At 38.9% G+C, this 56,831-nt stretch carries 61 protein-coding genes (2 of these 61 cut by a window edge); 50 read left to right on the top strand and 11 right to left on the bottom strand.

What is annotated here, in order from left to right; genetic code table 11:
* On the bottom strand, positions 1-1,104 hold the 5' portion of the coding sequence (hflX, locus tag PT285_RS09220) for a GTPase HflX (RefSeq protein WP_277149918.1). 180 nt of this gene lie to the left of the window's left edge; 1,104 of the gene's 1,284 nt are visible here — the first part of the coding sequence; it begins with the start codon at positions 1,102-1,104; its stop codon lies beyond the left edge, outside the window.
* Between the two features lie 184 nt (positions 1,105-1,288).
* Positions 1,289-2,089 carry a MurR/RpiR family transcriptional regulator gene (locus PT285_RS09215; protein ID WP_277149916.1) on the bottom strand — a complete coding sequence of 267 codons (801 nt, stop codon included), beginning with the start codon at positions 2,087-2,089 and terminating at the stop codon, positions 1,289-1,291.
* A 173-nt stretch (positions 2,090-2,262) separates the two neighbouring features.
* Between PT285_RS09215 and PT285_RS09210 the strand changes: the two genes are divergently transcribed.
* Genes PT285_RS09210 through PT285_RS09190 form a run of 5 tightly spaced genes read left to right on the top strand, consistent with a single transcriptional unit; the run spans position 2,263 to position 5,907 of the window.
* Positions 2,263-3,348: a tyrosine-protein phosphatase gene (locus PT285_RS09210; protein WP_277149914.1), complete on the top strand. Its 1,086-nt coding sequence runs from the start codon at positions 2,263-2,265 to the stop codon at positions 3,346-3,348.
* Positions 3,341-3,790, top strand: coding sequence for a PTS sugar transporter subunit IIA (locus tag PT285_RS09205; protein ID WP_277149912.1), 450 nt, complete (start codon positions 3,341-3,343; stop codon positions 3,788-3,790). The genes PT285_RS09210 and PT285_RS09205 overlap by 8 nt, the downstream gene beginning before the upstream one ends.
* Positions 3,771-4,247 (top strand): PTS sugar transporter subunit IIB, encoded by a 477-nt coding sequence (locus PT285_RS09200; protein WP_277149910.1) that lies wholly within the window; start codon positions 3,771-3,773, stop codon positions 4,245-4,247. Before PT285_RS09205 ends, PT285_RS09200 begins: the two co-directional genes overlap by 20 nt.
* The gene (locus tag PT285_RS09195) at positions 4,244-5,062 is read left to right on the top strand and encodes a PTS sugar transporter subunit IIC (RefSeq protein WP_277149908.1); all 819 of its coding nucleotides are present in this window, start codon (positions 4,244-4,246) and stop codon (positions 5,060-5,062) included. Before PT285_RS09200 ends, PT285_RS09195 begins: the two co-directional genes overlap by 4 nt.
* Entirely contained in the window at positions 5,059-5,907 is an 849-nt protein-coding gene (locus tag PT285_RS09190) for a PTS system mannose/fructose/sorbose family transporter subunit IID (RefSeq protein ID WP_277149906.1), read from the top strand. The genes PT285_RS09195 and PT285_RS09190 overlap by 4 nt, the downstream gene beginning before the upstream one ends.
* Positions 5,908-6,167: 260 nt before the next feature.
* Here PT285_RS09190 and PT285_RS09185 read toward each other — a convergent pair whose 3' ends face one another.
* Complete coding sequence (locus PT285_RS09185) at positions 6,168-6,812, bottom strand: ribulose-phosphate 3-epimerase (protein ID WP_277149904.1); 645 nt, start codon at positions 6,810-6,812, stop codon at positions 6,168-6,170.
* A 178-nt stretch (positions 6,813-6,990) separates the two neighbouring features.
* On the opposite strand from PT285_RS09185, the gene PT285_RS09180 reads away from it, so the two are divergent.
* From PT285_RS09180 to PT285_RS09145, 8 genes are read left to right on the top strand one after another with little or no spacing between them, the layout of a single operon-like run.
* The gene (locus tag PT285_RS09180; RefSeq protein WP_277149902.1) at positions 6,991-7,449 is read left to right on the top strand and encodes a PTS sugar transporter subunit IIA; all 459 of its coding nucleotides are present in this window, start codon (positions 6,991-6,993) and stop codon (positions 7,447-7,449) included.
* A gap of 13 nt (positions 7,450-7,462) precedes the next feature.
* Positions 7,463-8,815: a PTS galactitol transporter subunit IIC gene (locus PT285_RS09175; RefSeq protein ID WP_277149900.1), complete on the top strand. Its 1,353-nt coding sequence runs from the start codon at positions 7,463-7,465 to the stop codon at positions 8,813-8,815.
* A 2-nt stretch (positions 8,816-8,817) separates the two neighbouring features.
* A complete protein-coding gene (locus PT285_RS09170; RefSeq protein WP_277149898.1) occupies positions 8,818-8,973 on the top strand; it encodes a hypothetical protein in 156 nt (51 codons plus the stop codon).
* The gene (locus PT285_RS09165; protein ID WP_277149896.1) at positions 8,970-9,494 is read left to right on the top strand and encodes a YjbQ family protein; all 525 of its coding nucleotides are present in this window, start codon (positions 8,970-8,972) and stop codon (positions 9,492-9,494) included. The genes PT285_RS09170 and PT285_RS09165 overlap by 4 nt, the downstream gene beginning before the upstream one ends.
* Positions 9,487-10,083: an SIS domain-containing protein gene (locus tag PT285_RS09160; RefSeq protein ID WP_277149894.1), complete on the top strand. Its 597-nt coding sequence runs from the start codon at positions 9,487-9,489 to the stop codon at positions 10,081-10,083. The genes PT285_RS09165 and PT285_RS09160 overlap by 8 nt, the downstream gene beginning before the upstream one ends.
* Positions 10,076-10,618, top strand: coding sequence for a 6-phospho-3-hexuloisomerase (gene hxlB, locus PT285_RS09155; RefSeq protein WP_277149891.1), 543 nt, complete (start codon positions 10,076-10,078; stop codon positions 10,616-10,618). Before PT285_RS09160 ends, hxlB begins: the two co-directional genes overlap by 8 nt.
* Positions 10,619-10,636: 18 nt before the next feature.
* Positions 10,637-11,020: an HTH domain-containing protein gene (locus tag PT285_RS09150; RefSeq protein WP_277149889.1), complete on the top strand. Its 384-nt coding sequence runs from the start codon at positions 10,637-10,639 to the stop codon at positions 11,018-11,020.
* Positions 11,021-11,027: 7 nt separating this feature from the next.
* Positions 11,028-12,503 carry a transcription antiterminator gene (locus PT285_RS09145; RefSeq protein WP_277149887.1) on the top strand — a complete coding sequence of 492 codons (1,476 nt, stop codon included), beginning with the start codon at positions 11,028-11,030 and terminating at the stop codon, positions 12,501-12,503.
* Between the two features lie 138 nt (positions 12,504-12,641).
* On the opposite strand, the gene PT285_RS09140 is transcribed toward PT285_RS09145, so the two are convergent.
* On the bottom strand, positions 12,642-13,646 hold the full coding sequence (locus tag PT285_RS09140; protein ID WP_277149885.1) for a LacI family DNA-binding transcriptional regulator: 1,005 nt from the start codon (positions 13,644-13,646) through the stop codon (positions 12,642-12,644).
* Between the two features lie 162 nt (positions 13,647-13,808).
* On the opposite strand from PT285_RS09140, the gene PT285_RS09135 reads away from it, so the two are divergent.
* Genes PT285_RS09135 through PT285_RS09120 form a run of 4 tightly spaced genes read left to right on the top strand, consistent with a single transcriptional unit; the run spans position 13,809 to position 17,096 of the window.
* Positions 13,809-14,525 carry a transaldolase gene (locus tag PT285_RS09135; protein ID WP_277149883.1) on the top strand — a complete coding sequence of 239 codons (717 nt, stop codon included), beginning with the start codon at positions 13,809-13,811 and terminating at the stop codon, positions 14,523-14,525.
* A gap of 17 nt (positions 14,526-14,542) precedes the next feature.
* Positions 14,543-16,201, top strand: a complete 1,659-nt coding sequence (locus tag PT285_RS09130; RefSeq protein WP_277149881.1) for a PTS system mannose/fructose/sorbose family transporter subunit IID — start codon at positions 14,543-14,545, stop codon at positions 16,199-16,201.
* A gap of 15 nt (positions 16,202-16,216) precedes the next feature.
* A complete protein-coding gene (locus tag PT285_RS09125) occupies positions 16,217-16,639 on the top strand; it encodes a PTS sugar transporter subunit IIA (RefSeq protein WP_277149880.1) in 423 nt (140 codons plus the stop codon).
* Entirely contained in the window at positions 16,608-17,096 is a 489-nt protein-coding gene (locus tag PT285_RS09120) for a PTS sugar transporter subunit IIB (protein WP_277149878.1), read from the top strand. The genes PT285_RS09125 and PT285_RS09120 overlap by 32 nt, the downstream gene beginning before the upstream one ends.
* A 431-nt stretch (positions 17,097-17,527) precedes the next feature.
* Here the strand turns inward: PT285_RS09120 and PT285_RS09115 are convergent, their stop codons facing one another.
* The 3 genes from PT285_RS09115 to PT285_RS09105 are packed head-to-tail and all read right to left on the bottom strand — an operon-like array spanning position 17,528 to position 21,429.
* On the bottom strand, positions 17,528-18,694 hold the full coding sequence (locus tag PT285_RS09115; protein WP_277149875.1) for a mannitol dehydrogenase: 1,167 nt from the start codon (positions 18,692-18,694) through the stop codon (positions 17,528-17,530).
* Positions 18,695-18,707: 13 nt separating this feature from the next.
* Positions 18,708-20,615, bottom strand: coding sequence for a PTS mannitol transporter subunit IICBA (locus tag PT285_RS09110; protein ID WP_277149873.1), 1,908 nt, complete (start codon positions 20,613-20,615; stop codon positions 18,708-18,710).
* Between the two features lie 10 nt (positions 20,616-20,625).
* Entirely contained in the window at positions 20,626-21,429 is an 804-nt protein-coding gene (locus PT285_RS09105; RefSeq protein WP_277150676.1) for a sorbitol-6-phosphate dehydrogenase subunit, read from the bottom strand.
* Positions 21,430-21,620: 191 nt separating this feature from the next.
* On the opposite strand from PT285_RS09105, the gene PT285_RS09100 reads away from it, so the two are divergent.
* The 14 genes from PT285_RS09100 (at position 21,621) to PT285_RS09035 (ending at position 37,055) form a co-directional block, all read left to right on the top strand.
* Entirely contained in the window at positions 21,621-22,427 is an 807-nt protein-coding gene (locus tag PT285_RS09100; RefSeq protein ID WP_277149872.1) for a Cof-type HAD-IIB family hydrolase, read from the top strand.
* 121 nt (positions 22,428-22,548) lie between these two features.
* Positions 22,549-23,301: a DeoR/GlpR family DNA-binding transcription regulator gene (locus tag PT285_RS09095; protein ID WP_277149870.1), complete on the top strand. Its 753-nt coding sequence runs from the start codon at positions 22,549-22,551 to the stop codon at positions 23,299-23,301.
* Positions 23,302-23,384: 83 nt separating this feature from the next.
* Entirely contained in the window at positions 23,385-24,650 is a 1,266-nt protein-coding gene (rpoN, locus tag PT285_RS09090) for an RNA polymerase factor sigma-54 (RefSeq protein ID WP_277149868.1), read from the top strand.
* 216 nt (positions 24,651-24,866) lie between these two features.
* Positions 24,867-25,172 carry a PTS sugar transporter subunit IIB gene (locus PT285_RS09085; RefSeq protein ID WP_277149866.1) on the top strand — a complete coding sequence of 102 codons (306 nt, stop codon included), beginning with the start codon at positions 24,867-24,869 and terminating at the stop codon, positions 25,170-25,172.
* Between the two features lie 18 nt (positions 25,173-25,190).
* Entirely contained in the window at positions 25,191-26,423 is a 1,233-nt protein-coding gene (locus PT285_RS09080; RefSeq protein ID WP_277149864.1) for a PTS sugar transporter subunit IIC, read from the top strand.
* Between the two features lie 18 nt (positions 26,424-26,441).
* Entirely contained in the window at positions 26,442-26,777 is a 336-nt protein-coding gene (locus PT285_RS09075; protein ID WP_277149862.1) for a PTS lactose/cellobiose transporter subunit IIA, read from the top strand.
* A gap of 24 nt (positions 26,778-26,801) precedes the next feature.
* Positions 26,802-28,259 (top strand): glycoside hydrolase family 1 protein, encoded by a 1,458-nt coding sequence (locus tag PT285_RS09070; RefSeq protein WP_277150675.1) that lies wholly within the window; start codon positions 26,802-26,804, stop codon positions 28,257-28,259.
* A gap of 20 nt (positions 28,260-28,279) precedes the next feature.
* On the top strand, positions 28,280-30,151 hold the full coding sequence (locus PT285_RS09065) for a PTS sugar transporter subunit IIA (RefSeq protein WP_277149861.1): 1,872 nt from the start codon (positions 28,280-28,282) through the stop codon (positions 30,149-30,151).
* Positions 30,152-30,349: 198 nt separating this feature from the next.
* Complete coding sequence (locus tag PT285_RS09060; protein ID WP_277149859.1) at positions 30,350-31,015, top strand: type 1 glutamine amidotransferase; 666 nt, start codon at positions 30,350-30,352, stop codon at positions 31,013-31,015.
* 253 nt (positions 31,016-31,268) lie between these two features.
* Positions 31,269-31,886, top strand: coding sequence for an ECF transporter S component (locus PT285_RS09055; RefSeq protein ID WP_277149857.1), 618 nt, complete (start codon positions 31,269-31,271; stop codon positions 31,884-31,886).
* A 190-nt stretch (positions 31,887-32,076) separates the two neighbouring features.
* On the top strand, positions 32,077-32,889 hold the full coding sequence (locus tag PT285_RS09050; RefSeq protein ID WP_277149855.1) for a zinc ribbon domain-containing protein: 813 nt from the start codon (positions 32,077-32,079) through the stop codon (positions 32,887-32,889).
* Position 32,890: 1 nt separating this feature from the next.
* Positions 32,891-34,321 carry a zinc ribbon domain-containing protein gene (locus tag PT285_RS09045; RefSeq protein ID WP_277149853.1) on the top strand — a complete coding sequence of 477 codons (1,431 nt, stop codon included), beginning with the start codon at positions 32,891-32,893 and terminating at the stop codon, positions 34,319-34,321.
* A 160-nt stretch (positions 34,322-34,481) separates the two neighbouring features.
* A complete protein-coding gene (locus PT285_RS09040; protein WP_277149851.1) occupies positions 34,482-35,231 on the top strand; it encodes an ABC transporter ATP-binding protein in 750 nt (249 codons plus the stop codon).
* Between the two features lie 9 nt (positions 35,232-35,240).
* Entirely contained in the window at positions 35,241-37,055 is a 1,815-nt protein-coding gene (locus tag PT285_RS09035; RefSeq protein ID WP_277149849.1) for an FtsX-like permease family protein, read from the top strand.
* A gap of 20 nt (positions 37,056-37,075) precedes the next feature.
* Here the strand turns inward: PT285_RS09035 and PT285_RS09030 are convergent, their stop codons facing one another.
* On the bottom strand, positions 37,076-37,873 hold the full coding sequence (locus PT285_RS09030; RefSeq protein WP_277149847.1) for a biotin--[acetyl-CoA-carboxylase] ligase: 798 nt from the start codon (positions 37,871-37,873) through the stop codon (positions 37,076-37,078).
* A gap of 282 nt (positions 37,874-38,155) precedes the next feature.
* On the opposite strand from PT285_RS09030, the gene PT285_RS09025 reads away from it, so the two are divergent.
* The 13 genes from PT285_RS09025 (at position 38,156) to PT285_RS08965 (ending at position 48,734) form a co-directional block, all read left to right on the top strand.
* Positions 38,156-38,620, top strand: a complete 465-nt coding sequence (locus PT285_RS09025; protein ID WP_277149845.1) for a MarR family winged helix-turn-helix transcriptional regulator — start codon at positions 38,156-38,158, stop codon at positions 38,618-38,620.
* Between the two features lie 3 nt (positions 38,621-38,623).
* Positions 38,624-39,592, top strand: coding sequence for a beta-ketoacyl-ACP synthase III (locus tag PT285_RS09020; RefSeq protein ID WP_277149843.1), 969 nt, complete (start codon positions 38,624-38,626; stop codon positions 39,590-39,592).
* A gap of 21 nt (positions 39,593-39,613) precedes the next feature.
* Positions 39,614-39,862, top strand: a complete 249-nt coding sequence (locus tag PT285_RS09015; RefSeq protein ID WP_277149840.1) for an acyl carrier protein — start codon at positions 39,614-39,616, stop codon at positions 39,860-39,862.
* A gap of 4 nt (positions 39,863-39,866) precedes the next feature.
* Positions 39,867-40,820, top strand: coding sequence for an enoyl-[acyl-carrier-protein] reductase FabK (gene fabK, locus PT285_RS09010; protein ID WP_277149838.1), 954 nt, complete (start codon positions 39,867-39,869; stop codon positions 40,818-40,820).
* A 2-nt stretch (positions 40,821-40,822) separates the two neighbouring features.
* Positions 40,823-41,752: an ACP S-malonyltransferase gene (locus PT285_RS09005; RefSeq protein WP_277149836.1), complete on the top strand. Its 930-nt coding sequence runs from the start codon at positions 40,823-40,825 to the stop codon at positions 41,750-41,752.
* Positions 41,752-42,486, top strand: a complete 735-nt coding sequence (gene fabG / locus PT285_RS09000; RefSeq protein WP_277149834.1) for a 3-oxoacyl-[acyl-carrier-protein] reductase — start codon at positions 41,752-41,754, stop codon at positions 42,484-42,486. The genes PT285_RS09005 and fabG overlap by 1 nt, the downstream gene beginning before the upstream one ends.
* A 13-nt stretch (positions 42,487-42,499) precedes the next feature.
* Positions 42,500-43,732 (top strand): beta-ketoacyl-ACP synthase II, encoded by a 1,233-nt coding sequence (fabF, locus tag PT285_RS08995; RefSeq protein ID WP_277149832.1) that lies wholly within the window; start codon positions 42,500-42,502, stop codon positions 43,730-43,732.
* Entirely contained in the window at positions 43,733-44,155 is a 423-nt protein-coding gene (locus PT285_RS08990; protein ID WP_277149830.1) for a biotin/lipoyl-containing protein, read from the top strand.
* Positions 44,156-44,164: 9 nt separating this feature from the next.
* Positions 44,165-44,611: a 3-hydroxyacyl-ACP dehydratase FabZ gene (gene fabZ, locus PT285_RS08985; RefSeq protein ID WP_277149828.1), complete on the top strand. Its 447-nt coding sequence runs from the start codon at positions 44,165-44,167 to the stop codon at positions 44,609-44,611.
* Positions 44,612-44,622: 11 nt separating this feature from the next.
* Positions 44,623-46,005 (top strand): acetyl/propionyl/methylcrotonyl-CoA carboxylase subunit alpha, encoded by a 1,383-nt coding sequence (locus PT285_RS08980; protein WP_277149826.1) that lies wholly within the window; start codon positions 44,623-44,625, stop codon positions 46,003-46,005.
* Positions 46,005-46,856, top strand: coding sequence for an acetyl-CoA carboxylase carboxyltransferase subunit beta (locus tag PT285_RS08975; RefSeq protein WP_277149824.1), 852 nt, complete (start codon positions 46,005-46,007; stop codon positions 46,854-46,856). The genes PT285_RS08980 and PT285_RS08975 overlap by 1 nt, the downstream gene beginning before the upstream one ends.
* Positions 46,846-47,616: a carboxyltransferase subunit alpha gene (gene accA / locus PT285_RS08970; RefSeq protein ID WP_277149822.1), complete on the top strand. Its 771-nt coding sequence runs from the start codon at positions 46,846-46,848 to the stop codon at positions 47,614-47,616. Before PT285_RS08975 ends, accA begins: the two co-directional genes overlap by 11 nt.
* An 89-nt stretch (positions 47,617-47,705) precedes the next feature.
* Positions 47,706-48,734 (top strand): alpha-L-fucosidase, encoded by a 1,029-nt coding sequence (locus PT285_RS08965; RefSeq protein ID WP_277149819.1) that lies wholly within the window; start codon positions 47,706-47,708, stop codon positions 48,732-48,734.
* Between the two features lie 60 nt (positions 48,735-48,794).
* Here PT285_RS08965 and PT285_RS08960 read toward each other — a convergent pair whose 3' ends face one another.
* Both PT285_RS08960 and PT285_RS08955 read right to left on the bottom strand, forming a co-directional pair.
* Positions 48,795-49,442, bottom strand: coding sequence for a histidine phosphatase family protein (locus PT285_RS08960; protein ID WP_277149817.1), 648 nt, complete (start codon positions 49,440-49,442; stop codon positions 48,795-48,797).
* Between the two features lie 18 nt (positions 49,443-49,460).
* Entirely contained in the window at positions 49,461-50,123 is a 663-nt protein-coding gene (locus tag PT285_RS08955; protein ID WP_277149815.1) for a matrixin family metalloprotease, read from the bottom strand.
* Between the two features lie 150 nt (positions 50,124-50,273).
* On the opposite strand from PT285_RS08955, the gene helD reads away from it, so the two are divergent.
* Both helD and PT285_RS08945 read left to right on the top strand, forming a co-directional pair.
* Complete coding sequence (gene helD / locus PT285_RS08950; protein WP_277149813.1) at positions 50,274-52,568, top strand: RNA polymerase recycling motor HelD; 2,295 nt, start codon at positions 50,274-50,276, stop codon at positions 52,566-52,568.
* A gap of 53 nt (positions 52,569-52,621) precedes the next feature.
* On the top strand, positions 52,622-53,029 hold the full coding sequence (locus tag PT285_RS08945) for a GNAT family N-acetyltransferase (protein WP_374211491.1): 408 nt from the start codon (positions 52,622-52,624) through the stop codon (positions 53,027-53,029).
* Positions 53,030-53,044: 15 nt separating this feature from the next.
* Here the strand turns inward: PT285_RS08945 and PT285_RS08940 are convergent, their stop codons facing one another.
* Positions 53,045-53,614 (bottom strand): SGNH/GDSL hydrolase family protein, encoded by a 570-nt coding sequence (locus PT285_RS08940; protein WP_277149809.1) that lies wholly within the window; start codon positions 53,612-53,614, stop codon positions 53,045-53,047.
* A 128-nt stretch (positions 53,615-53,742) separates the two neighbouring features.
* Between PT285_RS08940 and PT285_RS08935 the strand changes: the two genes are divergently transcribed.
* From PT285_RS08935 to PT285_RS08920, 4 genes are all read left to right on the top strand, one after another.
* Positions 53,743-54,141: an SLAP domain-containing protein gene (locus tag PT285_RS08935; protein WP_277149807.1), complete on the top strand. Its 399-nt coding sequence runs from the start codon at positions 53,743-53,745 to the stop codon at positions 54,139-54,141.
* A gap of 122 nt (positions 54,142-54,263) precedes the next feature.
* A complete protein-coding gene (gene coaA / locus PT285_RS08930) occupies positions 54,264-55,178 on the top strand; it encodes a type I pantothenate kinase (RefSeq protein WP_277149806.1) in 915 nt (304 codons plus the stop codon).
* A gap of 274 nt (positions 55,179-55,452) precedes the next feature.
* Positions 55,453-56,028, top strand: coding sequence for an elongation factor P (gene efp, locus PT285_RS08925; protein WP_277149803.1), 576 nt, complete (start codon positions 55,453-55,455; stop codon positions 56,026-56,028).
* A 442-nt stretch (positions 56,029-56,470) separates the two neighbouring features.
* A protein-coding gene (locus tag PT285_RS08920; RefSeq protein ID WP_277149802.1) for an XRE family transcriptional regulator crosses the window boundary here: on the top strand, positions 56,471-56,831 show its 5' portion. Its footprint extends 542 nt past the window's final position; only the first 361 of its 903 coding nucleotides appear in the window; the start codon lies at positions 56,471-56,473; the stop codon falls past the right edge of the window.

The following is a 56,831-nucleotide window of genomic DNA, read 5'->3' as shown; positions in this document are numbered from 1 at the left end:
TTTGGTAATTAGTTGCGCTAGCAATTTAATTGACTGCTCGTCTGTTGCCGAATATAGAACATCGCTGCCTTCGATTTGGGGAAACTTGCGGTCAGTTTTGTCTGCTTTGTTATAAGCGGTAATTATCGGAATGTTCTTTACCCCAATTTCACTCAAGACTGTCTGGGTTGTCCGGATCATCTGCAGCATGTTGGGGTCGGACGCATCAACAACGTTGATTAAAAGGTCGGCGTCCTTTGCTTCCTGCAGGGTTGCCTTGAACGATTCAATTAAATTGTGCGGCAGTTTCGAGATGAAGCCAACGGTGTCGGAAAGAATAAAGCTAAAGTTGTGCGGCAAATCGATGCGACGGACACTGGTATCTAGAGTTGCGAACAGCATGTCTTTGACAAAGACCTCTTTTTCATCAGCTTCCGCGGAAAATTCTTTAAGTAAACCATTCATTGTTGTTGATTTTCCCGCGTTGGTATAGCCGACAAGTGCAACTTTTGGAATATGGGTTTGATTGCGCCGTTTGGCCTTGATTTCTTCCTGGCCGGTGATTGCTTTCAGCTCTTTTTTGATGCTGGAAATCTGTTTGCCGATTGTCCGTCGATTTAATTCCAGCTTTGATTCACCAGCCCCACGGTTAGCAAAGCCGCCGCTGCTTGAACCGCCATTGCCCCGTTGCTGGTCAAGATTATTTTCGGAAGGATGCAGGCGCGGTAGTTCGTATTGCAGGCGTGCAAGCTGCACTTGTAATTTAGCCTGCTTTGTCCGTGCCCGTTTGGCAAAAATTTCAAGAATAAGTTCTGTCCGGTCAATTACGCGCAATTTAGTTAATTTTTCTAAATTGCGGATTTGTACAGGTGTCAACTCATCATTTAAGATTACGACCCTTGCTTTCAGCCCGCGAGCCATGTCCTTAATTTCGTTGATTTTGCCGAGACCAAAGTAAGTTCCGGCAACAATTTGCTGGCTGTTTTGCTGAGATTGGCCAACAACTTCCATGTTATTAGCTTGTGTTAAGTTGGCTAATTCGCTCATGTAATAAGCAAAATTAGGATCATTTAAATTTACGCCGGCAATGTAAGCCTTAGTTTTGTGTAATTGGTTATCGATCATTTAATCCCTTTCTGTAATTTAACTTAATATCTATCATCTGCTGTCTGTTGCCATTTTTTTACCATTTTAAACAACTTCTTTCTATTTTTAGTATAGCTACATTGTAATACAGATTGTCCGAGATTGGAAAAGGCAGAATACCATAAAGTACTGAAGCAATCAATTCAAAGCTAGATTATCAAGTTTATTTGTCATCAATTGCCTCGCGTGTAGTCTGCATCGTGTTTTTAAAGCTGGGTTCTTCTTGAAGATACGAGGTTAGAATATCAATCAAGTACATATTAGAAAATTGCGAGTTAACAAATTTTTCGTTGTCAGCAAAGCGCGGGTTATATACATGAAAAGTTAAATCGCTCATTTGTGCGACTGGATTGTCTAAATAACTGGTAATTGAAACAATTTTTGCGTGTCCTTTTTTGGCAAATGTTAATGTTTTCACGATACAGTCGGTGATACCACTGTTTGAAATTGCCAAAAATAGATCATCTTTTGTAGCAATGCTTGCCCTCATCTGCATCCAAAACTGATCGTCAAAGCTATTTGCGTTAATTCCCATTCGTATTAGTCTTAGACCTAAAGTTTGGGCCGAAGTCCCAGAACTGCTAGCACCGATAACAATAATATTTTTCTGCTTTTTTAGAAGTGCAATGAATTGTTTAATCAAATTTTCATCAATCATTTGTTGTGTATTTTTGATCACGGTTTGGTAAAAATTGAATACCTCATCCAGTACATTATTTTTTTCCTTGAGTGCAGTATGAATTGAATGCTTGCCGATATTGACTTTCATATCCGAATAACTGTCACAGCCAATTTTCTTAACAAAGCGGGTAATCGTCGCGTTAGACGCGGAGGTTTTTGCAGCTAATTCGGTTATTTTCATGTTGTTGAGCTTAAAGCTGTTTTGTAGAATGTAGTCTGCAATTCTTTTTTCAACTTTCGAAAAAGTTAAATAATTTTTTTGGATTGAAATTAATGGATTCAAAATTATTTTCTCCTAATAAATATTAAATTATGAGTATTCATTGCTTCAGAAATTAGTTTTACTTAGTTTAAATTATAGCTCATTCTGTAGGAAAAGAAAATTATTTTCATAAATTTAATATTGATAAAACTATTTTCGTAATGTATAATCATGCTGAAAGGGGTTGCAAGAGCATGAAGGAACAACCATATATTTTACCAAGGGTGGAAATGAAACGTGATGGTGATGAATTAAATATCAAATTAAAAGAAGCTAATTCAGGAGAGTATCAACTTTTGATGGGTTCTCTGCCTGTAAGAGAAAAAATTGTAAAGGTAATCGCCACGAGCACAACAGGTGAATTCTGCGTGACAGTTTCGCGCACGGAACTACCTAAATATTTTTTGATTAAATCCAAAAATTTTTCTACGAATCTCTTTGCTGAGAGGGTTTTGCCGCTTGCTAACGCAATTAATGTCCGTGACATGGGTGGCTATGAAGCAAATGATGGTCGTATCTTGAAATGGGGTATCCTGTTTCGTGGTGATCAATTATCTAAAATTGATGAAACGGACCAACAAATTCTGACTAATTACAATTTGCAGACAATTGTTGATTATCGTTCACCGCATGAACGTCGGTTTCATCCTAATAAGTTTTTACCGACGGTCGTTCAAATATTAAATTGTGACCCACAATCGAGCTTTTCTGAAGCAGCTGCTAGTGTGGTTGACTTGAAGGGGGAAAATGAGAAATTAGTTCAATCATTGGAGAATGGTGATGTACCAGAAAGGTATATTAATGATCGGGGCGAAAATGTTATCGAAAGTTATCAAGATATGGTAACTTCGCCGGTCGCTCAAAAAGCTTATGGACGATTTTTAAAAGCGGTTGTTAGAAAAGAAGATTTACCTCTGCTGCATCATTGCCGTGGCGGCAAAGATCGAACAGGTTTTGGCTCAATGCTGGTTCTGTTGCTGCTTAACATAAAGGATGATGATGTAATTAAGGATTACATGTTAACAAAAATTATTCGTAAAGACCGTAACCAATTAAAGTATGACCTGTATCATGAATTAGTGCAAAAGAAGTCATATTTGGATTATTTGATGGCAATGATTGATACAAGAGAAAGCTACGTTAAAGCGGCCATTGCTAAAATTCGTGAATTATTTGGAACGCCAGAGAATTATTTTCAAGAACATTTTGGTTTAACTATGGCTGAAATCAATCAGGCGAGGGATTTTTATTTAGAGAAAGGAGTCGATAATTGTGACTAATAAAACACCGGGGGTGGCCGTAATTTTGGCCAGCCATGGATATTTGGCCAAAGAAGCATTACGCAGTGCGGAAATGATTGTCGGTCAACAAGATAATTGTGCTGTGCTTTCTGTTACCGAAAATTTAAACCTAGAACAAGCTAAAGAAGAAATGGAACAGAAGTATGCTGCCTTAGATACGGGTAAGGGGACAATTATTTTAGTTGATATTTTGGGCGGAACACCCTCAAACGTTAGTGGCACGTTCTGTTTAGAAAAAGATAATGTTTTAGTATTAAGCGGTTTAAATTTGCCGATGCTACTGGACTTATTTACCAATCGGGAGCGAAGTTTGGCCGAATTGGCAGAATCGTTAAAAAAATCGTACAAAATAGGTTTTCAAAATATCTCAGAAAGATTTCAAGAAGAGGAGGAAGACGAAGATGGCAGTGGAATTTTGTAGGATAGATGATCGTTTGATTCATGGTCAGGTGGTCACGACCTGGCTGAATGTTAAGCAAATTGAGCAGGTGATTATTGTTGATGACCAGGTTGCTAAGGATAAGATTCAGTCTAATGTTTTAAAGATGAGTGTTCCAAGCAATATCAAACTGCATATTTTTTCAACAGAAAAGTTTTTGAAGATTGTTCCCAACAATCCGGTTACAAGACGGACCATGCTGCTTTTTGCTTCACCGTTTACGGTTGAAGAAATAGTTGCCAGTGGCTACCAAATTCCTAAGCTAAATATTGGTGGTATTCGTGGTAATGACCAACGCAAGCAATACACTAAGGCGGTTTTTCTGACTGAAGAAGAAAAGCAAACTTTGGAGAAATTGCTTGATCAAGGAGTTGATATTGAGATTCAAATGGTACCGACTGATAGTGCTGTTAAATTAAGTGAGGTGTTAAATAAATGAAGGTCTTCATTTTAACTGCATTGGCTTTTCTTTTAGGAATTGATGATGTAAGTACAAAAATGTTCCGGCGACCGCTATTGATTGCACCGATTGTTGGAATAATTCTCGGTAATTTGCAGGCAGGTTTGGTTATTGGTGCTACGCTTGAGATTATGTGGATGGGCATTGGCGATGTTGGTGCCTACATGGCGCCAGACTTGATTACGGGCACTATGATCAGCACATCGCTGGCAATCATGGGTAATACTAACGGCTCAATCTCAACGATGGTCGCTACGGCGATTACACTAGCTGTGCCGACCTCGATCTTGGCACAACAGCTGCTTGTCTTAATTGAAACAATCAATTGTTCGCTTAATGGCTGGGCTAAAAAATTAGCAGATAAGGCAGACGTAAAAGGAACTTATTGGCTAACCTGGCCGCCAGCACTCTTGTATGGTTTTACGCGTGCATTTCCTACTTTTCTAGCTTTGCAATTTGGTGCAGGAGCTATTCAAACAGCGATCAATGACCTACCTAAATTTATAATCAACGGTTTAAGTACTGCGGGTTCAATTATTCCTTCAGTGGGTATTGCTTTGTTAATGATGACGATGCTGAAAAAAGGCGAACTGTGGATGTTTGTTATCTTAGGTTTTGTTTTATCTTCATATTTGAAATTAGATATTTTACCAATCACTCTAATCGCCTTAGTTTTCGCATTTCTATATGAAAGAGCGACACGTGAACCCCAAGTTGCTAAGACCGCTTCAACGGCTGCAGCGACGGAAAATGTTACTGATAGTGAAGATGATGAGGAGGATTATGACCTATGACAGAAGAAAAACTGACAGTACCGGAACATAAATTAAATAATCGTGATTTGTGGCGGATGTTTATGCGGCTCAATACGATGCGGATCACGCTAAATTATGAAACATTGCAAGGTGTTGGTTTTATGCGGGCGATAGCACCGGCACTGGCTAAAATTTATCCTGATAAAAAAGATTTGTCAGAGGCCATGAAACGGCATTTAGTATTTTATAACTCGCATGTTAACTTTGATGCGGTGATTTTGGGTTTAACTGCCGCAATGGAAGAAACAACACCGCCAGATGAAAAAGACGGAATTAATCCTTTAAAGACAGGGCTGATGGGACCTTTGGCCGGCTTAGGTGACAGCCTGATTAAATTTACCTGGCTGCCGATTGTTGGAAGTATTGGTGCCTCAATTGCCTTTGGCGGCAGTATTTTTGGCCCAATTTTAATGTTCATCTTGTATAACATTATCAACATGGGTGCGCGTTATTATGCAGTTTCTTTCGGCTATAAAAAGGGCATAGATTTTTTGAATAATAATCAGCAAAGCGACGTCATTCAACGTATTTCTACAATTGCTAATGTAGTCGGTTTGATGGTTGTAGGGGCCTTGATTGCAACCGTGGTAAAAGTGCAAACCCCGTTAAAAATTGCTGTTCATTCTAATGTATCGAGTAAAGTTGGCAGCAATGTAATCAGCTTGCAGGCAATGTTTGATAAAATTATGCCCGGCGTGTTAAGTTTGTTGGTAACAATTGCTGTTTATTATATTTTAAAGAAAACGAACGGCAAACACTCTGCAATGCTAATTGTTATCATGATGGTTCTTGTAGTGGGTTTGAGTTACTTTAAGATTTTGTAATAAAACACGCTGTTGAATTTAAAATAATATTGCTGCTTTTTAAGTGTAACTGAAACTTGAAAGCAATAAAACTAGTCAGATTCCATGTGGGCTCTGGCTTTTTTAATATTCAATTACGTTTTATTCTATTCACAATAAGTATTTTTGAATTAGCTTCTTGCTCTCTTTTGTGCCGATAAGAGGTAGATTAATGCTTCTTTAAAAGCAAAATTTTTGTTAAAAATAGCGCATCCCTTAGTTGTGAGGGATGCGCTATTTGGCTATAGGCTTTTTAACTTTTTAACCTGTTCAATAATATTACCCTTAAAAATGAAAGAACCTGAAACGGCAATGTCAACTCCAGCATCAATTAGTTCCTTTAAATTATTGTTATCAACACTGCCATCAACTTCAATTTGGTAATGATAATTGTATTTTTGGCGTAAATCGTTTAATTGTTTAACACGTTCAATTGAAGAGTTAATAAAGGTCGAGCCACCAAATCCTGGATCAACCGACATGATCATAACCTGATCAACGAGATTAAGAACTGGCTTGATTGTTTCAATTGCAGTTCCAGGATTGATAATTACTTCAGCCTTTTTGTTTAAGTTTTTGATCATTGTTAATATGCGATGAATATGATTAGTTGCCTCTATATGAATTCCTATCGTTTGGGTAGTCGGTAAAGCATAATCTTTGAGTATGCGTTCAGGACTTTCAACCATCATGTGAATATCTAAGGGAATTTTCGAGTGTTGGCTGATTTCTTTGACTATGCTTTTGCCAAATTCAATTTCGTTAACGAAGTTGCTATCCATAACATCAATATGTAAGAAATCAACCTTTGCTTCAGCAAGCTGTTGTAATACTTTTTCTAAATTTATTTTGGGTCCGCTATGCAGCGAGGCTGCTATTTTGATCATTTTGAATCACTCCTTTAACTTAACTTTTAAATAGATTACTTAATATTGCAAAATGAAATTTGCACTGTGATCATGCAAATTTTGCTTTTAGAAATTGCCCCTTAAGGTGCAAAAATCATTTTTCTTAAAGCGCTAATAAAGCTTAGTATTTATATGAAAAATGAAAGGCGGATGAGGAATGTTTTTTGACAAAAAAATAATTAGGTTAGGAGTAGATGCTGGCAGTAGCACAGATGTAATTAAGCTGCTTGCTGAGGCATTAGCGGGGGAGAAAATAGTAAAATCCACCTATTTACAACATGTATTAGAGCGTGAAACAAAGTTTCCAACTGGGCTTCAACTTGAAGACAATGTAGGAGTTGCTATTCCACACACCGATTCAAAATATGTTAACGAATCACAAATAGCAATGGCGACTTTAAAGCAACCTGTGTGTTTTAAAAATATGGTAAATGCTTCGCAAATTGTAAATGTTGATTTGGTATTCATGATTGCCATGAGCCAGCCGCATGAACAAGCACAGCTGTTAAGTAATTTAATGACTTTTTGTCAAAATAAAAAGGCTGTCCAAGAGTTACTAGCAACCTCTAATAATATAAAAGCTTATGAAATTTTAAAAAAGTATCAATTGAGTTAAAGGAGAGAGATATATGTTTGTACAAGCAATACATTGGTTTTTGAATTTAGGTTCAACTGTAGGTATTCCAATTATAATTATTATTTTAGGCTTGATTGTTGGTCTAAAACCCTCTAAAGCAATAATTTCAGGTTTAACTTTGAGTGCCGGCTTTATTGGTATGAATATGGTCGTTAATATGATGGCAACTGATTTACAGCCAGCAATAAAGCTCATGGTGGCAAGATACCACCTGTCTTTAAGCATAATGGATGTTGGTTGTGGCGTTGGTGGCCCGCTTGCATTTTCAAGCTCTTTGGGGGTCTTGGCTATTCCAATAACAATAGTTATTAATTTGGTTTTAGTATGGATCGGAATGACCAGAACTTTAAATGTAGATATTTGGAATTTATGGCAACCAACTTTTATCGGTTTGCTGGTTTGGGCAGTAAGCAATAACTATGTTTATGGAATTATTGCCGTATGTGGTGCCTTTCTTTTAGAACTATTCCTTGCTGATTTAATGCAACCAATCACAGAAAATTTCTTTGGCTTACCCGGAATTGCCATAACGCATACGATGGCCTTGACGCCGACAATTTTAGCAGTGCCATTAAATTGGCTGTTTGATAAAATACCAGGATTTAATAAACTGGATGCCAGTCCAGAGAAGATTCAAAAGAAATTAGGAGTTTTAGGCGATCCGTTAGTTATTGGTTTTATTGTCGGTGTTGGTATTGGTTTGCTGGCAGGTTTTGATGTGGCAGGTATTTTGCAATTAGGCGTTGAAATGGGTGCAACTTTAAAGATTATGCCAAAAATGATTTCAATGTTTATGGAAAGTTTGACACCGATTTCATCTGCTACGCAAGAATTCACTAAGAAGCATTTGCGCGGTAAGAAAGTAAATATTGGTATGGACGCTGCCTTAACAGTTGGTCATCCAGCAGTTATTGCAACAAGTGTTTTAATGATTCCTATTTCTCTGTTTTTAGCCGCAATCTTGCCAGGTAACAAAGTTTTACCATTAGGAGATTTAACTCTTTACATTTATGTATTTACTTTAATGGTTGGTGCATTTAAGGGCAACATTATCAGAAGCTTGATTGGTGCAATTATCTATTCAGTTCCAATGCTCTATCTTTCTACTTGGTTGTCGCCATTAGTAATGAAGAGCTTTAAGCTGGCAAATTATAGTATCAATACAAAGGGTGCCTTTTCATTTGAATTATCTGGTTTATGGTCCAATGCGCTCTTCGTATGGATGGCGCAAAATCTTGGTGTTATTGGCTTAGTAATTTTAATAGTAGTTTTGCTTGGACTTTTGTATTACTTAAATATTGTGAAAAAGTTTAATTCAGGTGCAAGTGTGGAAGAAGGTAAATAATTATGAAAAAAATGTTAATTATGTGCGGTGCAGGTCATGCTACCTCAACAATTGTTCCAGATTCTATTAAAGATAAAGTAATCAATGGGGTTGCATTATTAACGGGTATTGGAACAGAGCAAGTTTGGGAACAGGTGAAAGCTGCGCTTGAGAAATGAGCTTTTATTTTGAAGAAATACATTTAAAGACTGTTCAAGGGCGGCCATCGTATCATTGCATTACTGATGAAGTAAAAGAAATAGTTAAGAAAAGTGAAATTCAAAACGGAATCTGCTTGATTCAAACGGCCCATACTACTTGTTCCGTATATTATGATGAGTACATGCATGATAAGAATTATTATGAAGATGATTATTTACAGGTCGATTTAAATAATGTATTAGAAAAAATAGTCCCCAGGCAAACCTCGGAAAATTATCCTTATTTGAGTCCAGGACCGGAGCACATTGCTTACGGGATGAAGAAGACCGATCCAAATTATCCGGCTGTTAAATGGACAATGCTTAACACGGATGGCCATCTAAGATCTGATTTTTTGGGGAATAGTGTTACTTTGGCAGTTCGTCAGCAAAAACTATTTTTAGGCTCAGTAGGTCAAGTGTTCTTTGTCGATTTTGATCAGACCCGTGAAAGAAATAGAAATGTTGAAGTAATGATTGTGGGTGATAAAGATGAGTAATTATGCCAATTTGTTTAAAATAGAGGGCGAAGAAATTGTTAAACTTGGACAAACACTTAATTTTGACGAGCTCACGCAACTAGTTGAGCTATTAAGTGGTGACGAACACAATATTTTTATTACTGGATGTGGAACTTCTGCAATGGTAGCCAGGAAGTCCGTTCATACTTTAAGTGTGGTCGGCAAACCGGCATTCTATTTAAATCCTTCTGATGCTGTACATGGCAGCCTTGGCCAAGTAAAGGCTGAAGACATAGTAATTTTTATTTCCAAAGGCGGCTCTACTAAAGAATTAACAAGTTTTGTTGAAAATGTTAGTGATAAAAAGGCTAAAATTGTTGTGGTCACAGAAAATCCAACTGCAATTTTGGCTAAACAAGCGGATTTAGTTGTTAAAGTGAAGGTTGAAAAAGAATTGGATGCCTTTAATATGTTAGCTACTACTAGTTCGCTGGCAGTTATTGCATTATTTGATGTTGTTGCAACGACTTTAATGCAGACTGAAAATTTTAGCAAAAATGATTTTTTATTGAATCATCCGTCAGGTGAGGTAGGACAAAGATTAGCAGTGGATGTAAATCATGCTTAGAGAATTTAAGCAGGTTACTGCTGAACTTAATTCTGTTGAAAGTGATCTGACTGATGAAAAAGCGCAGCAAATTTTAGAAATGATTTTTTCGGCAAACCGGATCTTTCTTTCTGGTGAGGGACGCAGTGGTTTAATGGTTAAGGCTTTTGCCAATCGGCTGACCCAAATGGGGTTATTGGTTCATGTAGTTACTGAGATAACGGCTCCTGCCATCACAAAGAATGATTTGCTGATTTTTAATTCTGCAAGTGGCAGTTCGAGTTTTTTAATAGCGCAATCTAAAAGTGCACGAAAGCAAAAAGCTAAAATACTTACATTTACTGCTGCTACGGATTCAGCTCTAAGCAAAAATAGTGATTTAGTAGTAAGGATTAATACTCAGTCAAAAGATCAAATTGGCAATTCTGTTCAACCAATGGGGAGTTTATTTGAACAAACATCGTTATTGTTGTTTGATTGCTTAAGCTTGAAGGCGCTTAATGAACATATTGTTACTTCAACTAGCTTAAGGTCTACACATTCTAATCTTGAATAAATTACGAAGGAGATAAACATGAGTAGTAACAGAGATTTATTGCGTTTTTTACAGGAAAATAATGAATCATGGATCACTGCTAAAACTCTTGCGATGAAATTGGGGGTGTCGGAACGAACAGTAAAAAGTAAAATTGCACAGTTGCGTAAAAGTGGCAGTGAAATTGCCAGCGGTCCTAAAGGATATAGGGTTAAGGGAACGTTAAATTCAACCCCCAATACAACTAATTATTTGCCGCATAATATTAAGCAAAGAAAATCATGGTTAATTAGAAAACTGCTAAAAACGGAAAATAAAGTTAATGTCTATGATTTATCGGCGCAACTGTATATTAATGATGTTGAATTGCGCAAAGAACTAAAAGATTTAACAACTAAAAGATTTAACTGGGATATTAAATAACTATGATTTGAATTTAAAGCATAGTGGTGATTTTTTTAAAGTTGATGGAAAAGAAGAGAATAAGCGCAGGCTACTATCATCAATAATTTATCACGAACTTAATGGGACATTGTTAAATGAGAAAATCATTCAAAAGTATTTTCCAGAAGTAAATGTAACTGTGATCAGTCAGATATTGAGTAAAAATTTAAAAGAATCAGCGATTAGGCTTGATTCTTTTAATTTTAGTAATATTCTGCTGCATATAGTTATTATGGTAGATAGGACCAACAATAATAAGCTGGGCACAAGCAAAATAAAGAAAGCTGATTTGCCAGTTGTTCAAGGAATAGTTTTAGATTTGAAAACTAAGTTGAATTATCGCTTGACGGATTATGATATTGATCAATTGACCAAAATGCTGGAATTACTTGAAGACAAGCATGAGGTGAAGATACCTGATAATTTGCAAATCAATCAATTATTTAAGCAAATAGTTGATTTTGTCAGAAGAACTTATGATTTGAACTTAGACGAGGAATTGTTTAAAAAAAGATTTTTACCACATTTGTTGCGCTTAATTGATCGGTTTAAAAATAATAATCCTATTCATAATCCTTTGGCCGAAAATATAAAAAATTCATCGCCAACTATTTATGAATGTGCCACACTCATCGCATATGCAATCAAGGACTACCTCGGGATATCAGTCAGCGAAGAAGAAATTGCATTTATTGCATTACATGTTGGCAATATCGTCGCTGAACAGATTAGAGATGAGAATAAAGTTATTTGTCAATTGTTCATGTCTGACTATCACGATAATGCAAAGGCAACAATGAATTTACTTGACAGAAGATTTGGTAATGACATTGTGATTTTAAATACTATTTCTGACGAATCAGATATTTTGCTGGAAACTGAGCTAATAATCGTAGTGAATTCAAAAGAGATAATTAATGAGCGAAATTTTGTTCAAGTCTCCGGTTTTTTACTACCGAACGACATTAATAAAATTCAAAAAGCAGTTAAACAGATAAAAGATGATAACTTGTCCCAAGAACTAAAAAAAGGATTGGCAAAGTTTACTTCAGAAAAAAATTTTGTTAGGGATGTTCATAATAGATCGGCTAGAGAGGTAATTCATTATATTTCGGAAAAATTTATTGCCGAAAAGATTGTCGGTAATAATTTTGAAGATAAGATAATCGAAAGAGAAAAATTATCAAGTACTGCATTTGGCTCCGTTGCAATTCCCCACACTATTGATTACAATGCAAAAATTAGTCAGTGGTTCATCTATCTCAATCCTAAAGGCATTTATTGGAGCGGGCAGACTGTATATTTAATTATCGTTTTGGCGTCAAGTTCAAAGGATGAGAAAAAATTCCGTAAGGTTTTTGATGAATTATCGGAAGTAATTATTAATGATAATAAGGTTTCAAAACTTACTAGTTGCCATAATTACCAAGAATTTGTAAAGGAAATTATAAAAATAGAATAGTACTGATTTATTTAGTTTGGCGATAATTTTGCCGAAATAGACATTTTAAGGTGGACAGTAGATAAAATTAACAAAAATGAGGATATTAGAGAAGATAGTTTTAGCTGTCTTCTTTTTTGCTTTTGGCGGATTTGTTTATTACGTTGTTTTACGTTTAATTAAGGAAACCGGAATGACAATTTTTCTTTCAAGTATTTTGTTATTTTTAAATAATTTAATTAAATTATTACAGGACGTAATTGCTAATTTGTCTGTATCTTGATGGATAGTAGTTAATTGCATTTCTTTAGCAATTGGAGAATCATCAAAACCAACTATGCTCAATTGATCAGGTATAAGGATATTTTTTTCTTTAGCTATTTGATATATAAACGCTGCTACATTATCATTAACTGCAAATATGCCTACTTTTTTGTATTTTTTAATTAAGTCTAATAATTTACGGCTAAGAGTACTTTTCTCACTATAAATATTATCAGAATGTGCAGCAAGCGTAATTATTTCAATCTCATTAATTTTTCGACTGACAAGGGTATCTTTAAATCCTTTTACACGCTTTTGATTTGACGAAAATCCAGATGTTTTAGTTGTTACCATAACTGGATAGGCATCGTTATCAATTAAATGATTTGTTGCAAGTAAGGCTCCTGAATAATCATCTGAAGAGGTAATTATGATATTGCTAGCAAGTTTAGGAAATCTGTCGATAAAAACAGTAGGTATTGAAATTTCGCTATCTTTAGGTGAAATTTGTTTTTGTGATGATATTACTATTAATCCATCCACAATATGACTGCTTAATTGTTTTATATATCGTTTTTCTAATTTAGGACTTCTATCTGTATTGCATACAATTGTAAGATATCCTAAGTTAAAAAAATATTGTTCACATTTTTTGACAATGCTAGCGTAATAAGAATTTGTAATGTCAGGCACTATAATACCTACTATTGAAAGCGATCCCCGTCGCATTCCTTGAGCGATAATGCTTTGATGGTAATTATATTTTTGGGCAACTGAAACAACCTTTTTCTGAGTAGCTTCAGAAAAACGGCCTGTATTATTTAAAACTCGTGAGACTGTAGAAACAGAAACGCCGCTAAGCTTAGCAATTTCTTTGATTGATATAGACTTTTTTTTCATTTTGTTTAATCCTATTAATTTTATAATTTAGTTTACAATTTTATGTTCGCGGTGTACAATAAATCGTGATTAGAGGGAACGTTTTCATAATCGTAGAGTTGAAAAACTCTTTTATTTATATGTTTTGCGGTAACGTTATCGCAAAAAAGCAAGGAGAATATAATGAAAATAAAAGATTTACATGTTGAAATTTATGCAGATGGAGCAGTAATTAATGACATGATTAAAGCAAAGGAGAGTGGTGTAGTAAAAGGTTTTACAACTAATCCATCTTTAATGAAAAAAGCTGGGGTAACGGATTATGTAGAATTTGCTAAAGAAGTTTTGGATAAGGTAACTGGGTTACCAATTTCATTTGAAGTTTTTAGTGATGACTTTGCAACAATGAAAAAAGAAGCTGAGAAAATTGCAAGTTTAGGTGGGAATGTTTATGTAAAGATCCCAATTACTAATACTAAAGGTGAATCTTCTGTTCCTTTAATAAAGAAGTTATCTTCTGAAGGAATTAAAGTCAATGTGACAGCAGTTTTTACCTTAAAACAAACAGAAGAAGTTTTATCGGTTTTAAAACCAGGTAGTAAAAATATAATCTCTATTTTTGCTGGTAGATTAGCAGATACAGGAGTTGACCCAATTCCAATTATGAAAAAAGCTGCTAGTTTGTGTAAGGAAAAGGGTAATGCCCAACTTTTGTGGGCTAGTTGTAGAGAAGTATTTAATATATTTGAAGCTGATAAATGCGGAGTAGATATTATTACTTGTACCACACCGGTTATTGATAAATTAAGCCTTGTTGGTATTTCCCCAGAAGAACGCTCATTACAAACAGTTCAAGGTTTTAGTAAGGATAGTAAAGAACTAGGGTTTTCGATTTTATAGGTTAGGAGGAAAAGAAAATGTTGTTATCTGCAATATTAGTAGCATTATTGGCTATTATTTCCCAATGGTGGTTTTTTGCACCAATTACACGTTGTATGACATATCCATTAACAACTGGATTACTAGTTGGAATTTTTATGGGTAATCCAATGTTAGGTATGCTTGCTGGTGCTAACATTCAACTAGTATATCTTGGATGGATTAACACCGGTGGTGTTATGCCAAGTAATACTATGGTGGCAGGCATATTTGGTACTGCACTTACTATCTTGTCTGGGGCAGAACCTAAATTGGCGATTACATTTGCTATTCCGTTTTCTTTGATAGGTTTATTAATGGTTCAAATTTATCAGACGGTCAACTCGTTATGGGTTAATAAAGCTGATGTTGCTTTGGAAAAGGGAAATATTAAAGAAGTTAGATTCTTAAACTATGTTCCATCATTTATAGTTTCGGTAATAGTTTATGGTATACCAGCATTCTTGCTCGTTCTTTTAGGAAAAGGCTGGGCAACTTCAATGCTTAAAATGATTCCTAAAAGTTTTACTGTTGCCTTAGAAGTTGTTGGTGGGATTATGCCAGCATTAGGTATTGCGATGCTACTTAATTATTTAGGTAAAAAATCAATAATCCCATATTTCTTTGTTGGCTTCTTTTTAACTGCTTATTTGAAATTAGATATTATGGCTATAGCAATTTTTGCTGGTCTAATTGCATATTTGATTTTTATTGGACAAAAGAAAGATGCAGAAAAGGGAACTAAACAAGCTGCTGTTAAAAAAGTTAGACGACTTAGTTTGGCAAATAGAACTGGAGAAACAGAAAGTGTTGAGAAAAAGTCAGAACCTGAAGAACAAGTTAAATATAATGTTAAATTAACCAAGAGTGACTTAGTTAAAACTTGGCTTTGGGAACAATCTGATGAAGCTGCTTATAACTATGAGCGTTTACAAGCTTTGGGTCTGACTAACATGATGATTTCACCTATTAAGAAATTATATCCTAAAGAAAGACAAGCAGAAGAACTGAAGAAATATATGGTGTTCTTTAATACAGAGCCACATATGGTTGGACCTGTTATTCATGGGGTAGCATTATCCATGGAAGAAGCTAGGGCAAATGGTGCTAAGGTTAGTGCTGAGGATATTAATAGTGTTCGAACTGGCTTGATGGGCCCAGCAGCCGGAATTGGTGATTCGGTTCAACAGGGAATAATGTTCCCAATTCTTGCTAGTATTGGTGCCACAATGGCATTACAGCATAATTACTTTGGACCTGTATTTTTCACATTAACATTTTTGCTTTTGATATATTCAATTGGCTATGCTATGTTTATGTATGGCTATAAGCAAGGAAAGAAATCAGTCTTATCAATTTTAAAGAGTGGGCTATTAGATAAAGTAACTAATGCGTTTTCGATAGTTGGTTTGATGGTCGTTGGTGCAATGGCTGCAACCAAAGTAACTATTAGGACACCTTTAGTCTTGCGTGTTGGTCAAAGTGTTATTAAGTTTCAGTCTGTAATTAATCAATTGGCGCCAAGTTTAATTCCGCTGTTAATTACATTGTTTGTTTGGTATTTATTAAAGAAGAAAATAAACGCAACTTGGATTGTCGTCGGAATTTTTATCTCAGGAATAATTCTTTCTTATCTTGGAGTTTTTGCTATTATTTAGTTAGAAGTGTTAATTATGATCCAAATTGTTTTAATTAGTCACGGCCCTTTTTGTGAGGGAATAAAGAAAAGTGCTGAAATGATTGCTGGAAAAAGTAAATATGTTGAAGCAGTTCCTTTTTTAGAAGGAGAAGATCCGCAAAATTATAGTGAAAAGCTAGAAAAAATACTTGAAAACAAAACGTCAATTGTTTTGGCTGATTTAAAAGGTGGGACGCCTTACAACACTGCCTTATATTTATCTGGAAAATGTGATTTGAAAATGATTACTGGTATGAATTTACCAATTTTGTTGAGTATATTAACTAGTAGGACTGATAATTCATCAGTAAATGATTTAGCGGAAGTAGCTTTAAATCCCGAGAATCAGGGAATTGAATTGTCAAAATTAGGAGGAAATAGACATCATGCAAAACTTAGTCTTAGCTCGAATAGATGATCGTTTAATTCATGGTCAAGTAATGACAAAATGGCTTAAGAGTACCGGAGCACAAAATGTTGTTATAGTTGATGATGAAGTTGCCAAAAATGATTTCATGATTAATGTTTTTGAATCAGCAATTCCTGAAGATATAGGAATTGGTGTGTTTAACAAAGAAGATGCAGTAACATTCTTTTCTGAACCGCTTGAAGCGCCAACTTTGATTTTAGTTAAGATTCCAGAAACTCTTGAATATATGATTAATCATGGTATTGACATTAAAGAAATTGACTTAGGAGGAATGGGAGCAAAGAATGGACGAAATACGTTATATCAGTATATTTCAACTAGTTCTGAAGAAGATTCCTGCTTCTTGAGATTGCTTGATAAGGGGATTAATGTATATGTTCAAATTGTTCCTCAAAATGAAAAGGTTCCTATTAAATCTCTAATTGGAAAAAAGAATAGTCTTTAAATTATGAAGGATCTAGTTTAATTTAAGATAAAATAATTTATTAATTAAATTTAAACTAAAATTTGACAGCTAGAAATTACGCAGAAAGAGCGTGATTTCTAGCTTTTTTAGCACAAAAATAAAAACGCAAGACCTCTCTGCTTTCACTAAACTAATTGGTTTATTTGCTATCAGTGTTAAAAGAGATTAAGGAGCTAATTTCAGAAGAGACAGATCAAATAATAAATAAAATACACGATTCCAGTAAAATACCGAAATCGTGTATTAGCAACAATGTAAATTTAAAAATATCTAACTTTTCTGTTACACTTCATAAATTAACTAGAATTAACTAGGATTTTTTAAAAAATAATAATCTTTAGTAAACTTAAAGTTGATGTAATTTTTAATGCCAAATAATAAGTTTGTGTTTTAATTAAATATTAAGCAGGTCATTCATTAAAAAATTTACCTGCCTGTATTTTGTTGTATTCCTGACTAATCTGTTTTACAACATCATCATTATCTTTTCGATCAATATATTTAGCGACAGTTGCAGTTATCCCCCTATTTTTTATTTCGTTTTGAATGATCATAGCATTTTTATCTTTAGGTTCAGTATAAGCAAATCCACATGCTGCAGCCTTAATCAATCCATCGTACTTAATATTATATTTTTGACAAAGTTTTACTACTCCTAATAAACGATCATTTTTTCCTAATTTTCTAATTGGATCGAAACCAACTCTAAAAATTGAATCAGACATTTCATCTTTAGCGGCTGGCAAATATTCTAATTCCCGAATTTCATTTCTAGTAACTGGATATTCGTATAAAACTGCTTGTACTGCTGAATCATGAACTGATTGAATAAGTTTTTGAACATCTGGATCTTGTTCAGCTTTTGCAATATCATCGTATCCTTTTAAATATCCGGCGTAGGCAGTAGTAGCATGTGGACCGTTGATTAGGAATACCTTGATATCCTTTAGCATTTCAACATTTTCTCGGACGTCTAACCATTTTACATCACTAAAATCACAATTTACAGGCCCTTGAATTAATAATGAAGCAACTGCTGTAGTCACTAATTTTGTTGAATAATTAGTGGCTGCATCCGTACTTCTTCGTACTATTGAATCTCGTACAACCACATTTTTATCAAACCATTCTCTTACAGAATCATTTTTAAGACTATTTCTGAAATACTCAGTAATTTCATTAATAATATGATTTTTGTTAGTCAGACAAATCAGTGTCTTTTTATTATTTTTATCTTTTTCATATTGTAAATCGAAGCAATGTCCTAAATATTCTGCTGCTTCTTTAAAATCAGCTGGATAAAGAGGGAGCATTATTAAATTTGAATTTAAGAAACTATCAGCAATACTATAATTACTATCTGCTAAAAAAGCTTTATATCCACTTATTGTATTAGTGAAAACACTGTCGGTAGTATGAACACTGACATCATAAGAACCTGTCTTTTTTAATTCAGAAATTACTCTTGGATCTTTATCTAGAAAACTAATATTCCAGTTTGCATTGTAAAAAGTTTCACCTAGGAAGCCTTTTCCCAAGCGCCCAGCACCTACAATAATTACATTCTTGTTATTCATAAATAATCCTCTTTTATTTCTTGTTAAATAATTCTAAAATTTCGTGAGCACTTTTGGCAGTTCTTACTTTTTCAACATTCTTTTCATCTATGAGAGTTGAAGAAACAGTACTTAAAATATCTAAATGAGTATTATTTTTACCTGCAACTCCGACAAAGACGTAAGCTATTTCATTTTCTGAAAATGGAACTCCATTAGGAACTTGAACGATAGAAATTCCAGATTTTATAATGGCTCCGCGATCGTCTTCCAAACCATGTGGAACAGCAACATGGTTGCCAACATATACAGGCAAATCATTGTTTCTCTGTATCATTTGGTCAATATAATCTGGTGTAACGTAGCCATTGTCAACTAATATTTTTCCTGTTGCTTTAATAGCATCGTTTACACTGTTAAATTTTTGATTTAGTAATATATTATTTTCATTTAACAGTGATTTATCAATTATGGATTGATGAGCTTCTGTCTTTAAATCTTTTTCTTGTTTATTCCTTGATTGAACAAATTCAATTACGTCATTGTAATTGCTTTCTTCTAAGAAATTATTTATTGGAATAAAAGCTGTATTTTTGCTTTGGCTGCTTGCTTTGGCACGTTCAATTAATGGCTCAAGGGTTACAACTATATCTGCATCTTTTGGAATATTGTTAGCTGATGAATTAAGAACAGTTATATTGGCAAAACCATTTTTCCTGAGTAAGCCTTTTAAAACTGAAGCACCCATGGCACTAGAACCCATTCCTGAATCACATGCAACGATAATATTCTTAACTGGATTTTTCAGCATTTGTAGGTCTTTGGTGGAACTTAAATCAAAACTGCTAACTGTTTTAACTTTTTTATCGCCTACAGAAAGATCTAAAGTTGGGTCTATATCTTCGGTTGGTGGAAATACTTTTAATAGAAAAGATCCAATCGCTAAAGCTACTAGAAATCCTGCAACAATAGAAATAAAATTGCCTAAGATCGCGTCTTTCGGTGTCATTAACGCTATATTAATTAAACTGCCTGGTGATGCCACACCGATTAAGCCACCACCAAGTAAAACTTGCAAATATAGGGATACTGCTAAGCCACCCATGGTTGCAAAAATCATGATCGGATTACCTAAGACAAATGGAAAGTAAACTTCCCCAATACCGGCAATTCCCGCAATAAACATGGCCGTTGGAGCCGTATTTTTAGCTTTTCCTTTACCGAAAATAGCGATAGATAACAGTGTTCCAAGTAATGGGCCACAGTTGCTGTCTACTAGAAACATAATTGATTTCCCAGCATGTGCAGCTTGGGCAAAACCAATTGGGGCTAAAATACCATGATTAACTACATTGTTTAAAAATAGCACTTGGGCAGGAGCCATAAAGACAGCCAGTAATGGAATAACCTCATGTTTAGTTGCCCAGTTAACGCCACTGGTAATAATAGCGATTAAGGCTCTAATTATAGGTCCTATAGCTAAAAAGGCTAAAATGCAAAAAAATGCACCAATGATTCCTAAACTGAAGTTGTTTACGAACATTTCAAAGCCCGGTTTAATTTTTCCTTCGACTGCATTATCGAACTTTTTTAATACCCAAGCAGCGAGAGGTCCCATAATCATTGCACCACTAATCATAGTAACTTGGGAACCTACAATAACCCCCATACTTGCAAATAATCCAATGACTCCACCTCTTTGACCGTGAATATTATATCCGGCGGTATACCCTATCAGCAATGGAAAAACATAATTTAAAATTGGTGCAACTAGTTGATTTAATTGTGCATTTGGCATCCATCCGTGAGGGATGAATAGAGCTGCCATTAATCCCCAGCCGACAAAAGCCCCTAGATTAGGCATAACCATCGCACTCATAATTCCACCAAAATGTCTTATTTTTGTGAGAACTGGAGAGTTGTTAAAATCACTTTTTGCCATAATATTTCTCCTATCTGGTAGATTTTGCTCCTGTAATATTGATTGTTGTTCCAGAAATATATGATGCATGATCTGAAGCTAAATAAGAAATTAAATCAGCTATTTCCTGTAATTTTCCAGGTCTGCCTAAAGGAATTACAGCTTTATAATTATCACTTATATTGTTAGCGTCCATCCCTCTGGTGTACGCTAAGGCTTTAAATGCTGCATCATTATTCATAGGAGTTCTTTCATTAATACCAGGCGCAATACCAACGACTCTGATATTAAATTGCCCTAATTCTTTTGCCCAAGCTTTTGTGTATACAGAAACGGCTGCTTTGTTCCCTGAATAGCAACTTTGTCCTTTTGAACCCTCGAGACCGGCTTCTGAAGACATATTTATAATGACACCAGATTTTTGACTAATCATTAATCTAGCAACTGCCTGTGAGCAAAATACGACTCCTTTTTGATTTACGTTGGTCATAAAATCAAAATCTTCTTCACTTAGTTCGTATTCTGGCTTTTTGCCATAATAGTCGACTAACATTCTTGGTCTACTTACGCCAGCGTTGTTTACTAAAACGTCAATCCTTCCGTACTTATTTTTAATTTCGGTGATAGCTTTTACAATGGAAGATTTCTTTGAGACATCACATTGCATAGCTTCAATGTTAGTTTTGTTTTCATATTTTGAAGTTTTTACAATATCAAGTGAAATTACTTTTGCACCATTAGCTGATAAATTCTGTACTATATTTTCACCAATTCCCATACTTCCGCCAGTAACTACCGCTACTTTGTTTGATAAATCTAACCATTTTTTACTAATTTCCATTGTGCCATTCTCCTTTATAAAAAAAACATAGACAATAGATAGCGCTTTCAAAAAGTCTACAGTGAAAATTATAGATTAGCTTCGTGCAAAAATCAATAAAATTTTGCACGAATTATGCTTTTTTTTTGCACTTATGCTAAGATTAGACTGTACGCTTAAATTTGAACTACAAGAAAGGAACTAAAATGATAAAAACTATAGCTTTAGATTTGGATAATACTCTACTAAATTCGGATAAAAAAATTTCTTTATTAAATGAAAAGGTTCTTAAGCAGTTACACAGGTTAAGTAAAAAAATAGTTTTATGTACGGGGAGACCATTACCAGCAATTCAACATTTAATCAAACAACTTGAACTGACTGATCTTGAAGATTATTCAATTACGTTTAACGGGGGATTGGTTCAAAACAACACCACTAAAAAAGTCTTAGCACAATCAACACTTTCTAAGGATCAAATAAAATTTTTGTATGATGATGCTAAAAATAGAAATTATCCATTAGATGTTTTAGGAATAAATCAAGTTTATTCGTTAATTGAACTTGGAAAATCAGATTATCAGGAATTTATGGGCAATATGATGACTTTTCGAAATATCCCTTTTTCTGAACTTCCTGGAAATATCTCTTTTGGAAAAGCTGTGTGTTCTTCTTCTGACAGTGTGATTAAAAGAATTCGTAAGGATTTTCCATTGAATGTGACCTCTAATTTTCATATAGTACCTTCTAGAAAGGGATTGTTAGAATTTATTCCATTGAATGTTAATAAAGCTACAGGAATTGAAAAGTTACTTTCACATTTCTCACAGTCATGGGATAATGTGATGGCTTTTGGCGATGAAGAGAATGATCTCGAACTTTTAGCTAATGCTGGACTTAGTGTAGCTATGGGAAATGCAATTCCTAAGGTGAAAAAGATTGCTGACTTTACCACGCTTGACAATGATTCTGACGGGGTGGCGGTTTACTTAAAACACTATTTCGGTCTTTAAGCCTGATTTCTATCATTTGTGATATTTTTTTCAAATTAAGTCTATGATTTAAAAATATGATAAAATTAAAAAGTGTATGAATGATTTGATTTACTGTTAGAGTTATATTTTAGGAAGAACTATGCTTAAACGAGAAAGACAAAAGGCAATTCTAGAACTGTTAGACAAAGAAAGACAAGTGTCATCTTCAGAATTAATTAAAAAATTTAAATGCTCAGAAGATACCATCAGAAGAGATTTACGTGAATTAGATCAACAGGGATTGCTAAAAAGAATATATAACGGAGCTATTCGAATAGGACCGCCAATTACTACGTTTGAGCAAAGACTGTCAGTTAATGTTGATGCCAAAAAGAAAATTGCCCAAAAAACACTACAGTTCTTAAAAGAGGATAGCTTAATACTAATTGATGGGGGAACCACTAATTATTATTTAGCACAAGAAATACCAGATAATTTTTCAGCAACAGTAATTACAAATTCCCCGTACATAACTATTCAATTGTTGAAAAAAAAATATTTAAACATTATTACTCTTGGAGGAATTTTTGCTAAGAGAGCAGCAATAAGCTTAGGCGTAGAAACTGTGGATGCATTGTCAACATTTCGCATAGATACTTATATTATGGGAATTCATAATTTTCATCCTGAAGTTGGGGTGACTATGCATAGCCAGCAAGAAGCTTTAATTAAAAGTAAAATGGTGAAATCTGCTGAAGAAGTAATAGCTCCAGCAACGAGTGACAAACTTGGGGTATATAGCAGTTTTATATGCTGTAAAGCCACACAAGTTGACCAATTAGTTACAGATTCAAAAGATATAAAATTACTTAAAAAATTTAAAAAGAAAAATGTTAGTATTGAGTACGTATAGAAATTTAATTGCTGTGGTCAGAATAACCTGCAATATAAATTTTAAGTTCAGAGTTAAATGCTAATATAGGGAGCGAAAAGTCGATGGTGCAATTGCAAAAAATGGCGTTAAAACCCAAGGAACAATTAGTCACGCGGCTTTTTTTGTCGCCAAAATTAAAACAAAGTTTAAATGTTTTATCGTATAGCACGCACGATTTAATCAATGTGGTCAAAGATCTGGCAGAAACTAATCCCTTTGTTTCTGTCAAAACGCCTAAAAATGAGCTGCAGAATTTAGATTGGATTGGTGACCAAGGAAGTGAGTCGCTGGTTGATCACCTGCTGTCCCAAGTTAGGTTAAATTCGTGGACCGGCAAGCAGAAAAAGGCAGTAACTTTTTTGGTTTATAACTTGGATCAAGACGGCTATTTGCGGGCGGATTTGCCAGTCCTGGCAACGCAAACGGAATTGCTGCTTACGGACTTGCTAAAAGCAAAAAAATTGCTGCAAAGCCTTGAACCGTGTGGAATTGGCGGAAAGAATCTGGACGAGTGCTTGTTTATTCAAGCCAAGCAGAAAAATAAATTTGACGAAACTGCACTGACACTTTTAAAAAATAATCAATTAGAACTGTTAGCACAGCCTGAACTTTGGGGAGAGAGCGGATATTCGACCGCAGAATTGCAGGCAGCACTGAGTGCAATTCAAACGTTAAATCCGACGCCAGCAAGCGAATTCAGCAGTGAGCAGACACAGTATTTGCTGCCCGATCTGATTTACCGAATTGAAGACCAGCGCTTATCCGTTGAAACAGCGCAGGCACAAATCCCGGAATTGGTTTTTGATGAAAAAACATTTGCCGACCTCAAGGGACAAAGCAGCAATGAACAAAAAGAATACTTTTTAAAGCAAAAACGCCAATATACCGAATTAAAAGATGAAATTGCCCAGCGGCAAAAAACAATGCTGCGCCTGGGTAAATACTTGGGTGAATATCAGCATGACTTTCTGTTTTCACTGCAAAAAGAAAAAATTAAGGCAATCGGTCTTAAAGAGGCTTCCCAGGCCTTGAATCTGGCACCGAGTACGATTAGCCGGGCCATTAAAGATAAGTATATTCAGTGTCAAAATAAGATTTTTAGTATGAAAATCCTTTTTTCACGGCAGGTGGTGCAGAACATTTCACAGGAAAAGATTGAAGCTGAATTAACGAAGATGATTGTCCGAGAAGATGCTGCTGCTCCTTTGAGCGACCAAGAGCTTGTGCAGAAATTTGCCGAAACTGGGGTGAATTTGAGCAGAAGGGTTGTGACTAAATATCGTAAAAAACTCGGTATTGCCAATAGTTATGCAAGGAAAAAAACTTAATTAGAAATTAGTGCTTCCATTACCATTTTATTTGTATAGCCTGACTTCATTGAAAAATGACAGCAGGCTTTTTGCTTACATCAGATTATTCTAATACAGGTATTTAATAAATCATTTCCCCCTCTGGGTGCAAATGATTATTTTAGTGAAAGCGATATTTCTGAGATCATAAACTTGTAAAAAATAATCCTATTTTTTGTTAAGGAGAAATTTAAAATGTCAAAAAATATTTTGTTGATTTGTGGCTCTGGAGCTTCGTCAGGTTTTATGGCAGCGAATATGCGTAAAGCCGCAAAAAAGAGTGGTTTGGATTATAAGATAAAGGCTAAAAGTGAAGCAGAACTTGCTGACTATGCTAATGATATTGATGCATTGATGGTAGGACCGCACTTAAAGGCAGAATTCGATGCTATTAAAGATCGAGTTCCAAGTAATGTCAAAGTTATTTTAATGAAGCCAGATTATTATTCTATTTTAGATGGTCAAGGTGCCATTGATCATTTGAAATCGGAATTAGGCTAATTTGCTTGGAGGTTAAGAATGAATAGCTTTATAAATGTTTTGAATACAAAGTTTGCGCCTAAGGCACAAAAGGTAGCTAATAACCAATGGATTGTAACTATTAAAAATTCTATTCTGGAAGTTTTACCATTTATTTTTGTTGGCTCATTGATTACTTTACTTGAAATTCCGAGTAATTTTTGGAAGTGGTGGCCGGATCTTTCACCAATAAGCAGTTTTACTTTTGGTTTGGTATCAATTTTTATTGCTTTTTTGGTTCCATTTAATTTTATGGAATTTAAAAAGATTAATAAACAGAGAATAATCGCCGGCTTGTCTTCAATTGCGTTGTTTTTAATGTTGGCAAATCCTTCGTGGGATAAGACAGGCTCTGTAATTTCATATCAGTTTTCTGAATTGGGTGCAGGTGGTATGTTTGTTGCCTTAATTGTGGGTGTTTATGCTGCTTTAATCATGGAACTTTTTGGTAAGTTTAGCTTCTTTAGTGAAGATACATCTTTACCAGATTTTGTAACCTCATGGTTTGATTCTATGTTGCCAATCGCGCTTGTGATTGCAACTGGTTGGATTTTGACTTACATTCTTCATTTTGATTTTTATCAATTAATAATTAATATTTTTTCACCATTAACAAAATTCTTGGATACCTGGTGGGGCTTTACATTATTTCTGTTTTTCACGTGCTTCATATATTCAATGGGAATATCAGGCTGGGTATTAGCAGCAGTTGATCAACCTGTGATGTTTGCAGGAATTGCTGCCAATGCTAAAGCAGTAGCGGCTGGTCACGCAGCTACGCATATTTTTACAAGTGAAATAATCTATAGCTTTCCGTGGATTGGTGGCGTTGGTTGTACAATGCCGTTAGTTTTGCTGATGCTGTTTTTGGCAAAATCCAAAAGACTAAAAGCTTTAGGGAAAGCATGTATTTTACCTTCAATTTTTAATATTAATGAACCCGTTGTATTCGGGACAATAGTTTGGAATCCATATTTAATGCTTCCGTTATGGATTAATGGCATTGTTTTACCGTTGATTACTGCCTTTTGGTTCAAAGCTGGTTTATCACCAATTCCGCATGCATTGATGCAGATGTGGTACATTCCGTTTCCATTTGTTTCTTGGATTGTCAGTCCAGCCGTGAGTGCACTTTTGTTGGCTTTAATACTATTTTTAGTAGGTGGTTTAATTTATTATCCATTCTTTAAAGTATACGATAAAAGTTTAATGGACCAAGAAAAAGCAGATTAGTTTTAGATAGGAAAAGTTATGAGTGATAAAAGTATTTCAGACCAGGCAATAAAACAAACGATGGATATTATTTTAAATGCAGGTGATGCAAGAGAGATGATATCTTCAGCACTAGATGAAGTGGCAGACTACAATTATGAGAAGGCTCATCAAGACATGGAAGAGGCTAATAAAAAATTGGTGGTTGCTCATAGGCTGCAGACTGCAAAAATTCAAGAAGAAGCTGAAGGCAAACCTGTTGAATATTCCGTTTTGTTTACACATGCTCAAGATACTTTGATGACGATTAATAGCGAATACAATATCGTAAATCATTTGATCAAAGTTTTTGAAAAACGTGATAAAAATAAATAAGGAGCTGCCAAGACGATGATAAAGATGAAAAATAATAAATTTCCTTATTTTCAAGAAGGTTTTTTATGGGGCGGAGCCCAAGCGGCCAGTCAAGCAGACGGCGCGTTTGATGAAGATGGTAAAGGCTTAAATTCATCAGATGTTCAACCGTATCTTAATGGGCTGTCAAATGCGCAAATTCAAAAGCTTGAAGAACAAGGAATGACAATTAAACAAGTTAAGGAAAATTGCAACGACCAAAAGCATTACTATCCTAAGCGGTACGGAATTGATTTTTATCATACTTATAAAAGCGATTTAAAACTTTTGGCTGATGCGGGCTTTAAAACATTTAGAACTTCATTAGATTGGTCAAGGATATTTCCAAATGGTGATGATGAAACACCAAATGAAACTGCTTTGAAACATTATTCTGATATGATTGATTGCATGGTGGAATTAGGCATTGAACCAATCATTACAATGAATCACTATGAAACGCCTATTAACATTACTTTGAAATACGGAGGTTGGCCAAATAAAAAAGTTATCCCAATGTTTGAAAAATTCGGTAAAACTTTACTGGATTATTTCGGTGACAGGGTTAAATATTGGATTGTTGTCAATCAAATTAATATGGTTCAAATCGAACCTTGGCTTTCGGTGGGTGTGGCTGCTGATCAATATCAAAACACACAGCAGGCACTTTACCAGGCAATGCATAACCAGGTGGTTGCTGCAGCATGGTTAAAAAACTATGCTCGTTCACTTAATAATCCTAATCTTCATATTGGAACGATGGTTGCGGATGGAACGGTTTATCCCGCAAGTAGTAAACCAGATGATATAGTTCTGGCAATGCAACAAAATCGAATGCAATATTTTGTAACGGATTTGCAGTTTAGAGGCAAGTATCCGCAGTTCGCGCTGAATTATTTTAAAGATAACGGTATAAATCTGGATATAAATGATGATGAACTAAAGCTGATTGAACAAAATCCAATGGACTTTTTAGCAATATCATATTATTACTCAAAAATGGTTGATTCCAAAGTAAATAAAATGCAGCCAGCAGATACTATTCAAAATCCTAATTTAAAGCAAAGTGATTGGGGCTGGGCAGTAGATCCGCAAGGTCTTTATAATAGCTTATCCCAGTATTATGACAGGTATCAGAAACCGATAATTATTGCTGAAAATGGTTTTGGTGCATATGACAAATTGGAAGAAGATAATTCCGTTCATGATAACTATCGGTCAGATTATTTAGGAGCACACATTGAGCAGATTGGTCGCGCTATTAATGATGGGGTTAAAGTAATTGCATACTGTGCCTGGGGCCCGATTGATATTGTCTCTTGTTCATCGCAGCAAATGTCTAAGAGGTACGGCTTTATTTATGTAGATAAGGACGACAATGGCAAAGGAACAGGAAATAGATATCTGAAAGATAGTTATTATTGGTATAAAAATGTGATTGAGTCTAATGGTGCCAAAATTTAAATAAAAGAAATGAGCATGATATGGTTAAGAAAGATGCCCTTCTTGAATATTTACGAAAATATCCAGGGTGGCACACATCGCAAGAACTAGCTGTAATGTTAGGAGTATCTAACCGAACCGTAAAAACTTATGTCCAACAGCTTAAGCAAGAAGGATGTGAAATTGTATCTGGGACAAAAGGATATAGCTTGCATAACACTGATATGTTACATGATCACGAAAAAAATTGTGTTCCAAGAACAAGTAAGGAAAGGGTAAATTTTATTATTAACTTTTTTGTCAAAAATTCTTCCGCAGTTAATTTATATGATCTGTCTGAAAAGCTTTTTGTAAGTGAATCAGCGATTTTACAGGACTTTAAAAAAGTTCAATCTAAAATTAAGCCTTTTGGGCTTGAACTACAGCGAAATGGTGATTTTTGGTCACTAGTAGGCAATGAAAGTCAAAAACGTCATTTGTTAAGCTCATTAATTTATAGTGAAAGTGCAGGCTCGTTTAATAACCAAGATATCATCCAAAAAAATTTTCCGCAGATAGACGTTGATAAATTAAAAAAAATAATTTTAGAAGAAAGCTCAAAAGAGAATATATATTTAAATACTTTTGACGTGAACAATATATTACTTCACTTTGTTATTGCGATTGACCGGATAAACCAAGGACATGAAATTAATAATGGCAGTGTTGATTTTGATTTTAAGAACAATAAATTGGGGTTGCAGATAGTTGACAGGGTAGCTGATGAATTCAATATTCAATTTTCGGTATTAGATCGGTACGAATTGGCACTAATTATTCAAGGCGCTTTAAATAATAAAGCTGATTTTGCAGAAAATATTTCATCAGAAACAAGAGCCTTAGTAATGGATTTAATTGATTATGTCTGGAAAAATTATGAAATTAACCTTGATATTGCTTCTTTTAAGAAATTCTTTTCGATGCATTTGGATAGGCTGATTACTAGATCTAGGCAGCAAAAAAGCAATTATAATCCTATTGCTAAAAATATTAAGTTCTATTCGCCGACAATTTATGAATGTGCAGTAATTATTGCGCATAGAATTACTACGAAAGCTAAAATTAGGATTGACGATAACGAAATAGCTTATATTGCCATGCATGTTGGAAATGCGATTGCTGAGCAAATTTCTGATCGTCAAAAATTAGCAGTAGCAATTATGATACCCAAGTATTATAACAATGCAGCTGTTTTATCCAATAAGTTGCAAGGGTTAGAAGCATCGTATATTAATATCAAGGATATTATTTATGATCCTAATCAAATCAAGAAGTTAGGGAATAAAATTGATTTACTTATCTCAGTTGATTCAGATTATGTTGATTCGAAAATTAGTACGGTGTCAATTTCACAATTTTTGTTGGCAAATGACATTCAGGCTTTAAACGTTGCGATTACAACCAAACAGCATCAAATAAAGAAAGATCATTTTCAAGAAAAATTACTTCGCTTTTTTGACAGCAAAAATTTTGTTGTAAGCGATGATCTTAAAACAATTGATCAAGTTTTTGAATTAGTAACTAATAATTTTGTTCAGCAAGGAGTTGTTGATGAGAGCTTTATTAATTTGCTATTTCAGCGTGAGTCAATGTCATCAACTGCATTTGGCAGGGTTGCAATTCCGCATTCCTTAAACATGAGTGCGAAGAAAAGCAGCGGATTTATAATAATTAATTCGCATGGCATTAAGTGGAGTGGGGGCAATGAAGTCTTTTTAATTATTGCTTTGGCAATTGATCCAAATAATAAGCAACTATTTCGTGAAGTATTTGATGAATTATCAAATGTTGTCACGGATATTAATAACGTAACTAAATTAATAAATTGTAAAAACTATAGTGAATTCATAGTGAAATTGGTAGATTTACTGTAGTCAAATTAAGGAACTAGGCTTTTTTCAGCCTAGTTTTTAATTTGTGTTAAATAGCCAGTATTCAATTTTTAGTTAAAAAGCATAGTAATTCTTCAAATGAATCTGCTGGATTAGTTTACTAAACATAAATATGATTGTTAGATCAAAAAAATCATCCTTTCTTTTGCTATAATCTAACTAATTGAAAGGAGAACAGCAATGCGGATAAACATTTTACAACACACGCCTAATGAGGGGCCGGGGTCAATTATTGATTGGGCGGACAGCTGCGGCCATGAAGTGTATACATATCATCCCTACCGGTTTGGCTACCTGCCAACAGCTGCCCAAACCGACATGTTGGTTATTTTGGGCGGGCCAATGAGTCCCAATGATGATCTGCCATGGATTAAGCAGGAGCGAGAGCTGATCAAACAGCTGCTTGCAGAAGATAAACCCATGTTTGGGGCCTGTTTTGGTGCGCAGCAAATCGCTAAAGTGCTGGGAGCAGCAATTACAAAGTCTCCGGTTAAAGAAGTGGGTTGGGCCCCAGTTTACTTGCAGACCGGCACCATTCCTGCTTTACCGAAAAAATTACTGGCACTCCATTGGCATGAAGAAATGTTTGATATTCCTGCGGGAGCAGAACTGCTTTTTTCAAGTACTGGCTTAAAAAATCAAGGCTTTGTCTTAAAGCATCGCGTAATTGGCTTGCAATTCCATTTTGAGCCTAAGCCAAATAATGTGCGTGAGATGGTTGTTAATGATTTTCCGTATATTGAAGGCTCAATTCTGGGTCAGAACGCCGCGCAAATTTTAGCGCAAAAGGTACCGGAAACCAATAAACAGGTGATGTTTCAACTGTTAGATTACATTAATGCCTGAGTAGCAAAAAATGCTTGGCTAAACTAGCTTGCTTAAGTCTAACAAAGCGTTAGCTATCTTACTGGATCAGATTAAACAGATTGCCTTTTTGGCTGATAATGTGCCCTTTGAATTTTCACAGACACGCAGCCGTTATGATCAATACAAATTAATTCTTAATCAAGTTTGACAGCAAGTGGCGAAAAACGGAATTTGCCGATACTGGTTATTAGTAATATAATTTTTGGTGATTGTATTTTTTAAGGAGATTACTATGCATCAAAAACAGACAAGAAAGTTAGCGATCACGGCACTTTTTGTTGCTATCTTTTTATTGCAGACCTTTATTCCCAATATTGGCTATATTCGAATTTTTCCGGCACTGCCTGCGATTACAACCGTTCCGCTGACGGTAGCTATTTACGCAATTTTGCTGGGACCAAAATCAGGCGCTGTTTTTGGCCTTTTTTGGGGCTTGGTCAGATTGTTTCAAGCATATACGCAACCGGGAGATGTTGTCAGTCTGCTGCTCTTTCAGAATGTTTTTATTGCGGTTGTACCCAGCGTATTAGCAGGTCTGTTTCCCGGTTTAGTTGCCCAATTTTTCAAAGATAAGTCCGAAAAAATGCAGGAAATAGGCTATGTTTTGGCGGGAGTAATTACCTCACTGACCAATACTGCCTTTGTTATTTTATTAACGTCTTTGCTTTTTATGAATCAGACGGCATTTTTTGCTAGTCACATGGGTCATTTTAGTTCAAATACACCGTTAATTTGGATTTTGCTCACAGCGTTAGGCTTTAATGGCTTAGTTGAGGCAATTTTTACCGCAATCGTAACGCCGATTATTGCTACACCGCTGCAGAAGATAATGCACAGAATACATTTTTAATGAAAAAATTTGAAATTAAAAACAACGTTGGGTTAATCGCCTAGCGTTATTTTTGTCTAGAAAAGCGCTATTAAGCTTGTGTAAGCGATACTTTTTTCTATGATTGCATAATTAGTGGTTTTTTCATTTTAATAATTATATTAAAATGGGTAAGTAAGAAGAACGGGAATATATTAGATAGGAGTAATTTATGAAAAAATGTCCCAAATGTGGCTCGTTAATGGAGTCCAGCGTTAATTTTTGTACTAATTGCGGTACCGATATTCGCAATGTTGTAGTTGAAAAAGAAACTAGCACCGATAATGCTTCTTTCAAAGCGCAAGAAACAGTCAGCCGTGAAAATATTCAGCAGGTAAGTAGTAGCACACCTTCAGCATGGAGCAGTTACTGGCAGTGGTTTGTCGAATCCTGGAAGCATCCGTTTGCTGAGCAGGATGGTGAAAACTGGTATGGCTGGGTAACGCTGGTTGCAGAAAGTTTTTTGCTGGTTATCGGCCTCTATGTCTGCATGAGTAACAGCGTTCACCAGTATTTTGGACGCTTCACAGAAGAAATGCCGAGTTTATCAGGACTTTCCTTTAGCGCAACGATCGAATTATTCTTTTTGCTTGTGCTTCTTGAAGCTGCGTTACTTGGTGCGGGCTATTTAGCCTACATGTTTATTTATAATAAAATTCGCAGCTTTTGGTCATTTACTAATCATGTTGTTCAGTCGGCAAACCTGAATGCAATTTTTACGGTGTTGGCTTTTCTGATGTTGTTAATGGGTGCCAGCAGCAGCTCGCTTGCTTTTTTACTATTGCTATTGATTTTTATTATCTTTATCGGGGCACTTTATGTGGTTATTTTGGGTGATCCCAAACCCGCCCGCGATAAAATGTACGGCTTATTAATTTTTATCGGTCTAGTTTTAGTGGTCAGCATCGTTTGGGGCAACATCGCCTATAACACTGTGTTGGCTCCGATCACCAGTTTCTTCAATGATGTGTGGAGGATGATGTAAGATGGCCAGTAAAAAATTCTGCCCGCAATGCGGCAATGAAGTAAAAATAACTGCCAAGTTTTGTCCCCATTGTGGTGCTGACTTAAGCAAAGTTCAGGTTAGTCAAACAGCTGCGGATGAGCCAAAACGACGGCAAACAACGACCGCGTCTAAGACTGTCAAGGCCCCCAAACGACCAATGAAAAAGAAAACTAAGGTCATTATTGCGGTGGTTGCGGTATTAGCCGTGTTGTTTATCGGCTTTTATACTTGGGGTAATAATCACTATAGCCGTGAAAACCAGATTAACCAGATTATGGTTAACTTGAAGAACCCGCAAATGGGGCTAGCAGCGTATGTGACAACGGATGACCGCAGCATGAAAGTAACCGATAGCAGTTTGAAGCCGCTGCAAAAATATTACCAAGAGCATCAAACGGCCGCCAATACCTTGGGCAGTGATTTAAAGAATGGCAGCAGTTCGCCGCAAATCAGCCTGGTTGAATCGGGCAGGTACTGGCTCTTTTTCCCTAAATACACAATTCAACTGAATACTTATACGCCGCAGGTTAAGACTAATCACGAAAATTCAACGGTCTTGGTCAATGGTAAAAGCATTGGTAAATTGTCAGGAGATAACACAGATTATTACTGCAAATTGAAGCCGCTGTTTCCTGGCAAATACCATATTGAGGTAAAGTCTCCGGTTGCAGGCAGAAGTTTGAATGCTGATGCAACGGTTAATGTTTGGTCAAACAAGACAGTCAATCTGGATATTGAAACTGCTACTTTTTCTGTTAACAGTATTCCTAAGGGAACAATTTACATTAACGATAAGAGTGTGGGAACGCTTGATAAAGATGGCAGGAAGACCTTCAAAGATTATCCGATAACGGCCAATATGGAATTGTATGTTACAACAAGTTTTGGCAAGAAAATCGTTAAATCAGAGCCGGTTACAGGGATCTCGGCGGCTTTTGAAAATAATAGCAATGATTATGACAGCGATGATGATACTGATGTGATCAGTAATGATGGCAATAAGTTTGTGATTAGTCCGCAATGGTCGGGTCTGGTTGCTAAAGATGATGCTGAAGACATGCTGGAATCTAACTTCCGTGATCCGGACAGTGATAGCTTTGTTGGTGGCGCTGGTAATGCCAGCTACCAAGAATTACATAAGATGGACAAGGCCTGGGATAATGATGATAAGATGAATAGCTATGACATGGATTGTGATATCGTTTCGGTTGGGCCAGCTTCCGCTGATTCCAGCAGTGTAGTTTACAAGATTAAATATGAATTTGATTACAGTGATGGCAGTGAGAAGAAGCAGGTAATGCTCTATCATGGTGCCGTATTCCAAAAGATCGGGAATAATCAGAAAATCAAGTCGATTGGCAACGGCAAGATTATTAGCAGTAAGACAATTGCCGCTGACAATGACGATTAATGCTTAATCGTTACTAAAATTGACGAATTAATGAAGATAAATCTTTTCTTAAGAAATTAAGAGATTTATCTTTTTTCTTTACAATTGATTGACAAAATATTGTAATCATACTACTGTATTACTTAGATAATACATTAGTAAAAACAAAAAAGGAGAATTTATGACTGACATTTTGAAGGTAGATCAAGTTACCAAAACTTATGGCAAAAGAAATGAAAAACAGTATCAAGCTCTTAAAGGCATTAATTTTTCCGTTGCTGCCGGAGAATTTGTGGCAATTATGGGCGCATCCGGTTCAGGGAAAACGACGCTGTTAAATATTTTATCAACGCTGGATACGCCGACCACCGGTCATGTTTTTATCAATCATGAAGATATTAGCACGCTGAATACAAAACAAATGGCGGATTTTCGCAGCAAGCAAATTGGGTTTATTTTTCAAGATTTTAATTTGCTGGAAAATTTAACCAATCGGGAAAATATTGCCCTGCCGCTGACGCTGCAAGGCCAATCTGCCAGAAAAATCAAGCCGTTAATTGATAAAATTGCTAAGCGGCTGGAAATTAGCGAGATTTTAGACAAGTATCCAGCACAGCTTTCCGGTGGTCAAAAGCAGCGGGTGGCCGCTGCCCGGGCCCTGGTTCACCAGCCGGCAATTTTGCTTGCCGATGAGCCGACCGGTGCACTTGATTCCAAGAGCGCTCGTGAGCTCTTGGATACGATGGAAGATTTGAACCAAAATGACGGTGTTACCACCTTGATGGTTACGCACGATCCGTTTTCAGCCAGTTTTGCCAACCGGATCATGTTTATTAAGGATGGCAAGATCGGGGAACAAGTTATGAAGGACGGGAAAACGCGCCCTGAATTTTACCATGAATTGATTGAACGTCTGGGAACTGAAGAATAGGAGCAAGCGATGATTTGGAAATTATCTTTTACCGGCATTAAGAGCCGACTTAAAGACTATGTGGTCTTATTTTCGGGCTTGGTCGTTGCCAGCATGATCTTTTACATGTTCTTGACCCTGGCAATCAATCCCGCTTTTCTTAAAGGGAATATTACTGCATCATACTCAAATGTTAGCTTTGTTTTCGAGTTTGGCATTGTCTTATTAGCAATTATTACGTTAGTTTATTTGGTTTATGCTAATTCCTTTTTGCTTAACATGCGGCAGCACGATTACGGCATGTATATGATGCTGGGAGCGAAAAGCAGTCGGATCGGACTGCTGATTTTCTGCGAGACTTTGATCACTGGGATCTTAGCTACTGTCTTAGGAATTATTCTTGGCTTCGGCTTAACAGCACTGATGTCCAAGATTCTAATTGCTAATCTTGGTCTGCAAATTAGCCACTTTCAGGTAATTCTGCCGAGCGCCATCCTGTGGACATTAGTTTTCTTTATCGCCATCTTTTTCCTAGCAGCGCTGCGGAATATGCATAAATTAACGCACTCTAAAGTGATAGAACTGCTGCACGAAAGTCAGAAACCGGTCACAGTGGTTAAACGGCCTCTGTGGCATACTATTGAGGCCGTTTTAGGACTTGTTTTATTGGCGATTGGTTATTATATTATGGGCGACAAAAATCCCAATGCCGTTTTTCGGGTTGTGCCGATTGCGCTGATAACAATTGTTTTGGGTTCTTATTTTGTCTTCAATTCGTTTTTCACAGCAATTATCAGTTTCTTGCAGAAGCGCAAGTCATTTTCTTACCACGGCATTCGGCTTTTTACCTTGGGCCAATTAAAATTTCGCTTGCATGATTACACTAAAATTTTAACGGTGATTTCTTTACTGTTTGCCCTAGCCTTAGGGGCAATCACGGTGGGACTGAATTTTAACTCAATCAAGGATTTAGCGGCAGAGAGCAGCTACTATGATGCCACGGTTGTGAGTGCTTCACCGACTGTGCAAAAGGCTGTGGATAAGCTGTCAATTAAAAGTAAAGCAACTTATCATTATAAAGAAACAGGCAAGGCCCTTTACTTCGACCGGGCAGACTTTACCAAGCAGCCGCTTAAAAAAGTTGATGGTGAGGTAGTCAATGACTTTGTTAAATACAAGACCGTGACTGTTCCAACCAATAAATTAGATGTGCCGCGTACCGATGCCAATAATTACCTAGGCGGCATGGTTCCTAACGGGATGCCGAAAGTGATTCATTTGGTTTCAAATACCAAATTGCAGACTTTGCCCGGACAGAATAAGTTTATTACTTTACTGACGATAAATAACCTTAATCAGGATTATAAAAAAGTGATCCAACTTGAAAATTTACAGATTAAAGAAAATCCTGCTTTAAAGGAAACACTCCAAAATACCAAAGCTTATACTTATCAAATGATGATTGTGTATGTCAGTGGCTTTGAATTCATGGGCTTCTTCCTCGGCCTAGCCTTTCTGACAATGTTGGCTTCAACGCTGATGTTTAAGGTCTTGAGCGGCGCTGTTAGCGACAAGCTCCGTTACAAGATGCTGTATAAAATTGGCGCAAGAAAAAAGGTACTGCAAAAATCAATTGCTCACGAGATTGGCATACTCTTTCTTCTGCCGGGATTTTTGGGGGTAATTGATGTGCTGTTCGGCCTGCGGCTGTTTCAAACGCTTTTGCCGCATCCCTACCGCGGCTTCTGGCTGCCGTTTCTGATTTTCATTGTTCTGTATTTCTTGTATTATTTTGTAACCGTCAAATTATACGAACGAATTGTGCTGACTAATCAGCTGGATTAGGCACACGCCCCAAAAAGGCTTCAGTTTTTTGAAGCCTTTTTGCTTGGTCTGATTTTGGTTACCTCGCCGGCTCCGATTGTTTTTAATCCTTTGTTAGTTTTAATTACTAAATTGGCCTGGGGCGTGAGGTCGACGGCTTGACCAACGATTGTTGTTTTACCAATTTGCATGGTTACTTCTTGGTTTAATAAGCACAGGTGTTTTTTATATTCAGGTAGAAAAGTTCCTGTGGCAAAAGTTGTGGTTAAGGGAAACAGTCTGTGAATTAAAGCGGCAATAAAGTGGCAAGTTTGCTCGTCGGTCAATGGTTGCGTTAATAAATTTGTTCCGGTCGGCAAAGCCTCTTCAAGCTGTTGCTGGTATAAATTACAGCCGATACCAATGATTGCAATTTGGGGTTGCGGTTTTTCCACCAAAATGCCGGCCACTTTTTTGCCGTTAAGCAGCAAATCGTTGACCCACTTAATTTCCGTTTCAGTGTGCAGCTCTTCCTTGATCGTTTCATGCAGCTCCCAGGCAATGCCGGTGGTCAGTAACCCCTGGTTCTGCGATGTCAATTCGGGAATTTTAATTAACAATGAGAGATAAATTCCCCCCGTTTCGGAAATAAACTTGCGGTCTTTTTTACCATAACCATTTGTCTGCCTGTCACTGCCGAATAAAAGCGGCTGCTCGTATAAATGTGTCTGCAAAAATTTTTTTGCTGCAGTGCTGGTTGAGCCTATCTCCTGCCACCAGCTGACGGTAAGCGGTAAATCTTGCAGCAGATGTTGTAATTTATTTTGTTTTGGCGAAATTTTTTTAGTTAGGTTATTCATGTGTCCCTCAAAAAGCTTTGATTATTAAAATATCTTTATACAGTTTACGTTTTGTATTTTCATAAAGATTATAGCAAAAACAACCAAATACACGAATAAATTTGACATTCTTTCACAGATAACCTATTATATTTTCATCAAATACTTTGATGTTTGAAATAAATTCAGGGAGATGTTACATGACTGGCAAACTTGATTTTTAGCTAATCTTCAACTAAAAAGTAGCGCCAAAATATGATTAACTTGTTGTTAATAGTATTTTGCCTTAGTAGGAGTGAAGTTATGGAAACAAACTTAAAACGAATTAATAAGCTGCTGACGACCGTCTATACGGATATCATGCGCGTTGAAGAGCGCGAACTGAAAAAAAGTGCCTTTAGTGATATTTCGATTAAAGAAGTACACGCAATTGATTCAATTACAATGTATGATCACAAAACCAGCTCGCAGCTGGCTAAAGAGCTGATGGTCACGGCCGGTTCAGTTACCAGCATGGTTAATAAGTTGGTTCGTAAGGGATATGTTGTGCGGATTCAGGGCAATGATGACCGCCGAATCGTTCGCTTGGGCTTAACCAACCGCGGGCGTTTAGTTTATCGGGCCCATGATTCTTTTCACCGGCACATGGTGAAAAAATTTATTGCGGGTTTTGACGATGAGCAGATTGCGATTATTGAGCGGGCGCTGCTTAATCTGCGCGCTTTTCTCGAATTTCCGCCACATATTGATAATAAAAAGGAGCAATAGCCTATGGGATTAAAAATAATGCAAACTGCCCATTATGTTCCAAGTAAAGTAGTGACTAATGATGATTTGGCGGCGATGATGGACACTTCCGATGAGTGGATTTCCTCAAGAACGGGAATTAAGCAGCGGCATGTTGTTCGGGATGAACAGACGTCTGATTTGGCGGCTAAGGTTGCTGAGAAACTGCTTGCAAAATCGGGCCATGAGGCTGAAGATATTGATTTTATCATTGTTGCCACCATGTCGCCGGATTATTTGACACCGGCAACAGCGGCAATTGTTCAGGGCAAAATTGGTGCAAAAAAGGCATGGGCATTTGATGTTAATGCTGCCTGTTCCGGTTTTATTTATGCTTTGGCGCTTGCCGATAAGCTGCTAGCAGGTAAGTACCGCTTGGGTCTGGTTATCGGCGCCGAAGTTTTATCGAAACTGGTTGATTGGCAGGAACGGTCGACGGCAGTTTTGTTTGGCGATGGTGCCGGCGGTGTTTTAGTTGAAGCCAAGGATAAGTCGAGTATCGTTGCCGAGGACCTGGCTACTTTTGGTCAGGATGGCGGGACATTAACCGCGGGCTACCAGCCGCTGGAATCGGCCTTTGCACAAGATCAAGTGGACAAACACCGGCATTTTTTTGAAATGGATGGCCGTGCTGTTTACCGCTTTGCAACACATGAGGTGCCCAATTCGCTCACACGGGTCCTTGCTAAGGCTGATTGGTCCCTAGATGATGTTTCGTGGTTTATTTTGCACCAGGCAAATGGGCGGATTATTTCTGCGATTGCCCAGCACCTGGGTCAAGATGAAAGCAAGTTTTTAAATAATGTTGCAAAATTCGGTAATACTTCGGCTGCCAGTATTCCGATTTTATTAGATGAGGCAGTCAGCTCCGGGCAAATTAAGTCGGGAGAGAAATTACTTTTAAGCGGTTTTGGCGGCGGCTTGACTGCCGGCAGCCTAGCAATTGTTTATTAAATGAAAAAGGAGTTTATAACGATGACAGATGAAGAAATTTTTAACAAGGTTAGAGAAATTATTGTTGGTCAAACAGGTGAGGACGAGGGGTTGGTAACCTTAACTTCTAATATCAAAGATGATTTGAATGCCGACAGCTTGGATGTGTTTGAGGTGATCAATGAGCTCGAAGATGAATTTGACATCAAGATTGAAAGTGAAGACGGCATTCAAACTGTGCAGGATTTAGTTGATTTCGTTAAAAAACAACTGGCTGCGAAAGAAGGTTAAGTTGATGGAATTAAGCCCATTTATGAAGAGTCTCGGTCTTAAGTATCCGATTTTTCAAGGCGGGATGGCCTGGGTAGCCGATGGCAAATTGGCGGCTGCTGTTTCTAATGCAGGCGGCCTCGGGATTATCGGTGCCGGTAATGCGCCGGCGGAAGTTGTCGACAAGGAGATTCAAATTGCTAAATCTTTGACCGACAGACCGTTTGGGGTCAACGTGATGCTTCTTTCACCGTATGCCGAAGAAGTTGTTCAGACAGTTTTGGCAAATAAAGACAAGGTTGCTGTAGTTACAACCGGTGCCGGCAATCCGGGAAAGTATGTTGATGAATTCAAAAAAGCTAATATCAAAGTGATTCCCGTTGTCGGTTCCGTTGCCTTAGCGCGAATGATGGAACGTGTCGGCGTTGATGCCGTTGTTGCCGAAGGAATGGAATCCGGCGGGCATATCGGTAAATTGACAACTATGGCTTTAGTACCACAGGTCGTTGATGCCGTTAGCATTCCGGTGATTGCTGCCGGTGGTATCGGCGACGGCCGCGGGATGGCTGCAGCTTTTATGTTGGGAGCACAAGGCGTGCAGATGGGCACGCGCTTTCTAGTGGCTGCGGAATGCAAGGTTCATCCTAATTATAAAAAGGCAGTTTTGAAGGCCAAAGATGTCAGTACGATGGTAACCGGCGATTTTGCCGGTCATCCGTCCCGGGTTTTGAAAAATAAGATGGCGCAGAAGTTTGTCAAGCTTGAAAAAGCTGAGGCTGCTAAAGAGCATCCTGATTATACCCAAGTTGAGGAACTGGGCAACGGTAGTTTGCAACGTGCTGTGATCGATGGTGATACCGAAACTGGATCGTTTATGGCAGGTGAAATTTCGGGAATGGTAAAAAAGCAGCAGCCAGCTGCGGAAATTTTGCTGGAAGTCTACACGCAGGCTGATAAATTATTGAATGGTGAACATTAAAAATGATTGGTTTACTTTTTAGCGGTCAAGGCGCACAAAAAACCGTCTTGACTGAGGACCTTTACGAAAATAATCCACATTACCGGCAGATCATTGATGAATCATCGAGTATTTTGGGGATGGACATTGCATCGCTGCTGTTTGATAAAAATCAGGCTGATAAATTAGCTTCAACTAAATATTCGCAGCCGGCAATTATGACCATGAGTTACGGCTTGTACAGTCTTTTGCATAATTACCTGCCGCAGAAAAAATTTGGCATCGGCTTGAGCCTAGGTGAGTACAGTGCCCTGGCCTGCAGCGGTTATGTCGGCTTAGCAACAGCCCTGCAGCTAATTAAACGTCGGGGTGAATTGATGCAGCAGGCTAGTGATCAAACTAAAAGCAGCATGGCTGCAGTCATGAAAGTCGATCTTGCAGCGGTTGAAGCAGCATGTCAAAAAGCAAGTAAATTGGGCATTGTGCAGGTTGCCAATGTCAATACGCCGGACCAGGTAGTGGTTGGCGGTGAGCAAGAAGCAGTAGCGGCAGTTGCTGATGACTTGACCGCTCAGGGCGCACGAATTGTGCCGCTGCAAGTCAGCGGGGCCTTTCACACACCTGTGATGGCACCAATTCAAAAAGATTTAGAAAAAGAGCTGCACAAGGTCGAGTGGCAGCAGGGCAGTTTTCCGGTGTTTAGCACAACGACTCAGGAAAAATTTACGCCAACGATGCTGACCGCGAATTTGACCAAACAATTGGTTTCCACTACTTATTTTGCAAAAACTTTAGGTCAACATAGTGCCGGTTTAACGGCGGTAATTGAGATTGGTCCGGGACGGACACTGATTTCCTTTGCCCGGAAAATTGTGCCCGGCATTGCGACTTACCGCACGGATAGTGGGAGTGAGCTAGAAAAGACGATTTCTGCTTTGGAGGCTGATAAATAATGGACTTAACAGATAAAGTGGTGCTAGTTACCGGCAGTTCGCGGGGAATTGGTCTGGAAATCGCTAAGGCCTTTGCCAAAAAGGGAGCAAACATTGTCCTTAATGCCCGGAAAGAGATTCCTGATGAAATTATTGCCCAGGTTAAAAGCTATGGAACCAAAGTCGTTGATTTCAGTGCTGATGTTACGCAAGTAGATTCGGTCAAGAAGATGATTGAACAGATTTTTACTGAATTCGGTCATTTGGATGTGGTTGTCAACAATGCCGGAATTGTTAAGGATGGCCTGTTGAACCGGATGTCCGAGGAAGATTTTACGGCCGTTCTTAATACCAATTTGGTTGGCACGTTTAATGTTATCCGACAGTCCTTGCGCCCGCTCTACAAGCAGCGCTCCGGCTGTTTCATTAACATGGCCAGCGTTGTTGGCCTAACCGGCAATATTGGTCAGGCCAACTATGCCGCAAGCAAGGCCGGAATAATCGGGTTAACTAAGTCGGTTGCTAAAGAGGCAGCCCTGCGCAATCTGCGCTGTAACGCAATTGCTCCGGGGATGATTGATACCCAGATGACTAGGCATTTGAGTGAAAAGCGCCAAGAGGAAATTGCTGCAGCAATTCCGCTCAAGCGTTTTGGCAATATTCAAGAAGTAGCACAGACCGCTGTCTTTTTGGCAGAAAATGATTATATAACTGGCCAAACCATCACGGTTGATGGCGGCCTGACCATGCAGTAAGGAAGAGAGTTTAATGACAAGAGTAGTAGTCACAGGGATGGGTGCATTGACACCGATTGGCAACGACGTGGCTGAGTTTGCCGCAGGTTTAAATTCACAAAAAGTTGGTTTTGCGCCGATTTCATATTTTGATGCGGCAGCAACGGGCGTTACCCTTGCCGGCCAATTGAAGGATTTTTCTCCTTTAAAATACTTAACTAAAAAAGATCCCCGCAGGATGGATGTCTTTACCCAGTATGCAATGTACGCTACCCAGCAGGCAGTCAATCAGGCGGGAATTAATGATGAAAACACCGCCAGCGAACGCTTCGGTGTTATTTGGGGGTCGGGTATTGGGGGCTTAACCACAATCCAGCAGCAGGTAATTAAATGGCACGAAAAGGGGCTCGACAGGGTGTCGCCGATGTTTATCCCAACTTCAATTGCTAATATGGCGGCGGGGAACATCTCAATTCGTTTTCATGCCCAAGCGATTAGCACAACGATTGTGACTGCCTGTGCTTCGAGCACAAATTCTATTGGTGAAGCTTTTCGGCAAATTAAAGATGGCTATGCCGACGTGATGATTGCTGGCGGTTCTGAAGCTGCAATCAATGAAAGCGGCATTTCCGGCTTTGCGGCTCTGTCAACTTTGTCCAAAGCAACTGATCCGGCGAAGGCCAGCATTCCGTTTGACAGTAACCGCTCTGGTTTTGTCATGGGCGAGGGTGCTGGGTCTCTGGTTCTCGAATCATTGGAGCATGCACAAAAGCGCGGAGCGCACATCTTGGGTGAAATTGTTGGCTATGGTACCACCTCTGACGCCTACCACATGACCTCACCGGATCCGGCGGGAACACAGGCAGCCCGGGCAATGCGTCTAGCATTAGATGAAGCCGGGATTGAGCCTGAAGCGGTTGGCTATATTAACGCTCACGGCACCAGCACCAAGAGTAACGATGCTGCTGAAGCAAAAGCAATTAATCAGGTTTTCGGTAAAAATAGTCCGGTTTTGGTTTCCAGTACCAAGAGTATGACGGGCCACCTGCTTGGTGCTGCCGGCGCGGTTGAAGCAATCGCCTGCCTGCTCTCTTTTAAATCCGGCAAATTACCGGTTAATGTAGGCGTGACCGAGCAAGATCCCGCTTGCAAGGTAAACTTGGTGACGACAGAAAATGCTGCCAGGCAAGTTGATTATGCAATCAGTAATTCATTTGGCTTCGGCGGCCATAATGCGGTGATTGCAATGAAAAGGTGGAATGATTAGATGACTTTTGAAGAAATTCAAGAATTAATTAAACAAGTTAATCAAAGTAACATTACCAAGTTAAATTTAGATTTTGATGGCGGCCACTTGAGCATGGATAAAGAAGCGGCCCCGGTGGCTGCTGACAAGACGATCCAACCGCAGGCAATTGTTAAAAAGGAAGCACCTCAAGCAGCAGCAAATGTTACCCAAATCAAGGCGCCCTTGGTTGGCATTGTTTATCTCCAGGCAAGCCCAGAGAAACCACAATACAAAAAGGTCGGTGACCATGTTAAGCCGGGGGATGTTGTCTGCGTGATTGAGGCCATGAAAATGATGACTGAAATCAAGAGTGAAGTTAGCGGCACGATCAGTAAAATGCTTGTTTCCAATGAGGAAGTAGTTGAATTTGATCAGCCGTTAATTGAAGTGACACCGGACTAGGAGGACATAATGGAGGAACAAGAAAATCCACAAGTTTTAGACATTGTGCAGATTCAAAAAATTTTACCCCATCGCTATCCAATGCTGCTCGTTGACCGGGTCTTGGATTATTGTCCGGGCGAATATGCCATTGCCCGCAAAAATCTAACGATGAACGAAAGCTTTTTCCAAGGACATTTTCCGGGCAATCCCGTGATGCCGGGGGTATTGATCACGGAAGCATTGGCGCAAACGGGAGCCATTGCCTTATTAACAATGCCGGAATTTAAAGGTAAAACGGCTTATTTCGGCGGAATCAAACAGGTCCGGTTTCGTAAGATGGTTACCCCAGGTGACACTTTACGGCTGGAAGTACAACTGGATAAGCTGCGTGGTAATGCCGGAATTGGCAAGGCGCGAGCACTAGTTGACGGCCAGGTGGCCTGCAACGGTGAACTGACCTTTGCAATTCAGTAAGGTGGCAAGAGATGTTTAATAAAGTATTGATTGCCAACCGCGGGGAGATTGCCATTCGGGTTATCCGCGCCCTGCGTGAATTGGGCATTAAGTCGGTTGCGGTATATTCAACCGCGGATAAAAATGCTCAGCATGTCAGGGAGGCTGATGAGGCAGTTTGCATCGGCGGACCGCAGCCGGCTGCCTCATATTTGAATATGCAAAATATTCTCAGTGCGGCCCTGCTTACCGGTGCGGAAGCCATCCATCCGGGCTACGGCTTTTTGTCGGAAAGTCCAGAATTTGCGCAGGCCTGTGCGGAATGTCATTTGGCCTTTATTGGTCCGCAGGCTAAGACAATTTCTTTGATGGGCAATAAGGCTAACGCCCGTGACACGATGCGTGCAAATCATGTGCCGGTTATTCCCGGCAGCAATGGCCCTGTTAAAGATTCTGGAGAAGCGCTGCAGGTTGCTGGCGAAGTTGGCTTTCCGGTGATGCTGAAGGCAGTTGCCGGCGGCGGCGGCAAAGGCATCAGAAAAGTGCAGCGAGCCGAGGATTTACCAGCTGCATTTGCTGAGGCCCAAGAAGAAGCACGCCTCAATTTTGGTGATGGCCGCATGTATCTGGAAAAAATCATTTCTCCGGCCAAGCATATTGAGGTGCAGATTATGGCCGACAAAAACGGACATGTTGTTGCCTTGCCGGAGCGTGACTGCTCAATGCAGCGCAATCAGCAGAAGGTGATTGAAGAAACCCCCTGCAGCCAGATTAGTCCTAAGGAGCGGGCATACCTGCAAAAGATTACTGTTAAGGCAATCAAGGCAATTAAGTATGAAAATGTAGGGACAATCGAGTTTTTAATGGATCCCGACCATAATTTTTACTTCATGGAAATGAACACACGGATTCAGGTTGAGCATTCGATTACCGAAGAGGTGACACAGCTTGATCTAGTCAAGGCTCAGATAAGGATTGCTGCCGGCGAAGATTTGCCAGTAACGCAGAAGCAGGTGACAATTCATGGGGCCGCGATTGAAGCACGGATTAATGCCGAAGATCCCGTGAAAAACTTTCAGCCGCAGGCGGGCAAGATTGACCAGATGGCCCTGCCCGGCGGCCTGGGGATCAGAATAGAGAGCGGTGTTAACAGCGGGGACAGCGTTTCGCCGTTTTATGATTCGATGATTATTAAGATCATTGCCCATGCGGAAACGCGTGCTTTGGCAGTCAGGCGCTTGCTTGATGCCTTGAATGAATTTGCCATCAAGGGCTTGACGACCAACCGTGATTTTTTGGTGGCCTTGCTTTCGTCTGCTGCTTTTCAAGACGGAACTTACTTAACTACTTATATTGATCAGAAATTTTTGCCAGCTTATATTAAAAGTCAGCGGCAGAAAGGGGCCCAAGAATAATGGCAATTAAATTTTCGGCTCATCCCAAATCGGCTCTGAAAAATTATCATAATGTGCCGAGCGGAATTTTTCGGCGCTGCAACCATTGCGGGGCCAAGTTTTATTTCCATAAATCCGGAAAATATCATGTCTGTCCCAACTGTGGCTATGGTTTTCGGGTAACCGCCCGGCAGCATTTACGGATGCTGACCAAAGATTTTACGGAATGGGATGCCGATCTGACAACCAGCGATCCGCTTTCTTTTCCTGGTTATCAAGAAAAAGTCAAGAAAGCCCAGTCTGTCACCAAGTTAAAAGATGCAGTTTTAACAGGCAAAGCTAAGATTAACGGTCACGCGGCTGCTTTAGGAATTATGGACCCGCTGTTTATTATGGGCAGTTTGGGGACGGCCACGGGTGAACGGATCACCCGCATGTTTGAAAAAGCAACTAAGGAGAAGCTGCCGGTGATTATGTATACGGCTTCTGGTGGGGCGAGAATGCAGGAAGGGATTGATTCCTTGATGCAGATGGCAAAAATTTCCCAGGCAGTTAACGACCACCGTGCTGCCGGGTTAGCCTATGTCGTTGTATTAATGGATCCGACAACCGGCGGCGTGACCGCGAGTTTTGCTTCCCAGGCAGACGTTATTTTGGCTGAGCCTAAGGCCTTGGTTGGTTTTGCCGGCAGACGCGTGATTGAGCAGACAATCAATAAGAAGCTGCCGGAAAATTTTCAGAGTGCAGAAAACGCCTTTAAAAATGGTTTTGTGGATGCGATTGTTCCGCGTGCACAGCAGGTGGCAGTTCTAAGTCAGTTGCTGGCGATTTTTGAAGGACAAAAGTGGGGCGGGCAGACGAATGAAGAATAAAGAAATTGCCGCCATCATGGATGGTGCGCGCAGTGACAGCAAAACCGACATGCGGCAGCTGGTCAGACACTTATTCAGTGACTTTTTTGAATTACACGGCGACCGGGCAATGGGTGATGATGCTGCAATCATTGCCGGTTTTGCCGCCCTTAACGGCCGCAGCGTGGCTGTTGTTGCCACTAATAAGGGGCAGGAATTGAAAGAGCGGATGGCCACTAATTTTGGCAGTCCCACACCGCAGGGTTATAGGAAGGCCCTGCGTGTTATGCAGACCGCTGAAAAATTAAGAATTCCGGTAGTCACCTTGATTAATACGCCGGGAGCTTATCCCGGTGCTGCTGCAGAAGCCGGCGGTCAAGGACAGGTGCTTGCTGGCAGCATCAGTAAAATGCTGCAGCTAAAAATCCCTCTGCTGGCCGTGATTATCGGCGAGGCTGGATCTGGCGGTGCGCTGGCTTTGGCTTGCAGCGATCAGGTATGGATGCTGGAGCACAGCATGTACACTGTGCTGTCGCCCGAAGGCTTTGCTTCAATCATGTATAAGGATGCTAAAAAAGCCCACGAGGCAGCCGAACTGATGCACATTGAGCCGCAATGGCTAAAAGAAAACGGCATTGTGGAGCGGGTGTTGCCGGAAACGGTTTTAAACGATAATGCAGCCGAATTACAAAAATTAATTGCTAACCAGCTGGCAGCATTTGATCAATTAACTCTGACGCAATTGCTGGAACGGCGGCATAAACGTTTTCGTAAATTTTAATCATTTAAAAAAATCAGCAAGAAAATTGCTGATTTTTTTCGTTAATTGATGTAAATTGCTAATTAAAGAATTAAAAAGAGGATAGACATATGAACAGCAATATTGAATGGTTTAAGAAGGCGCAATACGGCATGATGATTCATTGGGGGCTGTATTCGCTGCTTGCCGGTGAATACAATGGCCGGCCCTCCAGCAATTACGCGGAGTGGATTCAATCGAATTTGCGGATTCCCAATAAAGAATATGCCAAATTGACGCAGGCCTTTAATCCCATCTTTTTTGATGCGGAAAAAATTGTTGCCTTGGCCCAAAAATGCGGTATGAAGTATTTGGTCGTGACGACCAAACACCATGATGGCTTTGCCATGTACCATTCTCAGGTTGATCGCTACAATATTTATGATGCTTCCCCGTTTCACCGGGATGTGCTGGCTGAATTAGCTGCCGCCTGCCGCCGGGCCGGCCTGAAACTAGGTTTATATTATTCACAGGATTTGGACTGGCACGATCCTAACGGCGGCGGCTACCTGACTAATGACCTTGAAAGTGCCGGCAGCTCTTGGGACAACAACTGGGATTTTCAAGACGAAAAGTCCAAAGATTACGCTCTTTGTTTTAATAATAAAATTCTGCCGCAGGTAAGGGAAATAATGTCCAACTATGGTGAGATTGCCGTCGCCTGGTTTGATGTGCCGATGACCTTGAGCAAACAGCAAAGTCAAGAACTTTACGCAACGGTTAAACGGCTGCAGCCTGACTGCCTGGTTAATTCGCGCTTGGGCAATGGCAAGTACGACTACGTATCTTTGGGTGATAATGAAGTACCTGATGTTAAAACTGCTGGCAACGAAAAAGTTGATTATAACGCACTCAATGGTTTTAAGCCGTCACCTTACGGTCTCTATGAAACGGCCGCAACAATGAACAATTCTTGGGGTTTTTCTTACCGTGACCAAGACTGGAAAAGGCCGCAGCAAATCTGTCAAACGCGCAAACATTTGAATTCATTGGGGATCAATTACTTGCTAAATGTTGGCTTAGATGGTCTGGGCCGGGTGCCCATGATGGCAGAAAAAAACTTGCTGGCGGCGGAAAAATTAATGGATAAAAAAGATTAGGCTGGTTTCGCAGAAAAACAAAAATCAGACAGAGTAATTTTCTGCCTGATTTTATTATGCCTAAATTTTCATTTGGTTGTAGGAAGTAACTTTCATGTCGGTGGCCGTCATGTTCATAATCGTAATTGAGGCATTACGCGGGCCGGTGCTGACATCAATTTTATCGCCGTAATGGTCGGCAATGCTTCGGATGGTAAAACCATGTGTGACCAGTAAGATGTTTTCTGCCCCATCAAGTTCGCTGATCAGCTTGAAGCCTTTGCCAAGCCGCTGCCAATATTCGTGGGCATTTTCTGCCTGATGAAAGGGATCGGCTTCTTTGATCCAGTCTTTGACCTGATCGATCGAATTATTTTTTAATAGATCATAATTGCTAGGGTAACCATGGGGGCCGCCAATCATTTCCCAGGCGGCATTAGTATCCATCCCCTCAAAGTAGCCGTAAAAATGTTCACGGAAAAAAGGGCTGGTAAGGTGCTGCAGCTCGTCTTTGTTTACATTGTGCCTGATGATAATGTCGCAGGTGTCGCTTGCCCGCTTCATATCACTGGAAAGGGCAATATCAAAGGGCACCTCTTTTAGTGCCTCGCCGGCCTGCTCGGCGCCGGCAATGCCCTCTTCTGTCAACGGCGTGTCGCACCAGCCCTGCATTTTATTGTAGCGATTGATGTAGGTCTGTCCGTGTCTAACAATATAAATTCTTTTCATAAACCCTCCCGCAATAAGCTATTTTTCGTTGTATAGTTTTTTGACGGCGTTGATGTCGCGCTTCTTGATATCGTAATATGAACCAGCCGGATACATTACCGATACGCCTTTATTATGGTTTAATCCCATTGCATGTCCCAGCTCGTGCTCGGCGGTATTGACCACCCGTTCATAACTGTAACCATACCATATATTTTCCAGGTAATAAACATTCAAATAAATCTTTGCCTTTGTAATTCTTCGTTTTCTTGGCTGGTACTTGAGCATCGTTTCGCCGGCGGCTTCCGTATCGTCATCATCCATCAAGCCGATAACAATGTTGGCTTTCTTTTTGCTTTTTATTTCTTTAAAAGTAAAGGCACCGGTTTGGTTCCACGCATCAATTGCGTCAATCGCTGCACTATACATTTCAAAATCATCTTTGGTATTGATATAGACCGTGGCCGTAGCTTTAGGCCAGCGAGATTTGCCCCTGATATCCTTATCAGCTTTAAGTGGCTTATGCTTTCCTTTGGCCTTGCTGAAGACAGTTACTTCATTTTTGCGCTGGACAGTTTGCCCAGGTGTTTCTAAGCTGTTATTGTGCCAAGTGGCTTGACCAACTGTTTGGGTGCTGCCAATGGCTGCCACAGTCAGTGCCACTATTGTTAAATTACGTAAAAAATTAAAAAACTTTTTCATGATTTTGCTCAACTCCAATAAATAAAATTATAAGAGTTATTTGAAATTTTTCCATTATTTACAATATAAAACTTTTATAAGGGTCAGAATTATATCTTAATTAGAATTCATGTTAAAATGGAATGCAAGTTTTGAAGAATGGGTGACTAGATGACAAAAACGATGAACGAAAAGCAGTATGAGCAAGAGCACCTTGACCACATCTTGGACAAGATTAAGGCAAAAAAGGCGGAGTTAAAGACAGCGATTAAGTCGGCAGAAGGCGAAGCACGTGACCTTAATTCCCACTTTTATGATGACGTTAAACTTGACTTTGATGGCTATTCGACTTCGATGGAAACGGCCCTCTCGATTCACCAGCAGCAGCAACTGCTGGATGAACGGCAAAACGCTTGGCAGCACTCTGCTAAGCAGCTTGATACGGTGGAGCGGCTCGAGCAAAAACCATATTTTGCCCGGGTTGATTTTAGGGAAACTAATGAGCAGCCGGAGACGATTTATATTGGCCTGGGCTCGTTTGCCGATGAAAATAATCACTTCCTGATCTATGATTGGCGCGCACCAATTTCTTCGATTTATTATGACGGTAAATTGGGTAAGGTTTCCTATCACTCACCTGAAGGTGAAATTACCGTCGAAATGACCAAGAAGCGGCAGTTCATGATTGAAAAGGGCAAGATCGTCAACATGTTTGATACCAATGAGTCGATTGGCGACCAGATGCTGCTGGAAGTTTTATCGGAAAAATCCAGCACGCAGATGAAGTCAATTGTGACCACGATTCAGCAGGAACAAAACAAAATTATCAGAAATACCAGCGCTGACCTGCTTTTTGTTCAAGGAGCAGCTGGTTCCGGCAAGACCTCGGCTATTCTGCAGCGGATTGCCTACCTGCTATATCGTTACCGCGGTAATTTGACCAGCAGCAACGTGATTATGTTCAGCCCCAATCAGCTTTTTAACGACTACATCAAAAATGTTCTGCCCGAGATGGGCGAGCAGAACATGGTGCAGATGACTTATTGGCAGTTTGTGGCCCGGCGTCTGCCGGGGATGCAGGTGGAAAACCTGTTTGACCAGTTTGAAGACAAGCAGGCCGATACCAATATTAATAAATTCAAAGACTCAACTAAATTTTTCAAACTGGTAACCCGCTACGCTAAGTATCTTAACGGCAAAGGCGTAATTTTCAAGGATATTTACTTCCGCGACAAGAAGAGACCTTATTTTAGCAAGGAAAAAATCAAGGAGATCTATTATTCATTTAACAGCAACTACAGCTTGGCCAACCGAATTGATGCGACCAGAGAAGAATTAATCAAGCAGCTCAACCGCCGAATTACTTCCGAGGCCAAAAAGTCCTGGGTTTCAGAGACAATTCAAGGATTGAGCAAGGAACAGTTAAATGAGCTCTATGACCGGCCGGACCAAGAGTTTGAATCCGAAGAAAAGGAAGAGCAGTTTTTAGGCCGAAAAATTGTCGTCAAAAAATTAAAAAAAGTTTACAATAGCATTAAGCAAAACCATTTCATCAACATGCGTGCGCAGTACCTGAATTTTTTGCGGGCCGTACCGAAAATGATCGACCTAAGTAAGTGGGGAATTGCTGCTTCTGACTGGGAGCAGCAGATTGCAACGGTCAAGGCAAGTTTTAAAGAACGCTACATTCACATGAATGATGTGTCCGCCTACCTTTATTTGTATGATTTGTTGACCGGGCGTTATGTTGATTTTGAAATGCGCTATGCTTTTATCGATGAAATTCAGGATTACACGCCGTTTCAGCTGTGTTACCTTAAATATAATTTTCCGCGTGCCAAATATACGATGCTCGGTGACTTGAACCAGGCGATTTTTACCAAGGATGAGAGTCAGAATCTGCTCAAGCAGATCAGCGGCTTGTTTGATCCAGAAAAAACCGAAGTGGTGCAACTAACCAAGTCTTACCGTTCAACCAAGCAGTTGACCGATTTTACCAAGCAGATTTTGCGCCAAGGGGAAAAGATCGAATCCTTTAACCGGCAGGGGCCAAAGCCTGCTCTTTGGGGTCGGGATAACGCTCAGGAAGCAATTGCGGTGTTAGAGCAGATTCTGCAGGAAAATGATCGTAAGAAACAGACAACTGCGATTATTACCAAGAATTTGGCAGATGCCAAATTTGTCAGTGAGGAACTGAACCAAGCGGGCCGCAAGAATACCTTGATTGCAACTGCCAACCAGCGACTAGTTGGCGGCACATTGGTTGTACCGTCATACCTGGCAAAAGGTTTGGAATTCGACGCTGTCGTGATGTGGGATGCGTCTAAAAGCAAATACCACAAAGCTGACGAAACCCAGCTGGTTTATACAATTACTTCACGGGCAATGTACAAGCTGGATATTATTTATATTGGTGAAAAGAGCCCACTACTGGCGGTGAATCCTGCAACTTATCAAGAAAAATGAAAGTGAGGATAACTGTGGGAAAATTGGATTTTAAATTTAAAAAGATAGATGAGATGAGCGGGCGTGAAGTGTTCTGCATTTCCCGCTTGCGGATAAATACTTTTGTCACCGAGCAAAAAATTACGGTGCCGGAATTAGACGATACCGACCTTGAGGCAACGCAGGTTTTTTTGTTGAATGAAGCTAAAACAAATGCGCTTGCTGTTTGCCGTGTTTTTAAAGAAGACGGTAAGTGGTTGCTGGGCCGGGTCGCAGTCGATAAGGCTGCCCGCGGCCAGCAGCTTGGCAGCAAGATGATGAAGACAGTGCATGACTATCTGCGTGAGCAAGGAGTAAAACAGCTGTACTGCCATGCTCAGATGCAGGCTAAGCCCTTTTATGACCAGCTGGGTTATGAAACCGTTGGCGACATTTTTGAAGAGGCCGGCGTCAAGCACGTGATGATGGTTAAAGAATTGTAACAAAAAAGATCGGGTTTATTGCTCGATCTTTTCTTTGATTACGCCTGCCACTTGTGCAATCAGCTCAGCATTGCCCTGATCAAGCAGGTGCTGCCCATCTTTTTGATAATAGGAAGAAACATCGCTCAATTTACGCCAGTGTGCGATTAGATCAACGAAGGGGATGCTATTTTTTTGCGCTTGATTTTTGGCAATGCGGTTATATAAATTAAGGCGGTCTGTGCTGTAAAATTGCATGATCTCCTTGTTGTTGGGATCTGGGTAAGATGGCCCGACAATAATCATTCTGCTAGCGCCAATTGTTTTAATCATCGTGGCTAAATTTTGGGCATAGGTATTACTTGGGATACCCCAGCTACTGGCTGCATCATTAGTTCCGTATTCCAGGACGACCAGGTCTGCCCGCGGATCAATTTGGCCTAAGTAATTTAGTCCCTCGGTCGTGGTTGCGCCGCTTTTGGACAAATTTTCAATTTGCACGCCGCTGCCCAGCGCTTCTTGCATGCCAATCGTTACAAGATTGGTGTCTTCACCGTAACGGTAACCATTAAAGATTGAATCGCCGAATAAAATTATTTTTTTCATTTTGTGCTCCTCTATTTACATTACTTGTTAGTATACAACTTTAGTTTGAAAAAGATTTGCTCTAGCGTTTAATTTTATGCTATATTAAATAAGAGTATATAAATAGTTTTGAATAATAAGGAGCAATTATGAAAGTTAGAAAGTTTTTATTCTTGAGCATTGCGTCTGTTTCCCTGCTTGCAACGACTGTGCCGGCTGCTGCCACCACTGCTGCTTCAGCTACAAACATAAAGCGTCAACTGCAATTAAAATTAAAAAAAAACACGTATGTTTATAATGCTGAGGGTGTGCAGCTTAAGCCGATCAAAAAAGGCGTCAAAGTAACGATCCTAGATAAGAAAGTTATTGACGGCCAGGATTTTTACCGGATTGCCAAGAACAAGTATGTCAAACCGGCAAATATTACGATTATTGGGAAGAAATATTCAACGCAAGCGAAAATTGCTGCCATTAACAAGCTGTTGGCTTTCCAAAAGCAGAATCCTAGCAAGACAATTTCTTCAAGTCTGCAGCCGATTTCACAATAGTAGGTACATGAGAGAAGGGGTACTCCGTGAGTTTAGGCTCAGGGAGTTTTTTATTGGCCGTAAAGTTTTAATTGCCGGCTAAGTACTTTATAATAGAAGAAAAATAATTAAGGACAAAAGCAATGGAAAATTATCTTCGTTTTAGCAGGGATGACTGGGCTAATCTGCAGGCGGCGGACCAGGTCACGATTACCAAAGACGAACTGGCTAAAATTAAATCTCTCGGTGACGTTGTTGATTTAACTGATATTCGGGAGATTTATGCCAGTCTAATCAATTATCTGCATGTGGTTTATTTGGGCAAACGACACTCACAGAAAAAGCAGCGGGCTTTTTTACAGAAAGAAATTAAACTGGCACCATTTATTATCGGCATTTCCGGTTCGGTAGCGGTCGGCAAGTCGACGACAGCGCGCCTTTTGCAGCTGCTTCTCAGCCGGACTTATCCGGAATTAAAGGTACATTTGATGACCACCGATGGTTTTCTCTATTCCAATCAGGAATTAACGCGGCGCAATTTGATGGCCCGCAAGGGTTTTCCTGAGAGCTATGACATGGCGCTGCTCAGTAATTTCTTAAAGGATGTGCAGGCCGGCAAAGAGGACATCATTTATCCGCTTTATTCGCAGGATCTGAGTGATATTGTCCCCGGCAAATACGGTCACGTGCAAAATCCGGATATTTTGATTATTGAGGGCATTAATACCCTGCAGCTGCCGACTAACGGCCAGATTGTCACCAGCGACTTCTTTGATTTTTCAATTTACATTGATGCCGAAGAAGAACTGATTGAAAAGTGGTACATGCAGCGCTTTGTTAAGGTGATGGAGCTAAACAAAAACAATCCGGATAATTTTTATTATGCAATGGCCAACGGCCCCCGGGATGATGCACTCAAATTGGCAGAAGAAACCTGGCAGATGGTCAACCTAGTTAATTTACGCGAATACATTGCCCCAACTAAACAGCGGGCAAGTTTGATTTTACATAAAACCGCCGGACATTTGATTGATCAGATTTACCTGAAACACTTTTGATTTGGTATACTAGGAATTATGAATACAATTTACTTATTATTAATTAAAAAATTTGCTTTGCCTCCAGCGTGAACTTTTTGGAATTGGTGGTTGAAAATGTAATTAGGCGCGCATAGATATAATTTGAACGAATTTGAATTATTTTGAACGAAAATGAACGAATTTGATTTTTTCGGTTAAGGTATGAAAAGCGAATTTTTTGAATAAAGCCATTTCTGGGAGAAGTTTATGTGCACAATTTGTGTTAAGAATTTGAAAATTTAAGGAGATTAAGATGGTACAAGCAATTAATTTGAAAAAGGGCATGGTTTTTAGTCAAGACGGCAAGCTGATCAGGGTTTTGAAGGCCAACCATCACAAGCCGGGCAAGGGCAACACAGTCATGCAGATGGATCTGCGCAATGTCGAGAGCGGCGCGGTTGTTCATAAGACGATGCGGCCGACAGAAAAGGTTGATCTGGTAGATATCGTGAAGAAGAATGTCCAGTATCTGTATAATGAAGGGGATGTTTATACCTTCATGGATACGGAAACTTATGAGCAGTATGAAGTTTCGGCCGATCAGTTAGGTGACGATAAGCTCTACCTCATTCCGAATATTGAGGTGCAGCTGGAATTTGCCAATGACAGCAAACTGCTTGGTGTTGAATTGCCGTCAACAGTTGTCATGAAAGTGAAGCAGACTGAGCCGGGCATTAAGAGTGCAACGGTTACGGGCTCAGGCAAGCCGGCGACGATGGAAACGGGTTTAGTGGTACAGGTTCCTGACTTTATTAAGACAGGGGAAGACTTGGTAATTAATACCGCCGAAGGTTCCTATAAATCACGTGCAGAAAATTTGAGTAAATAGACTAATTGTTAAGTAGCAAGCAGAAGCAATCCATAGTCGATTGTGCACTCATTAAAAATTTGCTTGCAATTTTTATCAGTTGGTGTAAAATATGATTGCTCATTAAAGTTGTTTTTACGAAATATTGTGTTTGGAAACTCCGAGTACAAGAAAGGTCACTGGTATGGAAATCCAGTGGCTTTTTCGTGTACTCAGAAAATAAAATTAAGATAAATTGTTAAACTATCGTCTAAGACTAGTTTCCGATATACTGTCGGAGCTAGTCTTTTTTAATTTTAATTGTAGTACGTTTTAAAAAGCTAAAAGTAAGTGGTGACAGGCGCCTAATCCTCACTCTAATAGCCTTGGCAACCGCAAGTTGTCAGCTAAGCAGTAGAAATGTGCTTGGCAAAAGAAACCATTAGGGGATAATTAGGCTAACCAATTTGAAAGGGTGTTTGTAATGGAAAATATTTTTGTTGAGCAATTGATTAAATTGCGACGCAAACAACGATTATCTCAAAATGATCTGGCACAAAAACTATATGTTTCGCGGCAATCTGTTTCCAAGTGGGAGCTGGGAGAAACTGAGCCAGATATTATTAAGTTGATTAGTTTAGCCGAAATATTTGGCGTGTCACTGGATTATTTATTAGTAGGTACGCCAACCAAACGTGATCTTTTACTAAAAATTACCGATTTACAGAAGTCGTTTGCCTATCCGGTATTGAAAAAGGTCAATTTAACAATTAAAACGCGTGACCGCATTGCACTACTAGGCAGCAATGGTGCTGGTAAATCAACGTTAATTAAGATTATTACCC

It is taken from the genome of Lactobacillus sp. ESL0791, from assembly GCF_029433255.1.
Classification (GTDB): Bacteria; Bacillota; Bacilli; order Lactobacillales; family Lactobacillaceae; genus Lactobacillus.
This window is presented reverse-complemented; position numbering and strand designations above follow the sequence as displayed.

Excerpts from the sequence above, each read along its gene's own strand:
- PT285_RS09210 (WP_277149914.1), top strand. The coding sequence starts at position 2,263 with ATGAAGGAACAACCATATATTTTACCAAGGGTGGAAATGAAACGTGAT.
- PT285_RS09200 (WP_277149910.1), top strand. The coding sequence starts at position 3,771 with ATGGCAGTGGAATTTTGTAGGATAGATGATCGTTTGATTCATGGTCAG.
- PT285_RS09195 (WP_277149908.1), top strand. The coding sequence starts at position 4,244 with ATGAAGGTCTTCATTTTAACTGCATTGGCTTTTCTTTTAGGAATTGAT.
- PT285_RS09190 (WP_277149906.1), top strand. The coding sequence starts at position 5,059 with ATGACAGAAGAAAAACTGACAGTACCGGAACATAAATTAAATAATCGT.
- PT285_RS09185 (WP_277149904.1), bottom strand. The coding sequence starts at position 6,812 with ATGATCAAAATAGCAGCCTCGCTGCATAGCGGACCCAAAATAAATTTA.
- PT285_RS09180 (WP_277149902.1), top strand. The coding sequence starts at position 6,991 with ATGTTTTTTGACAAAAAAATAATTAGGTTAGGAGTAGATGCTGGCAGT.
- PT285_RS09175 (WP_277149900.1), top strand. The coding sequence starts at position 7,463 with ATGTTTGTACAAGCAATACATTGGTTTTTGAATTTAGGTTCAACTGTA.
- PT285_RS09170 (WP_277149898.1), top strand. The coding sequence starts at position 8,818 with ATGAAAAAAATGTTAATTATGTGCGGTGCAGGTCATGCTACCTCAACA.
- PT285_RS09165 (WP_277149896.1), top strand. The coding sequence starts at position 8,970 with ATGAGCTTTTATTTTGAAGAAATACATTTAAAGACTGTTCAAGGGCGG.
- PT285_RS09160 (WP_277149894.1), top strand. The coding sequence starts at position 9,487 with ATGAGTAATTATGCCAATTTGTTTAAAATAGAGGGCGAAGAAATTGTT.
- hxlB (WP_277149891.1), top strand. The coding sequence starts at position 10,076 with ATGCTTAGAGAATTTAAGCAGGTTACTGCTGAACTTAATTCTGTTGAA.
- PT285_RS09150 (WP_277149889.1), top strand. The coding sequence starts at position 10,637 with ATGAGTAGTAACAGAGATTTATTGCGTTTTTTACAGGAAAATAATGAA.
- PT285_RS09140 (WP_277149885.1), bottom strand. The coding sequence starts at position 13,646 with ATGAAAAAAAAGTCTATATCAATCAAAGAAATTGCTAAGCTTAGCGGC.
- PT285_RS09135 (WP_277149883.1), top strand. The coding sequence starts at position 13,809 with ATGAAAATAAAAGATTTACATGTTGAAATTTATGCAGATGGAGCAGTA.
- PT285_RS09130 (WP_277149881.1), top strand. The coding sequence starts at position 14,543 with ATGTTGTTATCTGCAATATTAGTAGCATTATTGGCTATTATTTCCCAA.
- PT285_RS09125 (WP_277149880.1), top strand. The coding sequence starts at position 16,217 with ATGATCCAAATTGTTTTAATTAGTCACGGCCCTTTTTGTGAGGGAATA.
- PT285_RS09120 (WP_277149878.1), top strand. The coding sequence starts at position 16,608 with ATGCAAAACTTAGTCTTAGCTCGAATAGATGATCGTTTAATTCATGGT.
- PT285_RS09115 (WP_277149875.1), bottom strand. The coding sequence starts at position 18,694 with ATGAATAACAAGAATGTAATTATTGTAGGTGCTGGGCGCTTGGGAAAA.
- PT285_RS09110 (WP_277149873.1), bottom strand. The coding sequence starts at position 20,615 with ATGGCAAAAAGTGATTTTAACAACTCTCCAGTTCTCACAAAAATAAGA.
- PT285_RS09100 (WP_277149872.1), top strand. The coding sequence starts at position 21,621 with ATGATAAAAACTATAGCTTTAGATTTGGATAATACTCTACTAAATTCG.
- PT285_RS09095 (WP_277149870.1), top strand. The coding sequence starts at position 22,549 with ATGCTTAAACGAGAAAGACAAAAGGCAATTCTAGAACTGTTAGACAAA.
- rpoN (WP_277149868.1), top strand. The coding sequence starts at position 23,385 with ATGGTGCAATTGCAAAAAATGGCGTTAAAACCCAAGGAACAATTAGTC.
- PT285_RS09085 (WP_277149866.1), top strand. The coding sequence starts at position 24,867 with ATGTCAAAAAATATTTTGTTGATTTGTGGCTCTGGAGCTTCGTCAGGT.
- PT285_RS09080 (WP_277149864.1), top strand. The coding sequence starts at position 25,191 with ATGAATAGCTTTATAAATGTTTTGAATACAAAGTTTGCGCCTAAGGCA.
- PT285_RS09075 (WP_277149862.1), top strand. The coding sequence starts at position 26,442 with ATGAGTGATAAAAGTATTTCAGACCAGGCAATAAAACAAACGATGGAT.
- PT285_RS09070 (WP_277150675.1), top strand. The coding sequence starts at position 26,802 with ATGAAAAATAATAAATTTCCTTATTTTCAAGAAGGTTTTTTATGGGGC.
- PT285_RS09065 (WP_277149861.1), top strand. The coding sequence starts at position 28,280 with ATGGTTAAGAAAGATGCCCTTCTTGAATATTTACGAAAATATCCAGGG.
- PT285_RS09060 (WP_277149859.1), top strand. The coding sequence starts at position 30,350 with ATGCGGATAAACATTTTACAACACACGCCTAATGAGGGGCCGGGGTCA.
- PT285_RS09055 (WP_277149857.1), top strand. The coding sequence starts at position 31,269 with ATGCATCAAAAACAGACAAGAAAGTTAGCGATCACGGCACTTTTTGTT.
- PT285_RS09050 (WP_277149855.1), top strand. The coding sequence starts at position 32,077 with ATGAAAAAATGTCCCAAATGTGGCTCGTTAATGGAGTCCAGCGTTAAT.
- PT285_RS09045 (WP_277149853.1), top strand. The coding sequence starts at position 32,891 with ATGGCCAGTAAAAAATTCTGCCCGCAATGCGGCAATGAAGTAAAAATA.
- PT285_RS09040 (WP_277149851.1), top strand. The coding sequence starts at position 34,482 with ATGACTGACATTTTGAAGGTAGATCAAGTTACCAAAACTTATGGCAAA.
- PT285_RS09035 (WP_277149849.1), top strand. The coding sequence starts at position 35,241 with ATGATTTGGAAATTATCTTTTACCGGCATTAAGAGCCGACTTAAAGAC.
- PT285_RS09030 (WP_277149847.1), bottom strand. The coding sequence starts at position 37,873 with ATGAATAACCTAACTAAAAAAATTTCGCCAAAACAAAATAAATTACAA.
- PT285_RS09025 (WP_277149845.1), top strand. The coding sequence starts at position 38,156 with ATGGAAACAAACTTAAAACGAATTAATAAGCTGCTGACGACCGTCTAT.
- PT285_RS09020 (WP_277149843.1), top strand. The coding sequence starts at position 38,624 with ATGGGATTAAAAATAATGCAAACTGCCCATTATGTTCCAAGTAAAGTA.
- PT285_RS09015 (WP_277149840.1), top strand. The coding sequence starts at position 39,614 with ATGACAGATGAAGAAATTTTTAACAAGGTTAGAGAAATTATTGTTGGT.
- fabK (WP_277149838.1), top strand. The coding sequence starts at position 39,867 with ATGGAATTAAGCCCATTTATGAAGAGTCTCGGTCTTAAGTATCCGATT.
- PT285_RS09005 (WP_277149836.1), top strand. The coding sequence starts at position 40,823 with ATGATTGGTTTACTTTTTAGCGGTCAAGGCGCACAAAAAACCGTCTTG.
- fabG (WP_277149834.1), top strand. The coding sequence starts at position 41,752 with ATGGACTTAACAGATAAAGTGGTGCTAGTTACCGGCAGTTCGCGGGGA.
- fabF (WP_277149832.1), top strand. The coding sequence starts at position 42,500 with ATGACAAGAGTAGTAGTCACAGGGATGGGTGCATTGACACCGATTGGC.
- PT285_RS08990 (WP_277149830.1), top strand. The coding sequence starts at position 43,733 with ATGACTTTTGAAGAAATTCAAGAATTAATTAAACAAGTTAATCAAAGT.
- fabZ (WP_277149828.1), top strand. The coding sequence starts at position 44,165 with ATGGAGGAACAAGAAAATCCACAAGTTTTAGACATTGTGCAGATTCAA.
- PT285_RS08980 (WP_277149826.1), top strand. The coding sequence starts at position 44,623 with ATGTTTAATAAAGTATTGATTGCCAACCGCGGGGAGATTGCCATTCGG.
- PT285_RS08975 (WP_277149824.1), top strand. The coding sequence starts at position 46,005 with ATGGCAATTAAATTTTCGGCTCATCCCAAATCGGCTCTGAAAAATTAT.
- accA (WP_277149822.1), top strand. The coding sequence starts at position 46,846 with ATGAAGAATAAAGAAATTGCCGCCATCATGGATGGTGCGCGCAGTGAC.
- PT285_RS08965 (WP_277149819.1), top strand. The coding sequence starts at position 47,706 with ATGAACAGCAATATTGAATGGTTTAAGAAGGCGCAATACGGCATGATG.
- PT285_RS08960 (WP_277149817.1), bottom strand. The coding sequence starts at position 49,442 with ATGAAAAGAATTTATATTGTTAGACACGGACAGACCTACATCAATCGC.
- PT285_RS08955 (WP_277149815.1), bottom strand. The coding sequence starts at position 50,123 with ATGAAAAAGTTTTTTAATTTTTTACGTAATTTAACAATAGTGGCACTG.
- helD (WP_277149813.1), top strand. The coding sequence starts at position 50,274 with ATGACAAAAACGATGAACGAAAAGCAGTATGAGCAAGAGCACCTTGAC.
- PT285_RS08945 (WP_374211491.1), top strand. The coding sequence starts at position 52,622 with ATGAGCGGGCGTGAAGTGTTCTGCATTTCCCGCTTGCGGATAAATACT.
- PT285_RS08940 (WP_277149809.1), bottom strand. The coding sequence starts at position 53,614 with ATGAAAAAAATAATTTTATTCGGCGATTCAATCTTTAATGGTTACCGT.
- PT285_RS08935 (WP_277149807.1), top strand. The coding sequence starts at position 53,743 with ATGAAAGTTAGAAAGTTTTTATTCTTGAGCATTGCGTCTGTTTCCCTG.
- coaA (WP_277149806.1), top strand. The coding sequence starts at position 54,264 with ATGGAAAATTATCTTCGTTTTAGCAGGGATGACTGGGCTAATCTGCAG.
- efp (WP_277149803.1), top strand. The coding sequence starts at position 55,453 with ATGGTACAAGCAATTAATTTGAAAAAGGGCATGGTTTTTAGTCAAGAC.